This is a genomic window from uncultured Ruegeria sp. (genome assembly GCF_947500045.1).
Taxonomy (GTDB): Bacteria; Pseudomonadota; Alphaproteobacteria; order Rhodobacterales; family Rhodobacteraceae; genus Ruegeria.
The window spans coordinates 113,547-158,475 of sequence record NZ_CANMQQ010000012.1 but is presented as its reverse complement, the minus strand read 5'-3'; the positions used below and the strand labels follow the sequence as shown (position 1 = coordinate 158,475).

Here is a 44,929-nt window from a genome sequence, read left to right as displayed (position 1 = left end):
CAATCCGGCAAGTCCTCGACCGAGAGCGCGCTCGTTCCAAAACCGCAGACCAATAGGCACGCGATTGTCAGATAGAAGAGCTTTCGGACATCGAGCATGCAAAAGACCGTATCATAGACTGTTGCAAGGAGCAAAAAAGGGTCGAGTGGAGCCATACACTTTGGGCTCTAAGCAGACATCGGAAAGATACCCGAAATCTGCTTTTTCACCCCTGCCCTTCAACCAGCGCCTTGAGGTTCTCGAGCCCGCGCTCATAGTCGCCGCCGACCCAGTTGTCCATCATCAGCCCCATCCAGCGGGACATGGGGTTCATACCCAGTTCGGATACAAAGCCCCATGTGACCTGTGTTCCTGATCCCTCGGGCTGTAAAACGAATGAGGCGTCGGCGGTGCCCATCGGGCCAAAATCCAGCGCTGTGTCTACCTGTTGGTTCTCAACACTCTCGACAATTTCCTGCGAGCCGGTGCCGACCTGAGGATGTTCCGAGCTCCAGTTCAACGTGTTGCCAACACCGGACGCGGGTCCACTATAGCTCAGCTTGGTTTCAGGGTCGCGCGACAGCCAGGGTGACCATTTCTCGGTCTCCTGCATCGAGTTCACGTAAGGAAAAATCGCAGCAGCCGGGGCGTCGATGGTTATGCTGCGCGACACTTCGGCCTTGCTGGGCAACAGATAGGACACACCGACAAGTGCCAAAATGATCACAATCAAGGTGACGAGAATACGTTTAATCAATCTCATGGGTTTGATCCGAATCCAGTGACAACACCGGGATCATACCAAAAAACGGCGCAGAATCAGAGAGCTGATCCGCGCCGTTCGTTCGATGATTGCCTCCGCGTGTTCAAACCACGACGAATTTCTTTTCCTGCGGTTCATAACATTGCAACCCGCCTTCACCGATATCGGTCCAAAGCCCATGCAGGCTGAGTGAACCTTCTTCGACGGCCGATGACACAAACGGGAATGTCATCAGATTTTCCAACGAGGCAACCACGGCCTGACGTTCAAATTGCCGGGCTTGTTCGATACTGTCTTCGACATCGGCGACCAGTTCATATTTCGGCTTGAGGATGTCCATCCAGCGGCCAACAAAGCTCTCTTTCGCTTCAAGCTGCGGGGCTTGCCCTTTGCACATGTCGATACAGCCCTGCACGCCGCCGCATTGGGAATGGCCCAAAACGATCAGATGGGCGACTTTCAGCGCTGTCACAGCATATTCGATGGCCGCACTGGTGCCGTGGTGATCACCGTCCGGCGCGTAGGGCGGCACCAGATTGGCGATATTGCGGTGAATGAAAAACTCACCCTGATCGGCACCGAAGATCGAGGTTACATGCACCCGGCTGTCACAGCATGAAATGACCATCGCGCGCGGGCGCTGGCCCTCGGTCGCCAGACGCCTGTACCAGACCTGATTCTCGGAATAGGTCGTCGCCTTCCAGCCATGGTACCGTTTCACCAGATAGTTCGGCAAAGGTTTGGCAAAGTTCATTCTGATGCCCCTGTATTTTCGACTGGCTCGCTCTGTAACCCGAATTCGCACAAAATTCGAGACATTATCCCGCTGCTCCGCAAGGAATTGCAAAGGTATTTCGGGGCAGTGTGGCAATGTGCCGTGGGGGCATATCAATTGGGGTGAATGTGGTGGATAAGATTATCACGCTTGAACAGAAAGAATCCGTGCGCCTGGACCCGGACCGCCTGAGCAGCCTGTATCATCAGCTTGGCGACACCAATGCAATGGACGTGCTGTGCCGAACGGTCGAAGAGCTGGCGCTGCGTTTGTCAAATTGTGAAAGATTCTGGCGGCAACGCGACTGGGCGGAACTACGCAAATGCGCCAGATCACTGGTCGCCATATCCGAACAAATTGGTATGACGGCGCTGGCCTGTGTTGCGGGCGATGTGGCGCATGCAGTTGATAGCGGCGATGCGGTGGCAACCGGTGCGACGCTGAACCGCCTGATCCGGGTCGGTGAGCGTTCGCTTACCGCCGTTTGGGACCAACAGGATTTATCAGTCTGAGGGGGGGGTTGCGGGTGCGTCGCAGACAGATAATCTGGGCATAAGTTTAACCAACCGAGGCCCCTATGACCCTGTCCTTTGCCCCTGCCTCTGACCCATCGCTACCGCTGCATGTTCTGGAGCAATCCGAGCTGGAGGGCTGGTTGGAAAACCAGCCGGATCATGTGCGCGCCTGGGTTTCAACCGATGGTTTTTCTGCAGCACTGGGTCAAACCCTTTTGATACCCGGCCCGAATGGCACGCCCGAATTTGCCCTGGCGGGATATGGCAATGCCGCGAAACGAGCACGCAAGCGGTTTCCATTGGCTGCGGCAGCGGAATCCCTGCCCAAAGGGACCTATCGCATTGCCTCGGGCGTTCCAGCCGAGGTGATTGAGGCCGAATGCTTTGGCTGGCTGATGACTGGATACGCATTTGATCGATATGCCCCGCAAAGTGCGACGGGCGCCGCGCTGATTGCACCCAAGGGCGTGGACGCCAAGCGGGTCGAGATCATGGCCAATGCCGAGGCTTTGATTCGGGATCTCGTCAACACGCCAGCCTCGGATATGGGTCCAGCGCAGTTGCAGCAGGCAGCGGAAGCACTGGCGCAGGAATTCGGTGCAGACTTTTCGGTCGTCAGTGGTGATGCGCTGTTGGATCAGGATTTTCCGATGATCCATGCGGTCGGGCGCGCGGCAGACCAGGCGCCTCGGCTGCTTGACATGAACTGGGGCGATAGCGGCCCGAAACTGACCTTGGTCGGCAAAGGGGTTTGTTTCGATACCGGTGGTTTGAACCTGAAGCCCGGTGCGTCGATGGCGTTGATGAAAAAGGACATGGGCGGGGCGGCCAATGTGCTGGGTCTGGCCCGGATGATCATGGCGTTGGGTCTGACGGTACAGTTACGCGTGCTGATACCGGCGGTGGAGAACGCAGTTGCAGGCAATGCCTTCCGTCCCGGCGACATCCTGACGGCCCGCAACGGTTTGACGGTTGAGATCAATAATACCGATGCTGAAGGGCGGCTGGTGCTGGCTGATGTGCTGGCGCTGGCGCAGGAAGAAGCGCCCGATCTGCTGATTTCGATGGCCACGTTAACCGGCGCGGCAAGGGTCGCATTGGGCCCCGATCTGGCACCGTTCTATACCGATGACACCAAAGATGCAGAGGCGCTGGCGCGCGCAGGCCAGGCTGCTGCCGATCCAGTGTGGCGCATGCCGTTTCATGAACCCTATGAGGCCATGATCGAACCCGGCATCGCCGACCTCGACAACGCCCCATCCGGTGGATTCGCGGGCTCAATCACTGCAGCGCTGTTTCTGCGCCGGTTTGCAGCCGAAAGTCGCTATATGCATTTCGATATATATTCCTGGCAACGCAGCAAAGAACCCGGTCGCAGCAAAGGCGGGTTGGGCCAAGGCCCTCGTGCCATTCTTTCGGCGCTGCCAGAGATGCTTGACCTATGACTCAGGCGCGTATCGTTCATCCGGTCATCAATCTGTTGCGCACCCCCGATGGACCGCGCGATCGGCAATGTCTGTTCGGCGACATTGTGACCGTATCGGAAGAACAGGACGGGTGGAGCAAGATCACCGCCAACAAGGATGGTTATCAGGGGTGGGTCGAAGCCGGGCATTTAGGCCCGATTGAACCGCAGACCCACTGGATCATCGCGGCCTCGACCCATGTGTACGAACAGCCAGATATAAAAAGCCGTGATCTGACTTCGCTCAGCTTCGGCAGCAAGATCAGGGCCTTGTCGGAACAGGACGGGTTTCTGGAAACGGCGCTGGGGTTCATTCCGGCAGCCCATGCGGTGCCTGCCTATTCTCAGCTGACCGATCCCGTTGCTGCGGCCGAGCTGTTCCTCGGCACGCCTTACCTGTGGGGGGGCAACAGCCGGTTCGGGCTGGATTGTTCAGGCCTGGTACAGGCTGCATTGTTGGCTTGTGGCATCCCCTGTCCCGGTGACAGTGGCGATCAAGAGCGTGAAATTGGCGAGCTTCTGCCTGAAGGTGAGGCTGAAAAACGCGGCGACCTGCTGTTCTGGAAAGGCCACGTTGCCTGGGTTGCCGCCGATAACCTGTTGCTGCACGCCAATGCCTATCACATGGCCGTCGCGCTAGAGCCCATGGATCTGGCGATTGCCCGCATCGCCGCGCAAGGGGATGGACCCGTTACAGCGCATAAACGGCTCTAATCCAGGTCAACCGCCCGGATCAGCTTGCGCTCCAGCACCCTGAGGACAGCGCGAAGATCGTGCCCGCGTTTCAGAATGCGCCCATCCATCCCTACCACCGAATACATCCCTTGTCGCAAACGCTGACGGGGGTGTTTTTCGACCCGGTAGATGGGGTGTTCGGCAGTTCGCCGAAAGATTGAAAACACTGCTGTCTCGCGCAAATTGGAAATTCCGTAATCGCGCCATTCGCCGGCAGCGACCATTCGGCCATAGACAGACAGGATTTGAGACATCTCGCGCCGGTCAAATGCGACCGGCATCTGGGCAGAGCCGGACCCGAACCGGCTGGGAGGCTGCATGTTCATATGACAAACCTTGCCGGAAATCGCCGTTGAATCAAGCCCGGCGACAACAGGATGTTGTATTTTGGGATCGCCCGTGTGCTACCTGCGCCCAACTTGGCGACAAATCAGGATCACGGGCAACAGACCCACGGCGAGAATAACCAGCGACGGGACGGCCGCGCCTTCAAGCCGTTCGTCCGAGGCCAGCCGGTAGGCCTGCACCGCCAAAGTGTCGAAGTTGAAGGGCCGCATGATCAGCGTCGCGGGCAATTCTTTCATCACATCGACAAAAACGATCAGCAGCGCCGTCAGCAACGAAGGCGTCAAGATCGGCAGATGTACCCGGCGCAAGGTGCCCAGCGGCGTTTGCCCAAGTGACCGCGCAGCGGCATCCATGTTTGAATGCACGGTGCTCTGGCCACCTTCATATGCGCTAAGCGCAGCAGCGAGGAATCGCACCATATAAGCCGCAACCAGCAGCCAGATCGAACCGGTGACCAGCAAACCCGTTGAGATGTCGAAAGTTTTTCGCATCCACGCGTCCAGTGCGTTGTCGATTCCGGCAAAGGGAACGATAAGCCCAACCGCAATCACGCCACCCGGAACCGCATAGCCCAGCCGCGCCAGATAGGCCGCTGTGGCTGACCCGCGCCCGGGCCTGAGACGTTGATAGAACCCGACAGAGATGGCCGCGCAGACCGTGACTACGGCTGCGGTTCCGGCCAATGTAAGCGAGTTCTGGATGAACCCGACATATCGACGCGAAAACAGGTTCTGTTCAGAATCCATCCCCATCTGCACAAGGATCAGGACAGGTAGCAGAAACCCGAACAGGACCGGTATGGCACAAAGCAGGAAAGCCGCAAAAGCCTTTGCGCCCTTCAGATCTGCCGCAGGCTGCGCCGCGTGTTGCTTGCCGGTCTGATAGTATTTGGCCCGGCCGCGCTGTGTCCGCTCGGCCATAGCCATGACAAGGGCAAACCCCAGAAGACACAAGGCGAGCTGAGCGGCAGCAGCACGGTCGGCCATGGAAAACCAGCTTGTATAGATACCCGTCGCAAAGGTCTGAACCCCGAAATAGGCGACAGTGCCAAAATCGGCGATGGTCTCCATCACAGCCAACAATACACCGCCTGCAATCGCCGGGCGTGCCATAGGCAGCGACACGCGCCAAAAGGCATGCCATGGACCATTGCCCAACGCACGGGCGGCCAGAAAAGCCGTGGCGCTTTGCTGCAGAAACGCGGCGCGCGCCAATAAGTAAACATAAGGATAGAGGACCAGGATCAACATCACCGCCGCGCCCTCAGTCGAGCGGATCTCGGGGAACCAGTAATCGCGTGGTCCCCAACCCGTAACGTCGCGCAATGTGGATTGCACGATTCCAGGGTGATCAAGGATGAAGGTATAGGCATAGGCCAACACGTAGGCCGGGAAGGCCAGCGGTAGCACCAGGGCGATCTCCAGAAAGCGTACGCCCGGAAAGCGCGTCATCGTCACCAGCCATGCGGCACCAACCCCGATCGCGAATGTTCCCGCCGCAACCAGCGCCACGAGGATGATCGTGGTCAACGCATATCCGGGCAATACAGTCTCTAATAAGTGGGAAACGGTGTCGGTTCCGCCTGTCACTGCCGCCAGAACCACTGCCAGCATGGGTAACAGGCAGGCAGCAGCCACGACATAGGAAATCAGCCCCACCAATCGCGTGCCCAGCGCGCCGCGATTGCGTGTACCATGTTCTGCGTACTCGATTTCGGCCATGATGCGTGACTGACTATTCCGAAAGTTCAGTCTTTAATCGACGAAAACGCTCGGAAACACCAGTGCGGTAACCAACAATTTTGCCGTACATACTGCCGCAGAGCGCTATTCGTAGACGCGCTGATCCTCAATCACCAGCCCGTCCTTGGGCAACGTTCCCGGCGCTACAACCTCGATCGCGCCCTTGAGCTTCAGGACCTCGACCACCGATTTGGCGTATGCGCCATCATTCTTGCAGGGGCTTTCAATCTGAACGGTCATGGTGTCCAACTCGCCTTGACGCGCTGCAATGACACGCGCCTTGACGATCTCATCATGTTTTTCAACCAACGCGGCCACCTGCTCGGGCCGCACGAACATGCCCTTGATCTTGGTGGTTTGATCGGCACGGCCCATCCAACCCTTGATGCGCATATTGGTCCGCCCACAGGGGGATTCGCCCGGCATAATGGCCGAGAGATCACCAGTGGCAAACCGGATCAGCGGATAATCAGGGTTGAGGGTGGTCACGACGACCTCACCCACATCACCCGGAGCGACGGGCGTGCCGGTGCCGGGGGTAACGATTTCGACGATAACATGTTCATCAATGATCATCCCCTCCATCGCGGGGCTTTCATAGGCGATGTTGCCCAAATCCGCAGTTGCATAGCATTGGAGGCACGAAATACCTCGATCCGCATATTCCTGACGCAGTGACGGAAAGAGCGCACCGCCACCCACGGCCGCTTTTGAGAACTTCAGGGCCACGCCCATCTCATCCGCCTTGTCCAGAATGATCTTAAGGTAATCGGGCGTACCCGCGTAGGCGGTACAGCCTACATCACGCGCAGCAGTCACCTGTAGTTCGGTCTGGCCGGTTCCGGCGGGCAGAACAGAGGCGCCAACAGCCTGTGCCCCACTTTCAAAGATCATGCCTGCAGGGGTCAGATGATAACCGAAACAGTTTTGGACGATATCCCCCCGGCCCACGCCAGCAGCATTCAGGAAACGCCCCATCCGCCACCAGTCATGGTCGGTGCTGCCGGGTTCATAGATCGGGCCCGGCGACTGAAACACATGCTGGAAATGACGCGCGGGTTTGACCGTAAAGCCACCAAACGGCGGACGCGTGCCTTGTGCCTGTGTCAGATCGGATTTTCGCAATACCGGCAGTTTGGCCAAAGCTTGTGGATCGGTCACTATGTCGGCCTGAACGCCCAACAAAATGTCGGCATAACCCGGCGCAGATTGTGCCCGGGCAATTTGCTCGGGCAAAGCGCGTGCGTGATCTGCGGCGCGCTCATCGGAGGATCGGGTTTCAAGCTTGTCGAAATAGGTCATCTAAATATCCTCCACCCGCTTACAACCATCTCTTGCGGCGGCGGTATGAGCGTACGTCGCGAAAGCTTTTCCGGCCATCGTCCGACATGCCGAGGTAAAATTCCTTAACGTCTGGATTCTCGCGCAGCTCGGCGGCGGGGCCATCCATCACGACACGACCGGATTCCAGAATATAGCCGTAATGCGCGAACCTTAGAGCCACATTTGTGTTCTGCTCGGCCAATAGAAACGAGACGCCTTCTTTCTCATTCAGGTCCTTCACGATGCCGAAAATCTCTTCGACCAGCTGTGGGGCAAGACCCATCGAAGGTTCATCCAGCAAGATGGTTTCAGGCCGCGACATCAATGCGCGCCCCATCGCAACCATCTGTTGTTCGCCCCCAGACGTATAGCCCGCCTGAGAGCGGCGCCGCTCTTTGAGGCGCGGGAAATAAGTATAAACCAGGTCCAGATCCTTCTGGATAGCGGCTTTGCCGTCCTTGCGGGTATAGGCACCAGTCAGCAGGTTTTCTTCGACCGTGAGATGTTCAAAACAGTGGCGGCCCTCCATCACCTGGATCACGCCTTTTTCCACCAGAACCGCCGGATCGCTTTCATGCACGCTTTCACCGCGATACTTGATCGAGCCCTTCGTGACTTCGCCCCGTTCCGAATGCAGCAGGTTCGATACCGCCTTAAGCGTCGTCGTCTTGCCTGCGCCATTGCCGCCCAGCAGGGCCGTGATGCCGCCTTTGGGCACGGTCAGGCTGACGCCTTTCAGCACGAGGATCACGTGATTGTAGATCACCTCGATATTGTTGACCTCAAGCAGGGTGTCTGCCTGTACATCAGTGGTTTGTGCCGCATCCAGCATCAGCGCGTGTCCTCATGCCTGTCCCCTTGGGGACCGTTGGATCAGAGCGGCGGTAGGCCGCCGCCCCAGAGTTCAGTTGGCGCGCCCCGATGCTGTCGGGGCGCGTTGATCTGTCTTAGTTGCAGCGTGGCTCAACGTTGTTTTCTGCTGCATAGGCGCTGGAATCCTCTTCAACCAGAGCACCGATGACTTCGCCATCAGTGGGTTTGAAGTCGGAAATCAGGTTCCATGTTTTGGTCCCAGCATCCCACTGGGACACTCCGACCAGGCCCGGGCCACCGTGGTTGTCGCACGATACCTGGAAGGTCGGACCAAAGTTCGGCATGCCCAGAGCGGCCATACGCTCTTCAGAGATGTTGAGCTGCTCCATTGCATCGCGCAGCATGCCAGGTGTGATATCACCGGTTCCGTTGGCTGCCTGTGCATCCTTAATTGCTTCGGCGGCAAGCATCGCGGAATAGAGACCGCGGTTATACAGCACGGTACCGATCTGATCGCCTGCACCCGCAGCTTTGCCCGTATCGACAACATGTGTCTTGATATCTTCGAAGACAGGGAAGTCATCGCCAACAGCATGGAAAGTTACGGCCTTGTATCCGTTAGCCTTATCGCCAGCAGGCAGCACGTCATGCTGTGCACCCGACCACCAGACGCCGATGAAGTTCTCCATGGGGAAGCGGATGTTCGCAGCTTCCTGAATGGCGACCTGGTTCATCACGCCCCAGCCCCACATCAGGACATAATCCGGCTTTTCCCGGCGGATTTGCAGCCATTGAGATTTCTGCTCCTGACCTGGATGGTCGACCGGCAGCAGCGACAGCTCGAATCCGTGCTTTTTCGACAACTCTTCCAATGTGCGGATCGGTTCCTTGCCATAGGCCGAGTTGTGGTAGACCAGAGCGATCTTCTTGCCGTTCAGATCACCGCCGTTCTCGTCCAGCAGATAATTCACTGCGCCCGAGGCACCATCCCAGTAGTTAGCAGGATAGTTGAATACGTGGCTGAACACCTTGCCGTTGCGAGCCGAGGTGCGGCCATAACCCATAGTATGCAGCGGGATGTCATCCGCAGTTACCTTGGGGATCAGCTGATATGTGATACCAGTTGAAAGGGGCTGATAAATCAGCGCGCCTTCGCCTTTGGTTGATTCATAGCATTCCACACCTTTTTCGGTGTTATAGCCGGTCTCACATTCGATCAGGTTGACGGGCACATCGCCAATACCGCCGTCACGTTCGTTGAGCAGTGTGAAATAGTCGGCATAGCCGTCTGCGAACGGGATTCCGCCTGCGGCGTACGGGCCGGTACGATAGCTGAGCGACGGGATCACAAGATCCGCCAATGCGGGTCCTGCGGCCATCAGCGCGCCCAGCGCCAGGGTTGCCAGTTTAGTTTTCATCGGGTGTTTCCTCCCTTTATTGATCCGATGTTGGTCTTCGGGTTTCGCACCCGTCTTTTGATTGGGCCTGCCCCTTAGTGCGGGAATGGCCAAAGTCTTAGTTTCTCTTTCGCGACGCGCCAAAGTTGCGCCAAACCGTGCGGTTCGAGGATCAGGAACATGATGATCAGCGCACCTACGATCACCAAGTTGAGATGCGCGACGATATCCGTAGGCCAGCCCAGTACATCGACGCCCACCACTTTTAGGACAACCGGCAGCAGCACAAGGAAGGCCGCACCCGCGAAGGACCCGAAAATAGACCCTAATCCGCCAATTATGACCATGAACAGAACCAGGAACGACTTCTGGATTCCAAAGACTTCGCCAACCTCAACCGCGCCGAGATAGACGGCGAAGAACAGCGCACCCGCGATGCCCACAAAGAACGAGCTGACGGCAAAAGCGGTAAGCTTGGCCTTGAGAGGGTTCACCCCAATGATCTCGGCCGCGATATCCATGTCGCGGATCGCCATCCAAGTCCGGCCTGTGGTGCCGCGCGTCAAATTACGCGCGATGATTGCGCAAAAGGTCACGAAGATCAGACAGAACAGATAGGTCGCCCAGGCCGGGGCATTTGGCCCGGTGATAATGATGCCGAATACATCCCGTTCAGGCGCATTGATCTGCCCCGAGGCCGAATAGTTATAGAACCATGGCACCCGGTTAAACAGCCACACGAGGAAGAATTGCGCCGCCAGTGTCGCCACCGCCAGATAGAACCCCTTGATCCGCAGAGAGGGCAAGCCGAACAGAACGCCGACAATAGCAGTGATGCCTCCGGCCAACAGGACATGAATGAACATGCTGACATCCGGGAACGCCGTCATCAGCTTATAGCAGGCATAAGCACCTACAGCCATGAAGCCGCCCGTACCCAGCGAAACCTGCCCGCAATAGCCCACCAGAATATTCAGCCCGATCGCCGCGATCGCGTAAATCAGAAAGGGCAGCAGCAGGGCATTTGCCCAATAATCGTTGATAATGAAAGGGATGATCCCAAACGCCACCGCCAAAACAACGTAGTACCGATACCGGTCAAACTTGATCGGGAAAGTCTGGCTGTCTGCTGTGTAGGAGGTTTTGAAGTCCCCGGCCTCACGATAGAACATGTCTTACTTTCCCCATTCTTCCTGCGCCCGGTTGCGGGCTGAGGCATCCAGTTGATTGGACCCTTTGGCGTATCCCGTGGCCTCTGAGGCACGCACCAGTTTCATGTAAGCCAGAATGCCCATCACCAGCCCGGCGAAGGCTAAAAGCATCGAAATCATAAGTTGGCCTTGGGCCAGATCGCTTGATGTCAGGGCGATATAACCAAAGGCCCAGAACCCCGCCCACGCGATCACGTTGATGATGGCGATGAGTTTGGTCATGCCTAAACCCTCTCGATGATCTTCTCGCCGAACAGACCTTGCGGCCGGAACACAAGAAAGATCAGCGCCAGCACATAGGCAAACCAGTTCTCGGTCGCGCCACCAACCAGTGGTCCGATGGCAAACTCGAACAATTTCTCACCCACTCCGATGATCAGACCACCAACAATGGCACCGGGGATCGAGGTGAACCCGCCCAGCATCAAAACCGGCAACGCCTTGAGTGCGATCAGCGAGAGTGAGAACTGCACGCCCGATTTGGTGCCCCACATGATGCCCGCGACCAGTGCGACGAAGCCCGCGACCGACCAGACCATGATCCAGATGAAGTTCAGCGAGATGCCGACCGACAGCGCTGCCTGATGGTCATCGGCCACGGCACGCATCGCACGGCCCTGCTTGGTGTACTGGCTGAACGCCACCAAAGCCGCCACCAGCAGCGCCGCAATGATCGTGGCTACGATGTCGAGATTGTCGATGAAGAAACCGTAATCGAAGATGTTAAAGGTCGTCTCGTCAATCCAAAGGTTGATGCCCTGTGGCAGGCCAACATTCAGCGTCTTGATCTCGGACCCCCACATCAGGTCGGCCACGCCTTCAAGGAAATAGGCAAGACCAATGGTCGCCATGAACAGGATGATCGGTTCCTGCCCAACCAGATGGCGCATGACAAACCGCTGCACCGCCCAGGCCAGCAGGACCATCACCCCCATCGTCAGAATGATCGCCAGCAGCGCCGGTACATTCCAGCCGAAATTATGCACATGCGTCCCAAAAGTCGCATTGATCAGATGCGCAAACGGTACCTGTCCGTTCATGATTCCGACCAACGTCATCGCCGCAAACAGCGCCATAACTCCTTGGGCGTAATTGAAAATTCCAGACGCCTTGTAGATCAACACAAAGCCCAGCGCGACCAGCGCGTACAGCACCCCAGCCATCAGTCCGTTGAGGATAACCTCCATCGCAAATACGAGTTGTTCAGGCATAGGTGCCTCCCCAAATTTCAGCCCGCGCTTCAGTCATGGCTGACCCCCAAATAGGCGTCGATCACTTCTTGATTGTTGCGCACCTCGTCGGGTGTGCCGTCGCCGATCTTCTTGCCGTAGTCCATCACGACCACCCGGTCACTCAGATCCATCACCACGCCCATGTCATGTTCGATCAGGGCGATGGTGGTGCCGAACTCATCATTCACGTCGAGGACAAAACGGCTCATGTCCTCTTTTTCTTCCACGTTCATCCCGGCCATTGGTTCGTCCAGCAACAGCAGCTTGGGCTCTGCCGCCAGCGCACGCGCCAGTTCGACGCGTTTCTTCAACCCGTAAGGCAAGCGGGACACCGGCGTCTTTCGGATGTGCTGAATCTCAAGGAAATCGATGATCTTCTCGACCGCCTCACGGTTTTCGGTCTCTTCGGTCTCGGCCTTACCCTTCCAAAGCGCCTGCTGAAAGATGTTGGTCTTCATGTAACCCAGTCGACCAGTCATGACATTGTCCAGAACGCTCATTCCTTCGAACAGGGCGATGTTCTGAAACGTGCGTGCGATGCCTTGCTGCGCCACTTCAAAAGGCCGCATCAGCGGGCGTTTCGAGCCATGAAACCAGACCTCACCCTCCTGCGGGACATAAAAGCCCGAGATGACATTCAGCATCGAAGACTTACCTGCCCCGTTCGGACCGATGATCGCGCGGATCTCTCCCTCGCGGATGTCGAACGAAATATCCTTGATCGCCACCACACCACCAAAGCGCAGGGTGATGTTCTTCATCTCCATCACCACGCCGCCGATCTTGCGGCCGTCTTCAGTGACGTAACCTTCGGAATTATCCAGCATCAGTCACTCCCTGACTAGCGCACAAACGGGACGGCGGGCGGGGCGATGACCGCAGGTCGAGCGGCGCTCGAACGACCCTCATTCCGCCGCCACCTTATGCTGTACAACCGGCACAACCGGCGCGTCGACAATCTTCAGCGTCGCCGAAATCGACCCCTTGCGACCGTCCTCATAGGTGACTTCGGTCGTGGTCGAGACGCTCTCGGACCCGTCATAAAGCGCCGCGATGATGTCGTGGAACTTGTCCTCGACAAACCCTCGGCGCACCTTGCGCGTGCGGGTCATCTCGCCGTCATCCGCGTCCAGCTCTTTGTGCAGCACCACAAAGCGATGCACCTGACAGCCAGACAGCATTTCATCGGCGGCAACGGATTTATTCACCGCTTCCACATGGGATTTTATCGTCTCTAACACTTGCGGATTGGCGGTTAGCTCCTGATAGGACCCATAGGCCACGTTGTTGCGCTCCGCCCAATTTCCCACCGCCGTCAGGTCGATATTAATGAAGGCCACACAGCGATCCTTGCCATTGCCGAACAGCACGACCTCTAGGATATCGGGATAGAATTTCAGCTTGTTCTCGACATATTTGGGCGCGAACATCGAGCCGTCAGCCATTTTGCCCACATCCTTCGCGCGGTCGATGATCCGCAGATGGCCCGAGCTTTCCTCGATAAAGCCTGCATCCCCGGTAGCCACCCAACCCTCGGCATCCTTGGTCGAAGCGGTCGAATCCGGATTGTTGTAATATTCAACGAACACCCCGGGCGAGCGATAGTGGATCTCACCACTGTCATCGATTTTCAGTTCCACATCCGGCGCAGGTACACCAACCGTATCGGCACGTACCTCGCCATCCGGCTGGACAGTGATGAACACGGTTGCTTCGGTCTGACCATAAAGTTGCTTCAGGTTGATGCCCAAAGAACGATAGAAATCAAAGATTTCCGGCCCGATCGCCTCACCCGCCGTATAGCCCACACGAAACCGGCCATAGCCCAGCGTATCCTTAAGCGGCCCATAAACCAGCAGATTGCCCAGCGCATATTTCAACTTGTCGCCAAATCCGACCGGCTTGCCATCCAGCAGCAGGCCGCCGACCCTCTTGGCGTGGGCCATGAAGTGATGGAACATGCGCTGCTTCAGCTTGCCCGCGTCCTCCATCCGGATCATCACATTGGTCAGCTGAGTCTCGAACACGCGGGGCGGGGCAAAAAAGTAAGTCGGCCCGATCTCGCGCAGGTCGGTCATCATTGTGTCGGCGCTTTCGGGGCAGTTCACGCAGAAGCCGCACCAATAGGCCTGACCAATGGAAAAGATGAAGTCCCCGACCCAGGCCATCGGTAGATAAGACAGGATATCTTCGTTCTGGGTCAGGTGATCGAACTCGGCCGAATTCTTGGCGCTTTCGATCACATTGCGGTTCGACAGCACCACACCCTTGGGCTTGCCTGTTGTTCCGCTGGTGTACAGCATCACACAAGTGTCGTCATACGTAAGCTCGGCGATGCGCTTATCCAGTTCGGCATCAAACCGTGCATGACCCGCACTGCCCTCGGCCTTGATGTCGTCCAGAGCATTCATCTGGGAGTGGTCATACTTCCGCATGCCGCGCTTGTCTGTATACAGGATATGCTTGATCTGATGCACTTTTTCCTGAATCTCGATGACCTTATCAACCTGTTCCTGATCACCACAGACGACATATTTCGCGCCGCAATGCTCCATCACATAGGTCATCTCTTCGGCGACGGCGTCTTGATAGAGAGGCACCGGAACAGCGCCAACCATCTGCGCCGCGACCATCGACCAATAATGCGCCGGACGGTTACGTCCGATCACCGCGATGTGGTCGCCCCTCTCAACCCCGATTTCCAGAAAACCCAAGGCGAGTGCGCGGATCTCCTGCGCCGTTTCGGCCCAGGTCCAGCACTGCCAGATCCCGAATTCCTTTTCCCGGTACGCCGGAGCATCCCCGAGCTGCGTCGCGTTGCGGTGTAACAGCGCCGGAAGAGAGTGCATCCCTTCAGCGCCCGACTGCGTCTGAGCCAATCTTTCTCTCCTCCCCACCCGACCCCTCCCCGAGGTCGGAAATGGCGGGTCCGGGATGGTGCCCGAACGCCAATGCCCCGATTAGGGACAGGCGGAGGATCAGCGTCAAGTTTTGCCTGATGTTTTCTCAATTCTTACGAATTGTAACAAGAGCTGGAAGGCTATCTTCCGGGTTGTACACAATGTATCAAGTCGATCCAAAGAACAAATTTGACCGTTATTTTCCCCTTTTTGACCACAACAAACAAACCAACGACACCAAAACGACGGTGACTAGGACTGGGATCGCAACAAAGGTTATCGGTAAGCAGAAAAAAACTGGTCCATGTTCCTTCGTCATCGCATCGCATTCCGCAAGCTCGAAAGGTAGATAAAGGAACAACCCGATAAGCAGGACGCCCGAAGTAATCGTGATTCTCTTAAGCAATGAGAATTCGCCCCCTCCAAACCAGAACGGCCACTCAATCGCTCCGACTCGTCACTCAAGCTCTTGAAATCGGGGCAACATAAACCCGGGTGTATCCCCGGCTTCGAATTTGTCGTCAACCACAGCGCCTTACTTCCGCCGATTTTATGTGTAATCCAAACTACAACGAGTGGTTCAATTCGGCAGGCAAAAATGGATCTTTCAGAGATAGCTCAGGTCGCCCTGTCTAAAATCCTTGGCTTTGCTGACAATGCAAACCTGAGGCACTTTTGGTTGTACGTGTTATGCGGGATGGTCATCGCAATCTTCGCCCATCGGATCAATGGCGACGACCGAAAGTTTCATTCTGTTTTCTTCCAGAAAGAAGTTTGGCAATCCCGCTCAGCGTTTATTGACTACGCGATCCTGCTAATCAATCCGATCATCTTTGTGTTTGCACTCGATTGGATTATAACCACTATTTGGAGACTGACCCCGGTGATCGCTGATGGCGTCAGATCTTTGGGTGCCGATCTTCAAAGTGAGGGGGGGTCGGTTTGGGTCGCCGTGGCGCTGACGGTGACGCTTTATATCGTGAATGATTTCATGCGTTGGTGGATGCACTATCTGCAACACAAAGTTCCGTTTCTGTGGGAATTCCACAAAATCCATCACTCGGCAGAACATCTGAATTTTGCGACAGCCGAGCGGCACCACCCGTTCGATGCCGTTTTTTATGGGCTCGGTGCAGTCGGCGCAGCCGCGATTGTGAATGGCGTTTTTTTGGGCCTGTTTGGAGGCCACCTGACCGCCTATCAAATTGGTGGGGCAAACGTAATCTTCTTCGGCTCCAACCTAATCGGCGGCGTCTTGCGCCATAGTCCGGTTTGGGTCAGTTACGGGCCGCAATTCGAGAAATGGCTGATCTCACCGGCCATGCATCAGATTCATCATTCGTGCGACCCCAAACACTGGGACAAGAATATGGGGGGCGGATTGGCGATCTGGGATAGAATGGGCGGAACACTATATGTCCCGCAAGGCCGAGAAGAGCTGCAATTTGGTATCGGGGACGAAACCAAAGACTATCGGACGCTGTACGGCGTCTACGTCGAACCGGTGATCAAGGCGACCCGCATTTTTCAGCGCGGCTGAGCATTTTGCACAACAGGTCTGCCCTTAGAACCAGTTAAAAAAACAGCGCGATTCCTGCAGCTATAGCCAATCCCTCAAGATCGGGATCAGCGGTATGTCGGCCGCTGGCATGGGATAGCTACGCAGATCATTTGCGCGGACCCATTTCAGGACCTGACCCTCTTTCGCCTGCGGAATACCTTCCCATTTGCGGCAGGCAAAAAGCGGCATCAGCAGGTGGAAATCATCATAGCTGTGGCTGGCGAAGGTCAGCGGGGCGAGGCACGAGGCCCAGGTGTCAATGCCCAGCTCTTCGTGCAATTCACGGATCAGGGCGGCTTCGGGGGTTTCACCGGGTTCGATCTTACCGCCGGGGAATTCCCAAAGACCAGCCATGGATTTACCTTCGGGGCGTTGGGCCAACAGCACCCGGCCCTCGATGTCGATCAGGGCAACAGCAGACACTAATAAGGTCTTCACGAACGATAGTCCGCATTTATTTCGATATAGCCGTGGGTCAAATCGCAGGTCCAAACGGTGGATTTTCCGTCACCCAGACCCAGATCAACGGCGATCACCAAATCCTGACCTTTCATATAGGTTGCTGCATCTTCCTCGTGGTAGTCGGGGCTGACCCAACCTTTTTCAGCGACCAAAATATCTCCGAACGAGATGCTGAGCAGATCGCGGTCCGCAGCCGCGCCGGATTTACCAATGGCCATCACGATGCGGCCCCAGTTCGGGTCTTCACCCGCAATCGCTGTTTTAACCAGCGGAGAATTGGCGATGGCCAGCCCGTGGGTCTTGGCGTCAGCATCGGTGGCGGCTCCGGTCACACGAATTTCTACGAATTTCGTGGCCCCTTCACCGTCGCGCACCACTTGTTGCGCGAGGTCCAGCATCACCGTTTCCAGGGCTTCGGCAAACACCGCTTTACCTGTGGCATCGACACCCGAAGCTCCGGTCGCGCACAAGAGCAGGCTATCCGAGGTCGAGGTGTCACTGTCGACGGTAATGCAGTTGAACGTACGATCGGTCTGCACACCCAACATCGCCTGAAGCGCAGTTTGGTCGACCTGCGCATCGGTGAAGACATAGACCAGCATCGTCGCCATATCTGGTGCGATCATGCCGGACCCTTTCGCAATCCCAGAAATAGAGACTGTTTTGCCGTCAATCTCAACCTGAGCAGAGGCACCTTTAGGAAAGGTGTCCGTGGTCATAATCGCCCGCGCCGCGTCTTCAATGGCGTGGCGGCTGAGGCCGGATTTCAAGGTCTCAAGCTGCGCCACGATGCGGTCATGGGGCAGCGGTTCACCAATTACCCCCGTCGAGGAGGTAAAAACACGTTCGACCGAGACGCCAGTGGCTTTGGCGACGGCTTGTGTCACTTCGGCCACCGAGGTTTGACCATAATGGCCCGTAAAAGCGTTGGCGTTACCCGAGTTCACAAGGATCGCCGCCGGTCCGTCAGAAGGTCCGCCGATCTTGTCCTGACAGTCCAGAACGGGGGCCGCACGGGTAGCAGAGCGGGTAAAGACCCCGGCCACTGAGGTGCCCGGATCCAATACTGCCAACATCACATCGGTGCGCCCCTGATAGCGCACCCCGGCCTCGACAGTGGCGAAACGCACGCCATCGATTGCGGGCAAATCGGGGAACGCCGCCGGCGCCAGTGGTGAAACCTTGGTGATCGTCGCCACAAGCGTTACTCCTGCAGCAAGTCGATCTGACGCATAATCTCGGGGCCAGCACCCTCAAGCGTGGGGCGTTCGATCGTCGCCTGCTGGGTCAGTTCGTCGACTTTTGTCTGAATTGCTTCCTGGCGGATGGTCTGGGCCAGTTCCTCACGCACCACATCCAGCTCGGGGGCTTGCGTTTTGCGCTTGTCGTTCAGCGAGACCAGGTGCCAGCCAAACTGGGTTTGCACCGGCTCGGAAATCTGACCTTTTTCGAGGCCAAGCACTGCGTCCTCAAACTCGGGCACCATCTGGCCTTTGCCGAACCAGCCCAGCGCGCCGCCGTTGGGTCCTGAGGGGCCAGTGGAATTCTCTTTCGCCAGTTCGGCAAAATTCGCACCATCATCCAATTGGGCTTTGATGGCTTTGGCTTCATCTTCGCTTTCGACCAGGATGTGGCTGGCGTTGAATTCGTCTTCGCCTTCGAACTCGGCGAATTGCGCGTCATAGGCGGCCTGGATGGCTTCGTCCGTGACTTCGGCCGCGGTGATCGCATCAACCGTCTGCACGGCGCGAAGGGAACGGGTTTCGTTTTCCAGGCGCAATGCGTTCAGCGGGTTCAGTGCGTCCTGCTGCTGACCCAACAGATGCTGCTGGACCAGTTGTTCGAGGATGAAATCATACAGCACGTCATCTTCCAGCTGCTGATACTGCGCAGGCAGGGCTGACGCTGTGGCGATGACGTGACCCAATGTGATCTCATCACCGTTCACACGGGCGACAACGGTGCTTGCATTCGGAGCGTCCTGAGCGGCCAACGGTAGTGCCATCATAGCAGTCAGGGCCAGCGATGGCAGAAAAGTGAGGCCTTTGGGCATGGAATCATCCTATTTCTTTGCCGCGACAGGGCGCAGCGTTGACACTTCAGAACCTGCCGCTTACATCGCTTTGAAGCCTTGGACAGGGCCGCCTTTCACCCCCCGTATCTATGGGTTGCGCGCAAGGTGGGCAAGCCTGTCAAAACCAAGACAAGAACAGATCCGCTGGAGTGAACATGCTGGGACTCGGAACGCTCGCCAAAAAGGTGTTCGGAACACCGAACGACCGCAAGATCAAGGCGACTCGCCCCCTGATCGAACAGATCAACGCGCTGGAACCCGAGTTCGAGAAACTGTCCGACGAAGGACTGATCGAGAAAACCGCCGAGCTGCGCAAACGGGCGCTGGATGGCGAAAGCCTGGGCGATCTGCTGCCCGAAGCCTTTGCCAACGTCCGCGAAGGGGCCCGGCGCGCGCTGGGTCTGCGTGCGTTTGACGTGCAGCTGATGGGCGGCATCTTCCTGCATCAGGGCAACATTTCAGAGATGAAAACGGGTGAGGGTAAGACCCTGGTCGCGACCCTTCCTGCCTATCTGAACGCATTGACCGGCAAAGGCGTGCACGTGGTCACGGTGAACGAATACCTGGCCAAGCGCGACTCGGAATGGATGGGCAAGGTGTTTGCCTCGGTGGGTATGACCACCGGTGTGATCTGGTCGGGCCAGCCCGATGCGGAAAAGATGGCGGCGTATAATTGTGACGTCACCTATGCAACCAACAATGAATTGGGCTTTGACTACCTGCGCGACAACATGAAAGCAGATCTGGAGCAGGTCTATCAAAAGCACCACAATTTCGCGATCGTGGACGAGGTGGACTCGATCCTGATCGATGAGGCGCGGACACCGCTGATAATTTCGGGGCCTGCGCAGGACCGGTCGGAGCTGTACACCGCGATTGATGCGGTTATCCCAACACTGCAAGAAGAGCACTTTACGCTTGATGAAAAGACCCGCAATGTAACCTTCACCGAAGAGGGCAACGAGTTTCTGGAACAACAGCTGCTGGCGGCTGATCTGATCCCCGAAGGGCACTCGTTATACGATCCGGAAAGCACCACGGTGGTGCACCACGTCAACCAGGGCCTGCGCGCGCATAAGCTGTTCCAACGGGACAAAGACTATATCGTCCGGGACGGCAATGTGATCCTCATCGATGAGTTCACCGGCCGGATGATGCCGGGCCGCCGTCTGTCCGAAGGCCTGCATCAGGCGATCGAGGCCAAGGAAGGCGTTCAGATACAGCCCGAAAACGTGACGCTGGCCAGCGTGACTTTCCAGAACTATTTCCGTCTTTATGACAAGCTGTCTGGCATGACCGGCACAGCCCTGACCGAGGCCGAGGAATTCGCTGAAATCTACGGTCTGGGCGTGGTCGAAGTTCCGACCAACAGACCGATTGCCCGCGTCGACAAGGACGATCAGGTCTATCGCACCACGATGGAAAAGTATGAGGCGATCCTCAAGCAGGTGAAGAAGGCAGGCGAGAAAGGCCAACCGGTTCTGGTCGGCACCACCTCAATCGAGAAATCCGAAGTGATCAGCCAGCTGCTGACCAAGGAAGGTATCGAGCATAACGTGCTGAACGCCCGGCAGCACGAACAAGAAGCCCAGATCGTGGCTGATGCTGGCCGCTTGGGCGCGGTGACCATCGCCACCAACATGGCCGGTCGTGGTACCGACATTCAGCTGGGCGGCAATGTCGAGATGCAGGTTCTGAAAGCGCTGGCCGAAAACCCCGATGCCGATCCGGTCGAGCTGCGCACGGCAGAAGAAGCGCGCCATGCAGAAGAAAAAGAAAAGGTTCTGGAGGCAGGTGGCCTTTATGTCATGGCGTCTGAACGCCATGAAAGCCGCCGCATCGACAACCAGCTGCGTGGCCGCTCTGGCCGTCAGGGTGACCCAGGCCGCACCGTGTTCTACCTAAGCCTTGAAGACGACCTGATGCGCATCTTTGGTTCAGAACGTCTGGACAAGGTGCTGACCACATTGGGCATGAAAGAAGGTGAGGCGATCATCCATCCTTGGGTGAACAAATCGCTGGAACGTGCGCAATCCAAGGTCGAAGGTCGCAACTTTGACATGCGTAAGAACGTGTTGAAATTCGACGACGTGATGAATGATCAGCGTAAGGTGATCTTTAGTCAGCGGCGCGAGATCATGTCAGCAGATGATCTGTCAGATGTCGTGTCAGATATGCGCGAGCAAGTGGTCGACGACATGATCGATGAGTTCATGCCGCCAAAAACTTATGCCGATCAATGGGATACCGACGGCCTGAACGAGGCGGTCAAAGAGAAACTGACCATCGACGCCCCAGTTCAGGACTGGGCTGCCGAAGAGGGCGTTGACGACGAACAGATTCGTGAACGTCTGATCAAGGCCGCCGATGAAATGATGGCACAGAAAGCCGTTGCCTTCGGTCCCGAAAACATGCGCAACATCGAAAAGCAGGTATTGTTGCAAACCATCGACGGCAAATGGCGCGAGCATCTTTTGACGTTGGAACACCTGCGCTCGGTTGTGGCATTCCGCGGCTACGCCCAGCGCGATCCGCTGAACGAATATAAAAACGAAAGCTTCCAATTGTTCGAAAGCATGCTGGATTCGTTGCGTGAAACCGTAACGCAGCAATTGTCGCGTGTGCGCCCGCTGAGCGAAGAAGAGCAGAAGGAAATGCTGGCGCAGATGGCTGAGAAACAGGCGCAATCGCAGAACGCGGTGGATCAAGCCACAGATAAAGCCGAAGCACTGGCCGAGGCGCAGGCGTCTGGCGATGCGCGCCCGGGATTTGTCGAAGATGACCCCTCAACCTGGGGGAACCCGTCACGCAATGATCAATGCCCCTGTGGATCAGGCAAGAAGTTCAAGCACTGCCACGGACGGTTAACCTAACGTCACCCCACCTTTCCGACACAATGAGTCCGCCTCACGGCCACATATTGGCCGTGTTTCAGCGGCAGGTTACGACTCGCTCCTTCAACTGGGGAGGGTGTCTTGTTTGTAATAAAGAACTACGTGACCACGGGCGGTACCGTTGTGTGCGCTCTGGCTATCGGATATTTGATGCAGAACGGATCGGCGCACCAAGCCGGTGCCGAGCCAAGTGGTGAACGCATCGCGTCGATCTCGGATCAGGATTCTGACCTGGCCGGGCTCGAAAGTGTTGTGCTGACCTCTTCTTCTCCGACAGAGCCACGCCGCAAGGTGTTACCCAAATCCACGTTGCCGACCCCGGAACAAAGCCGGTTGCCGTCAACCTGTGGCCTGACTGCACGTGCCATGGCCGTGCCCGGCGCGAATGCGCGGTTGCGGGTGAAGGCACCGTGTCACGCGAACGAAACCATCGATGTTCATCATAACGGACTGGTCTTTAGCACCAAAACCGACGCGCTTGGCAATTTGAATCTGACTGTACCGGCATTGTCAGAATACGCGATTTTTCTGATCTCGCTGCCCGACGACAAAGGCACGGTTGCAACGACGCATGTGCCCGAAATCAACAATTTCAACCGGATCGCGTTGCAATGGCAGGGCGAAACAGATCTGCAACTGCATGCGCTGGAATTCGGCGCGGGTTACGGGGAAGAAGGCCATGTGTGGTCTGGGTCCGATGCTGGTGGTGCGGGCTCGGTGATCCATCTGGGTCAGGGTGGTTCTGACGCTGCGCGCAACATCGAGGTTTATTCCTTCCCTATTCAATCCGCGACCAAAGACGGAACCATCACGCTGTCGGTCGAAACCGAGGTCACTGACGCCAATTGCAACAAAGCGCTGAACGTACAATCGCTGGAATGGCGCACGGATCAGCGTCTGCGGTCTCGTGATCTGACGCTGGACATGCCCGACTGTGCCGGGGTTGGCGACTTTCTGGTGTTGAATAATCTGTTCTCAGACCTGACAATCGCTGCAAAATAGGCAGCAGGCAGTTCAACGGTCCACAATGAAAATTCCTCGTGCGGTGTTGGCCGCGCTTCTTACCCTGTCTTTGGTACAGGGCGCCCGCGCACAAGACATCACTTTGACCTCACATGATGGCGAGGTCGAAGTGGTCGGTACTTTGCTAGGGTATGACGGTGAATTCTACCGGGTCGAAACGCAATTTGGCGAACTGACGGTCGATGGTTCGGGCGTCACCTGCGACGGTCCCGCCTGCCCCAATCTGACCGATTTCGTAGCCGAGGTTCGCTTTTCAGGTTCATCCGTCATGGCCGAAACGCTGCTGCCCGCACTTGCCCAAGGCTTTGCAAGACACGAAGGGCTGACGGTATCCCATTTGGAAACCGCCGATGCGCTGCAGGTATATGTTCTGCACCATCCTGACCGCCAAGCACCTTTGGCCCGGTTGACGTTTCGCGCGACCGACACCTCTCAGGGCTTTTCCGATCTGGCAAATAACAACGCGGATATTGTGCTTGCACAGCGCGAGGTTCGGCCCAAAGAACTGGAACTGACCCGCAACGCCGGATTGGGAGATCTGACGCAGGCGCGCCGATCACGTGTTCTGGCGCTGGATGCAATGGTTCCGATTGTGTCGGCTGACAATCCGGTGCGCCAGATATCCCCCGCCGATCTCGCGATGATCTTTGCAGCCGAAATTACAAACTGGTCCGAACTCGGCGGTCCTGACGCACCGATCTCGCTGCACTTGCCCCGGGCAGGATCAGGCTTGGCACAAGCAGTCGAAGATCTGTTGCTGGCTCCGGTTGACGCGGTAATCTCTGCCGACGCCCGGCGCCATGAACGAAATAGCGATCTGGTGCGCGTGGTCTCGAATGATCCCTTCGGTATTGGGATCGCAAGCCTTTCCGAAACTGGCGCTGCGCGTACCCTGCCGCTGACCGGTGGTTGCGGTCACGCCCTGTCCGCCACCCGACAATCGGTTAAGACCGAAGATTACCCGCTGACTTCTCCGATGTTTATCTATCTGCCGCAGAGACGATTGCCCCGAGTTGCTAGACAGTTTCTGGCCTTCACCCAAAGTGGTGCGGCGCAGATGGTCATACGGCAAGCCGGGTTTGTCGATCAATCGCCAGAAACTATCGCGATTGGTCTTCAAGGCGATAGGCTGGCCAACGCCATCAGAACGGGCGGAACCGAAGTTGGTTTGGACGAATTGCAGCGCATGATTGAAACCCTCAGGCCGCTGTCCCGTTTATCATTGTCCGTCCGATTCGAACCCGGTTCGTCGCGGCCCGACGCCCAGTCCCGCTCAAACATTCTGCAACTGGCACAGGCACTTGAAAGCGGAACGCTGAATGCGCGTCAACTGACCTTTGTTGGGTTCAGCGATGGGGAAGGGGCCGCCGCCACCAATACGCGTATCGCCCTGCAGCGTGCCAAAACCGTACGCAATGCGGTGCTGGCGGCGATCGAAACAAGCATCCCTGACAGCGTCGAGATCACGGTTGAGGGCTTTGGCGAGGCCATGCCAATGGCGTGCGATGACACTGAATGGGGCCGAAAAGTGAACCGCCGCGTCGAGGTCTGGGTCCGATAACCCTCACAAATACCCCTGAGACCGAAAGCTTAGCTCGGTCGATTTACCAATGATCAGGTGATCATGCAGAGTAAGCCCAAGCGCTGAACATGCATCCTGAATCCGGTTGGTCATATCGATGTCAGATTGCGAAGGCGTCGGATCGCCAGACGGATGATTGTGTACCAGAATCATGGCCGATGCATTGAGCTCCAGCGCCCGTTTGGCAACCTCTCGTGGATACACAGGGACATGATCCACGGTGCCTTTGGCCTGTTCCTCATCCGCGATCAGAACGTTCTTGCGGTCCAGATAGAATACCCGGAATTGCTCGGTCTCGCGATGGGCCATCGTCGTATGACAATAATCCAACAGCGCATCCCAGCCCGAAATCACATGCCGCTGCATCACACGCGCGCGCGCCATCCGATGGGCACACGCCTCAAGAATTTTCAGATCAGTGATCACGGTATCCCCGACACCTTTGATTTGACGCAACCGTTCCTCGGGCGCCGTGAGGACACGATTAAAATCACCAAATGCATCCATCAAGGCGCGCGCCAGCGGTTTCACATCCTGTCGTGGGATCGACCGGAACAGCGCCAGTTCCAATAATTCGTAGTCGGGCATCGCAGATGATCCGCCCGCCATGAACCGTTCGCGCAGCCGCTTGCGATGATCTTTGATGTAGGAGGGTAACCGACCACTCGGTAGCGGCTGCGCCGGAGCTTCGTCCGTATCGAACAGCATGGGGGCTTCGGCAAATGCGTCCTGAGTCATGGGCTCACCTTGACGCAGAATCGGTTTCCAAGAGGTTAACGCGCCTCATCCCGGCGTGCTGGATCGGCAACGCACGGATCCCCCGCTTCATCTGGCCATAAATATCTCGGGGGAGTCGCCCAAAGGGCGGCGGGGGCAGAGCCCTCCTTGCTGAACCGGGTCAGCCTTTCATACCATCCCAAAAAGATTTGACGGATGAAAAGAAGCTTTTTGATTCCGGGTGATTATTATCTTCACCCAGATCGTCAAACTCGCGCAAAAGCTCTTTCTGTCGGCTGGTCAGATTGACCGGGGTTTCCACCGCCAGTTCAATGAACATGTCCCCTACACCGCCGCCACGTAAGGCAGGCATGCCTTTGGCTCTCAGGCGCATCTGGCGACCGGACTGGCTGCCGGCAGGGATTTGAATACGACCACGGCCACCGTCGATGGTTGGTACTTCGATCGAACCACCCAAGGCGGCCTTGGCCATGCTGACCGGCACGCGGCAATAGAGGTTCACGCTGTCGCGTTCGAACAGTTTGTGCTCGGACACCTCGACAAAGATATAGAGATCGCCCGGAGGGCCACCGCGCATCCCGGCTTCACCTTCACCAGCCAGGCGAATGCGCGTACCGGTTTCGACACCGGCGGGGATGTTGACCGAAAGGGCGCGATCCTTTTCAACGCGGCCCGCGCCCTGACAGGATTTACAGGGGTTCTTGATGATCTGACCCAATCCCGAACAGGTCGGGCACGTACGCTCTACCGTAAAAAAGCCCTGTTGCGCGCGAACTTTGCCCATGCCGGAACAGGTGGGGCAGGCCGTAGGTTCGACGCCACCTTCAGCCCCAGTGCCTTCGCACGAAGAACAGGCAACGGCGGTCGGCACGTTGATGGTTTTTTGCAGACCTGCATAGGCCTCTTCCAGAGAAACCCGCAGGTTATAACGCAGGTCAGAGCCGCGCGCGGCACGGCGTCCTCCGCCCCCACGCTGACCGCCCATGAAGTCGCCGAACAGATCGTCAAATACGTCCGAAAACGCGCTCGAGAAATCGCCCTGACCGCCAAAGCCACCGCCGGGACGCCCTCCGCCGCCCATGCCGTTTTCAAACGCGGCGTGGCCAAAGCGGTCGTAGGCGGCCTTTTTCTCGGCGTCGCGCAGCACATCATAGGCCTCGTTGGCCTCTTTGAACTGCGCCTCGGCGTCTGGGTTGTCCTTGTTGCGATCCGGATGCACTTCCTTGGCTTTCTTGCGAAAGCCTTTCTTGATCTCATCCGCCGAAGCGCCCTTGGACACGCCGAGCACTTCGTAATAGTCGCGTTTGGACATCAGTATTTCCTTCTGCCTCAACGTAATTGGGCCGGCCCGGCAACCGGACCGGCCCAAATTGGCCCGGTTTCCCGTTAGTTACGCTTTTCGTCGTCCAGATCTTCGAACTCGGCGTCGACAATGTCGTCCTCGCCCGGCGCTTGGTCGGCCGCTGCTGGTTCGTCATCACCTTCTTCGGCCTGCGCCTTGTAGATGGCTTCGCCCAGCTTCATGGCCGCTTCGGTCACGTTCTGGATGCCCGACTTGATCTTGTCGGCGTTCTCGGTTTCCAGCTCGTCCTTGAGCGCGGCGATGGCCAGCTCGATGGCTTCGACGGTCGTCGGATCGACTTTGTCCGAATGCTCTTCGACGGACTTCTCGGTCGAGTGGATCAGGCTTTCCGCCTGGTTCTTCGCCTCGATCAGCTCGCGGCGTTCCTTGTCCGCCTCGGCGTTGTCCTCGGCGTCCTTGACCATCTTGTCGATATCTTCATCCGACAGGCCACCCGATGCCTGGATGGTGATCTTCTGCTCTTTGCCGGTGCCTTTGTCCTTGGCCGAAACCGAGACAATGCCGTTGGCATCGATGTCAAAAGTCACCTCGATCTGAGGCATGCCACGCGGTGCGGGCGGGATTTCTTCGAGGTTGAACTGACCCAGAATCTTGTTGTCCGCAGCCATTTCGCGCTCACCCTGGAAACAGCGGATGGTCACGGCATTCTGGTTGTCTTCGGCTGTCGAGAAAACCTGAGACTTCTTGGTCGGGATCGTGGTGTTGCGGTCGATCAGGCGGGTGAACACGCCACCCAGAGTTTCGATTCCCAGGCTGAGCGGGGTCACGTCCAGCAGAACCACGTCTTTGACATCGCCCTGCAAAACACCGGCCTGAATGGCAGCGCCCATGGCAACAACTTCGTCAGGGTTCACACCCTTGTGCGGCTCTTTGCCGAAAAATTTGGTGACCTCTTCGATGACTTTCGGCATCCGGGTCATACCACCGACCAGAACAACCTCGTCAATGTCACCGGCCGACAGGCCCGCGTCTTTCAGAGCAGCCTGACAAGGCTTCATCGACTTTTTGATCAGGTCGCCAACCAGCGATTCCAGCTTGGCCCGGGTCAGTTTCATGACCATGTGCAGCGGCTGACCGTTTGCACCCATCGAGATGAACGGCTGGTTGATCTCGGTCTGCGAAGTCGAAGACAGTTCAATCTTGGCTTTTTCAGCGGCTTCTTTCAGACGCTGCAGCGCCATCTTGTCGGCAGACAGATCAACGCCGTGTTCCTTTTTGAACTCATCGGCCAGGTAGTTGACGATGCGCATGTCAAAGTCTTCACCACCCAGGAAGGTGTCACCATTGGTCGATTTGACCTCGAACAGACCGTCGTCGATTTCAAGAATGGTCACGTCGAAGGTACCGCCACCAAGGTCATAGACCGCGATGGTTTGGGTTTCTTCTTTGTCCAGACCATAGGCCAACGCAGCCGCTGTCGGTTCGTTGATGATCCGCAGCACTTCCAGACCGGCAATCTTGCCTGCGTCTTTGGTGGCCTGACGCTGCGCGTCGTTGAAGTATGCCGGAACAGTAATGACCGCTTGTGTGACTTCCTCACCCAGATAGCTTTCAGCCGTCTCTTTCATCTTGCCCAGAGTGAAGGCCGAGATCTGGCTTGGGGAGTACTTCTCACCGCGGGCCTCAACCCACGCGTCGCCATTGCCGCCATCAACGATGGCGTAAGGCACCATTTTCTTGTCTTTTTCGACTTCTGCATCATCCACACGACGACCGATCAGGCGTTTTACGCCAAAAATCGTGTTGTCGGGGTTGGTGACCGCCTGACGTTTTGCAGGCTGACCGACCAGTCGCTCATCTTCGGTGAAGGCGACGATCGAGGGCGTGGTCCGCGCCCCTTCGGCGTTTTCGATGACCTTCGGCTGCGAGCCGTCCATGATGGCCACACAAGAGTTTGTGGTCCCGAGGTCAATCCCGATTACTTTTCCCATATTTTCAATCCCTTTCTCTTCAAGGCGATGTTCCGAGGGTTGGACCCGTTGCGGCATCCCATCCCCGATTGATGTGCGCGACAGCACTACACCATCGCGCGTCGAGGCGTATATAAGGGCGAGAACAGGGGCCTGCAAGCGTTCAGAAACACAGGTTTTCAGGATTCTTTGGCCTTTTTTGGCAAGGTTTTGGCAAGGTTTGGGGATTCTTGGATGACGCGGCTGCTTTTACGCGGATTTGATATCCGCAAAGCCTATCTGAATGCGGCGGCACAAACCGCTCTGATTGACCTGCTGCGACCGATTCTGAAGGCCACCCCGCTTTATCGGCCCGTCACGCCTTCGGGCAAGGAAATGTCGGTGCGCATGACCTCGGCCGGGGCATTGGGTTGGGTTACAGATCGGGCGGGATACAGGTATCAGGACACCCATCCGAAAGGTATGGGCTGGCCCGCGATCCCGGAGGAGATTCTGTCAATCTGGCGGGACCTGACCGGCGCGGATCGTCAGCCCGATTGCTGCCTGATCAACTATTACGGCGAAGGCACAAAGATGGGCTTGCATCAGGACAAGGACGAAGCCGATTTCTCTTGGCCAGTTTTGTCGATCTCTTTGGGTGATGACGCGCTTTTCAGAATTGGCAACACCACACGAGGTGGCAAGACCGAATCGATCTGGCTAAGTTCAGGTGATGTGGTGATCATGGGGGGCCCGGCAAGGCTGACCTACCATGGTGTGGATCGCATCCGGTTCGGATCATCCAAGCTGCTGCCAAAGGGTGGGCGCATCAACCTGACCTTGCGGGTCGCAACTTAGGGCGCTTTGCACTTATCGCCGCGCATCCCAGCTTTTTGAGACCTGCTTGCGCGTGTAGAACTCGGCCAGCAAGCCGATCATTGTCAGAACGATGCCCACCCAAAGCGCGTATTCCCAGCTGGAATTACGCGGAAAATAATTGCGGAACACAAAACCCCTGCATTGGTCGATGATGTGAAACAGAGGGTTCCAGGCGAACATGGTCAACATGAACCCACCAAGGGCGTTGCCGACAAACATTTTGCCGGAGAACACCATGTTCATGCGGCGGTAGACATTTTTAAGGATGGTCACCGTATTGGGAAACCACGGCTTCAGCGCCAAAAAAACGAGTCCCACGGAGCATCCCGTGAACCAAGCCAGTACAAGCATGGCAAAGGCGCCACTTGGCTCCTGAATCTCGAGCGGTGAAACGGCAACGCTGTAGACAAACAAAATCACCAGGATCGAGACAAGTTGCGTATAAAGCGTACCAAGCGCCGAAGCCGCCAGCATCACCAACATGGTCATCGGCGAATGCAGGGTCATGGGATTGTTGCCATCTCCGACACCGGCAATGGCGCCGACCGATTTGATATGCGTCAGAAATAGAAACACACCCGACAGCAAGAAAAGAATGAACTCACCGCGTATCTTGGCGATCCGTGTACCCATGAGGGACAGGATGAAATAGAAGGCCGTCGCAACTACCACCACCTGGAGGATGTTTATGACGATTGCCATGACTGCATTTGAATGCTGCGACCGGATGTTGCGGACAACCGCGTGGAATATCAACTCGGCCGTTGTGAAGGCCGCGCCTATCAGTGACTGATTTCGTTTATAGTGAAACACCCGACCGCTCTTTTCTGCTGCGTTACCCGCGACTATGGCACGAAATTCTTGCCGTTCCGTATCCGCCGCATCATAAGTCCGTGTTGAACCTGTATCAACAAACCAAAAGATCGGAACATTTTTGTGACCTATGACGCCCTGATACCCGTCATCCGGCGGCTGGCCCTGCAGGCCGGGGACAAAATCATGCAGATCTATGAGGCGGATGATTTCGATGTCAAAGTCAAATCCGATTCCAGCCCGGTGACCGAGGCGGATGAGGCGGCCGATGCGCTGATCTCGGCCGGGTTGCGTAAAGCCTTCCCTGATATCTTACTGGTGACCGAGGAACAGGCGGCCTCGCATTCTAAGAAAGGCGACACATTCCTGATCGTCGATCCGCTGGACGGCACCAAAGAATTCATCAACCGGCGTGGGGATTTCACGGTGAATATTGCGCTGGTCGAGAATGGCGTGCCGACGCGTGGTGTGGTCTATGCTCCCACGCGGGGACGAATGTTCTATACTCGGGCCGACGGGCAAGCGGTTGAGGAAACCGGTGCTTTGGACAAAGATAAAGTTGGCCAGGGGACACCAATATCAGTCTCTAAACCAGACAATTCGGCGTTGTTGATTGTGGCGTCAAAGTCACATCGGGATCAGGCGACCGAGGATTACATCAACAAATATCAGGTGCGCGACAGCAAAAGCGCCGGATCATCGCTGAAGTTCTGCCTGGTCGCCACGGGCGAGGCCGACCTTTACCCCCGAGTGGGCCGCACTATGGAATGGGACACCGCCGCAGGCCACGCTGTTCTTGCTGGCGCAGGCGGGAATGTGGTTCGCTTTGACGACCATTCACCGCTGACCTATGGCAAAGACGGCTATGCCAATCCATTTTTCATCGCCTATGCTCCGGGCGTAGACCTAAAGGAAGCCTGATGTCCGTACTGATCGCGATTCCCGCTCGCTATGCCTCAAGCCGTTATCCTGGCAAACCACTGGTGCCACTGACCGGTGCCAACGGGACAAGCATGACCCTGATCGAACGGTCATGGCGCGCCGCGATTTCCGCCTCGGGTGTGGATCGTGTGGTTGTCGCCACCGATGACGACCGTATCCGCGAGGCGGCCGAAGGTTTCGGGGCCGAAGTCGTCATGACTTCGGACACCTGCCGCAACGGCACCGAGCGCTGTGCAGAGACACATGCGGTGCTGGGCGGTGGATACGAAATCGTGGTTAACCTTCAGGGTGATGCGCCGCTGACCCCTCACTGGTTTGTGGAAGACCTGATTTCGGGCCTGCGTGCCGCACCGGAGGCGGGCGTCGCCACCCCGGTTCTGCGCTGTGATGGCGACGCGCTGAATGGGTTGCTAAATGACCGCAAACATGGCCGCGTTGGGGGCACAACAGCGGTATTTGGCAACGATCACAGCGCGCTGTATTTCTCGAAAGAGGTGATCCCCTTCACTTCCGAGATCTATGCCAGCACCGATCCAACCCCGGTCTTTCACCATGTTGGCGTCTACGCCTACCGGCCTGATGCACTGGCGGCGTATCCGTCATGGCCAAGTGGCCCGCTGGAATCGCTAGAAGGGTTGGAGCAGCTACGTTTCATGGAAAACGGTCGCAAGGTTCTGTGCGTCGAGGTCGAAGCCAAAGGCCGCCAGTTCTGGGAGCTGAACAACCCACAGGACGTCGCCAAGATCGAAGAGATGATGGCTGAGATGGGGCTGGAATGACCTATATTCTGGTCACCGGCGGCGCGGGCTACATCGGCTCGCACGCGTGCAAGGCACTGGCACAAGCGGGGTATATCCCGGTGACCTATGACAATCTGGTCACGGGCTGGCAGGACGCGGTGAAATTTGGTCCCTTCGAACTAGGTGATCTGCTGGACCGCGCGCGCCTGGATGAGGTGTTTGCCAAGTACCAACCCGCCGCTGTGATGCATTTCGCCGCCCTCAGTCAGGTGGGCGAGGCGATGTCCGAGCCCGGAAGATACTGGTCGAACAATGTGACCGGGTCCTTGAATCTGATTCAAGCGGCGGTAGACTCTGGATGTCTGGATTTCGTCTTCTCCTCGACCTGTGCCACTTATGGTGAGCATGACAATGTAGTGCTGGATGAAACCACGCCACAGCACCCGCTGAACGCATACGGTGCTTCAAAGCGGGCTATTGAAGATATTCTGCGCGACTATCAGGCCGCCTACGGGCTGAACCATGTCATCTTCCGCTATTTCAACGTGGCCGGAGCCGATCCCGAGGCTGAGGTTGGCGAGTTCCACCGACCCGAAACCCATCTGGTGCCGCTGATGCTGGATGCCATAGACGGAAAGCGCGACAGGCTGACAGTCTTTGGCACCGACTATGACACGCCAGACGGAACATGCATCCGCGACTACGTTCATGTCTGTGATCTGGTCGATGCGCATGTTCTGGGGCTGAAATGGCTGGAAGAGGGCAACGAAAGCCGTGTGTTTAACCTGGGCACCGGGTCGGGCTTTTCGGTGATGGAAGTGATCGAGCATTCCAAAGCAGTCACCAATCGCGCCGTACCTTACAGTGTCGGCGCACGCCGGGCCGGGGATTGCACGCGGCTGGTCTCGGGCTCCGTCCGGGCCAAGGACGAGCTGGGCTGGACAGCAAAAAGATCAACATTAGAGACGATGATCACCGATGCTTGGCGCTGGCATCAGAACGGCAGCTACAAAAAGTGAGCATCGATGATCAGCCGCTGAATTGGGTGCAGCGTTATAAGCTGCGCCTGAAACGCAAGCGGCTTTTGTGGCGATCCTTTCGCAGCCGCCATCGACTGACCTCGCTTTGCAACCGGACCCAGCAGATTAAGCCCAAGGCAATCCTTGGGTTCACCACTCTGCGCAACGAAATCACCCGTTTGCCGTGGTTCTTCAAACATTATCGCGCATTGGGCGTTGATCACTTTTTGATGGTGGACAATGACAGCGACGATGGCTCGGTCCCGTATCTTTTGGATCAGCCGGATGTATCGCTATGGCAAACCGCTGCCAACTATCGCGCATCCCGGTTCGGGTTGGATTGGTTGACGTGGTTGCAATGGAAATACGCCCACGGGCATTGGTCCCTTATGGTCGATGCCGACGAGTTGCTGGTCTATACCCATCACGACACACATACACTGCGTGATCTGACCACGTGGTTGGACGCGCGCGGGCAGCCTGCGTTTGGTGCGCTGATGCTGGACCTCTATCCCAAAGGTCCGATAGGCGCACAAACCTATGATCCGCAGTCCGATCCAACCGGTGTTCTGAACTGGTTTGAACCCGGCCCCTATCGCACCCAGCGCCAGATGCCGATGGGAAACCTGTGGGCTCAGGGTGGGATGCGCGAACGTGTGTTCTTTGCGGAGCAGCCCGAACGATCACCAACGCTGAACAAAATCCCTTTGGTTCGGTGGTCGCGACACATGGCTTACGTGAACTCCACCCATTCCGCGCTGCCACGCACCTTGAACTTTGGATATGACGGGCCGGGCGGGAACACCCCCTCGGGCGTTTTGCTGCACACGAAATTCCTGCCCGAGGTAGTCGAAAAATCGCAGGCCGAGAAACAGCGGCGACAGCATTTCCACGACCCCGATCAATTCAGCACCTATTACGACGGGATCATCAGCCGACCCGATCTTTGGACGCCATCCTCGATACAGCTGAGCGATTGGCGGCAGCTGCGGAAGCTAGGGCTGATGAACAGTGGCGGCTTTCCTGCCACTGCGGGGAAGTAAACGGGATTTAAACCCGTTGCCTCACAAGGTGCAGAAATGTCATAAAACGATAATGTCCGGCACCACTCAGGCCTCAGGCGGCCCCGGGCAGACGCGCGTATCAAAAAAGGTTGGGCAGCCGCGTGAGCCTTTTGGATTCCTATCGCATGAGATTGCGGCGCAAGCGTCGCCTTTTGCGTTGCCTGCGCAAACGGCACCAGTTGAAGCCAGTTCAGAACAACACCTCGGGCATTCGTCCACAGGATGTCTTGCTGATGAGTGTCGTGCGAAATGAATGTATCCGCCTTCCCTATTTTCTGGACTATTATCGAAAGCTAGGCGTCAACCACTTTCTGTTTATTGACAACAACAGTGACGATGGCACCCGTGAATTTCTGGCTGATCAGCCAGATGTGTCACTTTGGTGGACCGATGCCGGTTATAAGCAGGCAACCTATGGGCTGGATTGGTCAAATTATCTGCTGCGGACATATGCCCACAAGCACTGGGTATTAACTGTCGATCCTGATGAATTCTTTGTCTACCCTTTCTGCGATACCCGCCCGATCCGGGCGCTGACCGACTGGCTGGACGACACAGGCGTGCGCAGCTTTGGCACCATGCTGATCGACATGTACCCCGAAGGCGCAATCGAAGAGATGCCCTATCAGGAAGGCCAGAATCCTTTTGAAATCGCTTCTTGGTTCGACTCGGGCAATTACATGATCACCCGGAATCCGACCTATGGAAACCTATGGATTCAAGGTGGTGCCCGCGCACGGGTTTTCTTTCAGGAAACGCCCAAGAAAGCCCCCGCGCTGAACAAGATTCCTCTGGTGAAGTGGCATCGTAGGTACGCCTATGTCAGCTCGACCCATGCATTGCTGCCCCGCGGTCTCAATCAGGTTTATGAGGAACGTGGGGGTGAAAAAACCAGCGGTGCGCTGCTGCACGCAAAGCTGATTGACACCCTGGGCGACAAGGCCCGCGAGGAATTGAACCGCAACCAGCATTACCGAAGCTCTGGCGAATACAAAGCCTATGTCCAGCAATTAGAGAGCAGGCCAGTTTTCTGGAACAAATGGTCCGAAAAATACATCAACTGGAGGCAGCTTGAGATCCTCGGCCTGATGTCGAAGGGGAACTGGGCATGAGCAGCCTGGGCATCGTCATGCTGGTGCACACTGCGCTGGATCGGGTTGAGCAGGTGGCGCGACACTGGACGGCCTCGGGCTGCCCCGTGGTGATCCATGTGGATCGCAAGGTGGGCAACCCGACCTACTCCAAGTTTATCGCCGCCTGCGCCGATGACCCCCTGATCCAGTTTTCGGATCGACATGTCTGCGAATGGGGCAGTTGGGGCATCGTTGCCGCATCTCAATCCGCCGCTGCCCTGATACTGGAAAAGTTTCCCGATGTCCGGCATGTCTACCTGTCCTCAGGTGCCTGCCTGCCTTTGCGTCCCGTGGGCGAGCTGATCGACTATTTGGCTGATCGTCCCCGCGTCGACTTCATCGAGAGCGCGACCACGCGGGATGTCAGCTGGACAATCGGTGGGCTGGATCTTGAACGGTTCACGCTTCGGTTTCCGTTTTCATGGCGCAAGCGCCGTAGATTGTTCGACGCCTATGTGCGATTTCAACGTGCCCTTGGAATGCGCCGCACTATTCCCGAAGGTCTGGTACCACATATGGGCAGCCAATGGTGGTGCCTGACCCGACAAACACTTTCGGCCATTTTGCAGGACCCGAAGCGCAAGGAATATGATCACTATTTCCGCAAGGTCTGGATACCGGACGAAAGCTATTTTCAAACACTCGCACGGCTTTATTCAACACATATCGAGAGCCGGTCGCTGACATTGTCGAAGTTCGACTACCAGGGCCGACCGCATATGTTTTACGACGACCATCTGCAACTGCTGCGCCGGTCGGATTGTTTTGTGGCGCGCAAAATCTGGCAGGGGGCGGATCGACTGTATCAAACCTTTCTTACGGATGAAAACAGCGCGTTGACCCCTGCTGAGCCCAACCCGGGAAAGATTGACCGGGTCTTTTCCAAAGCCGTTGAGCGGCGCGTGCGCGGACGGGACGGGCTGTATATGCAAAGCTGTTTCCCGCGCTCGACATGCGAACGGAGCCTTTCGGCCTTTCCATATTCCGTACTCCAGGGTTTTTCCGAGCTGTTTGAGGACTTTGAGCCCTGGCTTGCAAATGCCACTGGCGCGCGAGTACACGGGCATCTTTTTCATCCTGAAAGGGCACAATTCGCAGGGGATGAGACGTTGATGAACGGCGTGCTCAGTGATTGTGCCATGCTGCGCGATTATAACCCAACTGCCTTCCTGTCGAATGTCATCTGGAACACGCGCGGCGAACGCCAGTGTTTTCAGTTCGGGCCACAGGACAACCAGCAGATCAGCGAATTTCTGGCGCGCGACCAAAATGCCAATATCGCGATCATCACCGGGGCGTGGGCCGTTCCTTTGTTCCGCTCTAACATGAACTTTGCCGATATCCGGTGTGAAGCCGCCCGCTTGCAACAGCGAGAAACAAAACAGCTTGAGCTGCTTGATACCGCCCGCTCAAATTCAAGAATCCGGGTCTGGACGATGGCCGATTTCGTGGAAGCCCCGATGGAACAGCTGCAAACCGTGCTGGAAGACATGGGCGCACCCCAACCCACCCATTTGACCGAAGCGCCGACGCTGGTTGATCTGTCCGGGTTCGGAAAATTCCTGCAAAACCTCAAGAATCAAGGAATGCACCCATACTTGATGGGCGATTTCCCGGTGAACGACGAATTCGGCACGCAGGCCAAATCTTTCAAGAAACCCTATTTGGTGCAGTAACGCTTAATGACCCGCCGCTTCGATTACTTCATCGTTCTCGCCGATATGCGCACCGGGTCAAACCTGCTGGAATCACAGTTGAACACGCTGGACGGGGTCACATGTTATGGTGAGGCGTTTAATCCCTATTTCGTCGGGCTGCCGAAACTGGAAGAGGTTCTGGGTTTTTCGCTGGAAGATCGTGAACGAGACCCGCTGGCCCTGATCGACGCGATCCGAAACGCACCGGGCGAAATGAACGGCTTTCGCTTCTTTAGCGACCACGATGCACGAGCGCTGACACCTGCGCTTGATGATCCACGTTGCGCCAAGATCATTTTGATGCGCAATCCGCTGGACAGTTACATTTCCTGGAAAATCGCTTTGGAAACAAAGCAATGGAGGCTGGTAAATATCAAGCAGCGGCGCGATGCACAGGTGACGTTCGACGCCGACGAATTCGCCGATCAGCTTGATCAGCGAAAGGCGTTTCAGCAGACCGTTCTCAAACACCTGCAAACAACCGGACAGGCCCCATTCTATATCGACTATGACGATCTGAATGATCTTGAAGTACTGAATGGCCTGGCCGCATGGCTGGGCGTTGGTTCCCGTCTTGATGAGCTGAACCAGCACCTCAAGCGCCAGAATCCGGCACCAGCCCAGTCAAAAGTGACCAACCCGGACGAGATGGAGCGCGCCCTGTCGCAATATGACCGGTTCAAACTGCACAACATTCCGAACTTTGAACCACGCCGTGGACCGTCCGTATCGCGCTATGTGGGCGCATTGCATACGCCTCTGATGTACCTCCCGGTACGCGGCGGGCCCGAAGCAGAGATCATACAGTGGCTTGCCGATCTCGACGGGGTGAACCCCGGCGACCTGATTACTGGCCGCAACCAGAAACAGACGCGCCAATGGATGCAATCCCATCCGGGGCATCGCAAGTTTACGGTGCTGCGCCATCCGCTGGCCCGCGCGCATGCGGTATTCTGCAATCGTATCCTCCATACCGGGCCCGGCGCATATGTGACCATCCGCAACATGCTGAGCAGGCGATATAAAGTGCCGCTTCCAGCCAAAGGGGATCTGGGCACCTATACGCTTGATCAGCATTACGAAGCCTTTTCCGCGTATCTGCGCATGCTGCGCAGTATTCTGGCAGGTCAGACGCCGATCCGTGTCGATGGGGAATGGTGCGGGCAGGCACAAACGCTGGAAGGTATGTCCAGTTTCACAACTCCTGATCTGATCCTGCGCGAGGATGAGTTAGCTGCCGCCTTACCCGAGTTGGCCCGCAAAGTGGGCCACAAGGCCCCGCCGATGCCGGTCAAAGCAAAACCGGACGCACCTTTTTCGCTGGAGCAGATTTACGACGCGCAGTTGGAAGCGCTGACAACCGAAGCTTATCAGCGCGACTACGTATTGTATGGATTTGGTAACTGGAAGCCGCTCTGAACCACGTTTAGGGGCGCAGGGTTATGACGGTACCTTCATTCACCATGGCGTAGATCTCTTCGATCTCTTCATTTTTGACCGCAATGCAGCCTGCCGTCCAATCTGGGGTCTTCTTCGCCCGCTTGAATTCGGACCGCAGGTTGGGTTGTCCATGAATGAAAATATCGCCCCCCGGATCCACGCCTGCTGCCTTGGCTTTCGCCCTGTCTTCCGAATTTGGATAAGAGATACCCAACGACAGATGATACCGGCTGCGCGGATTACGGCGGTCGATCAGATAAGTGCCCTCGGGCGTGCGGCCATCACCTTTTTTGGTTTTCGTGCCGTCGGGCGCAAACCCCAGCTCGACATCGTATTCCCGCAAAATCTGTTCGTTATGAAGAAGATACAATTTACGCGAGCCTTTGTTGATGACCAATGAGGTCACCTCGGGCCCGCGGTAAGAAAGGAATTTGGGTTTGGCTGAGGCACATGCCGAAAGGCTCAGCGTAGCCACCGCCCCCAATCCAAATGCTCGACGATCCATTGTTTTCACTGCCTGCTGCTCTTTTTATTGGTTATTACTATGCCAGAATTGCGCAAAAATTAAATCACTTTTTGATGTTCGCTTGCCCGATCAGGCGTTGCTCGATCGCTTGCAGCCGTTCCAGCACCTCGTCGCGATAGGCGTCGGTTTTAACCTCATCCTCAGCATGGTGCGCGTCTTGCATCGAGTTCACGATCAAGCCAACCAGCAAGTTCACCACCGCAAATGTGGTCACCATGATGAAGGGCACAAAGAACAACCAGGCGTAGGGGTAAATCTCCATCACCGGGCGGACGATGCCCATGGACCAGCTTTCCAATGTCATGATCTGGAAGAGTGTGTAGGCCGAGAGGCCCAAATCACCAAACCAGTCGGGGAAGGTGGTCGAAAACAGTTTGGTCGAGATTACGGCTCCGATATAGAACAGGATTGCCATCAACAGGAACACGCTGGCCATGCCCGGCAGGGCCGAGATGAAACCTTCAACCACACGGCGCAGACGCGGCGCGACCGAGATGACGCGCAGAACCCGCAGGATACGCAGGGCTCGTAGCACAGACAAACCAGCGCCCCCGGGTACCAGCGCAATGCCGACGATGATGAAATCGAAGATATTCCAACCATTGGTGAAGAACCTGCGCCCGGTGGCGACCAGCTTCATCCCGATCTCAGCGACGAAAATTGCAAGGCAAATGCTGTCGAGCGTCACGATCAGCGGTCCCGCAGCCTCCATCAGCGTGGGCGAGGTCTCCATCCCAAGCAATACTGCATTGAAGATAATGACACCGGTTATGAACCGTCCAAAGGCCGGAGCTTCGATCATTGTCAGCAGGCGTTGGGTTTTCCCCATGCGGATGGTCCTTGTGTCAGAGCTTTGGGTTCAGGGTGAACCGGGCGGCAAGTTCGGTGTGTGACGACCATCGAAATTGGTCAACCACCTGCACCCATTCAAGGGTATATCCGGCGTTAACCAATATTTTTGCGTCGCGGGCAAAGGTCACCGGGTTGCACGAGACATAAGCGATCACCAGACGCCGGGCCTGCGCCAGTTCAGCGACCTGCGCCTCGGCGCCAGCGCGCGGCGGATCAAGCACGGCGGCATCGAATTTCTTCAGCTCATCAGGCATGAGGGGGCGGCGGAACAGGTCCCGCGCTTCAGTCGTGACCTGTTTCAGACCTTGCGCCTTACGCCAGCCCTGATCCATGGCTTTGGTCATTTCGGCCTCACCTTCGACCGCGTGCACTTCGGCCGATTGCGCCAGAGGAAGAGAGAAAGTTCCGCAGCCCGCAAACAGGTCGACAATCCGCTTGGCACCCTGCGTTGCCTCGGTAATCGCCCGTAATAGAGCCTGTTCTCCGTCCTTCGTGGCTTGTAGGAACGCTCCGGGCGGTGGGACGACGCCGACGGGTCCAAAGTGCTGGACCGGTGGCGTGCGCATGGCGATGACCTCATCATCCCAACTGAGCCGGGCGAGGCCGTGATGCTCAGTGGCTTGCGCCAATGCCATCTCCAATGGGCCATCCAGCGGCTTGCCCCCTTTGACCGCCACATCCAGTCCGCCTTCGGACAGGGTTAGCGTCACGGCCAGCACGCCTTTTCGGCTGCCTCCCAATAGGGCAAGTGCCTCGGCCACCGGGATGGCGCGGGTCAAAGAGGGGTGCAACAGATGGCAATCGGGGATTTCTGTGATCGTGTCCGAGGCACGTCCATGGAACCCAGCCAAAGTACCCTTTTTCGTACGACGCACGGCAATCGTGGCTCGGCGGCGTGAGTATTCAGGTGAGGTGTGAATGGGCCGCATCGGGGCATCGAGCCCCTGCGCGGCCAGCGCGTTGCGCACCACTTCAACCTTCCAATCAGCGACGAATTCATCGGCTGCGTGCTGCAATTGGCAACCACCACAGGCCTTGTAATGACGACAAGGGACTTTCACCCGCTGATCCGACGGGGTTTCGACACGGATATCAGCCAGTACCTGCCCGTTTAGCGTGCCGCTGACCACCTCACCCGGTAGGGTACGGGGGACATAGATCGGGCCATCGGCGATCCCGTCGCCCTGATGACCAAGACGAATTATGGTGTGCTGCTGCGTCATGGGGGCCTGATACCTAGGGTTTGGGCGCAACAAAACCCCTTATTCTGCCGCCTCCGCCTGAATGAACCCACCGGATTGGCGATGCCAGAACCGGGCGTAGAGCCCGCCACGTTCCAACAGAACCTCATGCGTGCCGCTTTCCACGATATGTCCGTGGTCCAGGACAATGATCCGGTCCATCTCGCTGAGCGTGGACAGGCGATGGGCGATGGCCAGAACGGTCTTGCCCTGCATCACCCGGTGCAATGCGGTTTGGATCGACGCCTCGACCTCGGAATCCAGCGCCGACGTCGCCTCATCCAGCACAAGGATGGGCGCGTCCTTCAGGATGGCGCGAGCCAAAGCGATCCTTTGACGCTGTCCACCGCTGAGTTTCACACCCCGTTCACCCAGATGCGCATCATAGCCCTTGCGCCCCTGCGCATCCTCAAGGCCAAGGATGAATTCGTGTGCTTCGGCCTTGGTCGCAGCCTCGATCAGGTCTGACTCGGACGCGGCAGGGCGGCCATAAAGGATGTTCTCTCGTGCCGAGCGGTTGAACATCGCGGTTTCCTGCGTGACCATCCCGATCTGCCGGCGCAGGCTGTCTTGCGTCACCTGCGATACGTCCTGGCCATCGATACAGATTGCGCCTTTTTCCCCGTCATAGAGCCTTAGAAGCAGTGACACCAAGGTCGACTTCCCCGCGCCGGATGCCCCAACGACACCCAGCTTCTCACCCGGCGAAGCGGTGAAATGCAGGTCGGAGACGCCCCCGATATCACGCCCATAGGCAAAGCTGACATGTTCAAACGCGATCTCACCCTCTGAAACCACCAGCGTGGAGGCATTTGGTGCGTCCTCAACCCGGTCGCGCTTGGCCAAGGTCTGCATCCCGTTCTCGATCTCACCGATATTTGCGTACAGACCCATCAGCGTGAAGCTGACCCAGCCGGTCATTTGCGATATGCGGATCGCGACGGCCCCCGCCGCCACAATATCTCCGGCAGTCGCGCTGCCCGCTTGCCACAGCCACAACGTCGCCCCAATCAGCAGGACCGGCAAAATCCCTGCCAGCGTCATCAAAACGAAGCGGAAGCTGGCCGAGAGCTTGCCAAATTCCAACGACCGTTCGCGCAGGTCGACCATTGAATTGCGCGCGGAGTGATCTTCAGCCTCGGAATGGGCAAACAACTTTACAGTCTTGATGTTTGTGATCGTGTCGACCACTTGCCCCGACACCATCGCACGCGCCCCGGCACGTGAGGCAGAACGGGCGCGGATGCGCGGCAGGTACCAACGCACAAGCAGAAAATAGACGGCAAGCCAAACGACAAACGGGGCCGTCACAAGTGGATGAATAGAGCCTAACAAAAGCAAAGATCCCGCAAGCGAGGCCATGGCGAAGACAATCGCACTGATCGTTTCGGACACCACCTGCGTCATGGCGTTCGACGTCTGCATTTGCTTCTGAGCGATCCGGCCCGCAAAATCGTCATCGAAATAGGTCACCGATTGACCCAGCGTCCAACGGTTCAACTTGGCTAGAACCAACGGTGTGATGTTGGGCATGACGATGTAGTTGTTAGCGACCGATGACAGTCCAAACAACGCGGGTCGCAGCAACATAAAGAACGCAACAGAGCCCAGAATGATCGTGAGATTACCACCAGATAGAAACGCCTCCGGTCCGCTGGTCGTGGCCAGATCAATGACACGGCCCAAAACCCAGGCGGTACCCGCCTCCATTGCACCCGCAATTGCTGAGAACGCTGCTGCAACAAACAGCATCGGCCAGGCGCCCGACAGGCTCCAGCGTATGAACGCCCCCAATGTTTGCGGCGGGGGCGTTTCGATGTTTTTGAACGGTTGGATGAGGTCGGCAATCCTCATTCAGCGGCCTCCGGGTTCAGGAAGCCCCCAGATTGCCGCGCCCAGAACTGGGCGTAAAGCCCCCCTTGAGCCAACAGATCGGAATGGCCGCCCTGTTCGACGATCCGACCGCCATCCATGACCAGTATACGATCCATCTGGGCGATAGTGCTGAGCCTGTGTGCGATGGCGATCACGGATTTACCTTGCATCATACCGTAGAGTGTTTCCTGAATCGAAGCTTCGACCTCGGAATCTAGGGCGGATGTGGCCTCATCCAACAGCAAAATCGGGGCGTCCTTCAAAATCACCCGCGCAAGGGTGATCCGTTGCCGCTGACCTCCGGACAATTTCACACCACGTTCACCCACATGCGCATCATAGCCGGTGCGCCCTTTCGGGTCTTGCAGGTCCAGAATGAACTCATGCGCTTCGGCTTGTCTTGCAGCATCTATCATCTGCGCCTCGGTTGCATCGGGGCGACCATAGAGAATGTTGTCACGTACCGAACGGTGCAACAACGCACTGTCCTGCTGGACCATCCCGATATGGCAGCGCAGACTGTCTTGCGTCACCTTGGCGATATCCTGCCCATCGATCAAAATTGCACCTTGTTCAATATCGTAGAACCGCAAAAGCAGCTTTACTAGGGTCGATTTACCCGCGCCCGAACGCCCGATCAGGCCGATTTTTTCACCCGGTTTGATCGTCAGGTTAACGTGATCCAGCCCGCCAGTTTCACGGCCATAGTGGTGCGACAAATCGCGGATATCGATCTGACCCCGTTCCAGCTGCAGGGGTTTGGCATCTGGCGCATCTAACAGTCCAACAGGCTGCGCGATCGTTTGCATCCCTTCGGCGACGATCCCAAGCTCTCGGAAAAAGCTCGTCAGGGCCCACATGATCCACCCTGTCATTGAATTCAGCCGAAGGGTCAATGCAGTCGCCGCTGCCACTACACCAACCGAGGCGCTGCCCTGCGCCCACAGCAGCATGGCCCAGCCGACGACCCCTACGATCAACAGGCCGTTCAGAGTGACCAGAACAGCATCCATGATGGTGAAAATCCGCATCTCGGTCTGGAATGTACGGCGGGTTTCTTCGATCGCTTCGCGGGCATAGTCCAGTTCTTGCGTATTATGCGCGAACATCTTGACCGAGTGAATATTGGTATAGCTGTCGACCACCCGCCCCGTCACAGTCGAACGCGCGTCCGAAGCCGCCTGCGACGCAGGTCCGACGCGTTTGACTGTCCAGGCGATCAAAGCCGCGTAAAAAACGAGCCAGATCAGCAACGGCAAAAGCAGACGCGCATCGGCTGCGATCAGCAGAATGGCCGCGCCGATCATATAGGCTAGCGCGAACGAGATCGCGTCGAAGACCTGAAACACCACCTCACCCGCGGCAGGCGGGGTCTGCATGATGCGGTTCGCGATGCGTCCGGCAAAGTCGTTTTCGAACCAGCCAACGGATTGACGCAAAACGTGTTTATGCGCTCGCCACCGGATTAGCGTGCCAAAGTTCGGCAGAATCGCATTGTTCAGCAACAGCACGTCGACGACATGCAAAAGCGGCCTCAGAACCAGCACGAACAAGGCAATCAACATCAGTTCGGTTCCGTAGGTCTGCCACAGCTCGGCCGGTGCGCTGCTCAGCAGATCGACGATACGGCCCATATAGTAGATCAAGCCGATCTCAACCGCCGCCACAACGATCGAAATCAGCGCTGTCCACGCAAATACGCGAAAAAACGGGCGTGAATATTCCAGCATGAAGGGCCACAGCCGCGTCGGCGGCGTGTCAACTTCTTCATAGGTGGCAAAAGGGTCTACAAGGTTTTCGAAATAGCGAAACATGGAGGATGCTCCAACTGAGCAGATAACAGGTCATGCGAAGAAAGATGGCGCCAGAACACCACCCTTACGGGTCAAAGCGTTCCGGGTTTTAGCCGAACCAGATCCCGTAA

At 57.0% G+C, this 44,929-nt stretch carries 39 protein-coding genes; 15 read left to right on the top strand and 24 right to left on the bottom strand.

Annotation, left to right across the window (positions count from 1 at the left end; translation table 11 throughout):
- Positions 1-205: 205 nt before the first annotated feature.
- Positions 206-742, bottom strand: coding sequence for an SRPBCC family protein (locus Q1B46_RS18120; RefSeq protein ID WP_299950192.1), 537 nt, complete (start codon positions 740-742; stop codon positions 206-208).
- A gap of 103 nt (positions 743-845) precedes the next feature.
- A complete protein-coding gene (locus Q1B46_RS18115) occupies positions 846-1,496 on the bottom strand; it encodes a carbonic anhydrase (protein WP_299661427.1) in 651 nt (216 codons plus the stop codon).
- 143 nt (positions 1,497-1,639) lie between these two features.
- Here Q1B46_RS18115 and Q1B46_RS18110 point away from each other — a divergent pair, with 143 nt between their 5' ends.
- The 3 genes from Q1B46_RS18110 (at position 1,640) to Q1B46_RS18100 (ending at position 4,211) form a co-directional block, all read left to right on the top strand.
- On the top strand, positions 1,640-2,029 hold the full coding sequence (locus tag Q1B46_RS18110; RefSeq protein WP_299950204.1) for a hypothetical protein: 390 nt from the start codon (positions 1,640-1,642) through the stop codon (positions 2,027-2,029).
- Between the two features lie 65 nt (positions 2,030-2,094).
- Entirely contained in the window at positions 2,095-3,477 is a 1,383-nt protein-coding gene (locus Q1B46_RS18105; RefSeq protein WP_299950190.1) for a M17 family metallopeptidase, read from the top strand.
- Complete coding sequence (locus Q1B46_RS18100; protein WP_299950188.1) at positions 3,474-4,211, top strand: NlpC/P60 family protein; 738 nt, start codon at positions 3,474-3,476, stop codon at positions 4,209-4,211. Before Q1B46_RS18105 ends, Q1B46_RS18100 begins: the two co-directional genes overlap by 4 nt.
- On the opposite strand, the gene Q1B46_RS18095 is transcribed toward Q1B46_RS18100, so the two are convergent.
- The 10 genes from Q1B46_RS18095 to Q1B46_RS18050 form a co-directional block, all read right to left on the bottom strand.
- Positions 4,208-4,558 (bottom strand): DUF2794 domain-containing protein, encoded by a 351-nt coding sequence (locus Q1B46_RS18095; protein WP_299661418.1) that lies wholly within the window; start codon positions 4,556-4,558, stop codon positions 4,208-4,210. The two genes, Q1B46_RS18100 and Q1B46_RS18095, sit on opposite strands and share 4 nt — an antisense overlap.
- A 78-nt stretch (positions 4,559-4,636) precedes the next feature.
- Positions 4,637-6,301: an iron ABC transporter permease gene (locus Q1B46_RS18090; RefSeq protein WP_299950186.1), complete on the bottom strand. Its 1,665-nt coding sequence runs from the start codon at positions 6,299-6,301 to the stop codon at positions 4,637-4,639.
- A gap of 105 nt (positions 6,302-6,406) precedes the next feature.
- On the bottom strand, positions 6,407-7,624 hold the full coding sequence (locus Q1B46_RS18085; protein WP_299950184.1) for a phenylacetate--CoA ligase family protein: 1,218 nt from the start codon (positions 7,622-7,624) through the stop codon (positions 6,407-6,409).
- A 19-nt stretch (positions 7,625-7,643) separates the two neighbouring features.
- Entirely contained in the window at positions 7,644-8,477 is an 834-nt protein-coding gene (locus Q1B46_RS18080) for an ABC transporter ATP-binding protein (RefSeq protein ID WP_299661409.1), read from the bottom strand.
- Positions 8,478-8,592: 115 nt separating this feature from the next.
- Positions 8,593-9,876 carry an ABC transporter substrate-binding protein gene (locus Q1B46_RS18075; protein ID WP_299661406.1) on the bottom strand — a complete coding sequence of 428 codons (1,284 nt, stop codon included), beginning with the start codon at positions 9,874-9,876 and terminating at the stop codon, positions 8,593-8,595.
- 74 nt (positions 9,877-9,950) lie between these two features.
- On the bottom strand, positions 9,951-11,027 hold the full coding sequence (locus Q1B46_RS18070) for a branched-chain amino acid ABC transporter permease (protein ID WP_299661403.1): 1,077 nt from the start codon (positions 11,025-11,027) through the stop codon (positions 9,951-9,953).
- A gap of 3 nt (positions 11,028-11,030) precedes the next feature.
- Positions 11,031-11,288 (bottom strand): hypothetical protein, encoded by a 258-nt coding sequence (locus Q1B46_RS18065; protein WP_299950181.1) that lies wholly within the window; start codon positions 11,286-11,288, stop codon positions 11,031-11,033.
- A 2-nt stretch (positions 11,289-11,290) separates the two neighbouring features.
- The gene (locus tag Q1B46_RS18060; protein WP_299950179.1) at positions 11,291-12,277 is read right to left on the bottom strand and encodes a branched-chain amino acid ABC transporter permease; all 987 of its coding nucleotides are present in this window, start codon (positions 12,275-12,277) and stop codon (positions 11,291-11,293) included.
- Positions 12,278-12,306: 29 nt separating this feature from the next.
- Complete coding sequence (locus Q1B46_RS18055) at positions 12,307-13,125, bottom strand: ABC transporter ATP-binding protein (protein WP_299661394.1); 819 nt, start codon at positions 13,123-13,125, stop codon at positions 12,307-12,309.
- Positions 13,126-13,203: 78 nt separating this feature from the next.
- Positions 13,204-15,147 carry an AMP-binding protein gene (locus tag Q1B46_RS18050; protein WP_299950203.1) on the bottom strand — a complete coding sequence of 648 codons (1,944 nt, stop codon included), beginning with the start codon at positions 15,145-15,147 and terminating at the stop codon, positions 13,204-13,206.
- 649 nt (positions 15,148-15,796) lie between these two features.
- On the opposite strand from Q1B46_RS18050, the gene Q1B46_RS18045 reads away from it, so the two are divergent.
- On the top strand, positions 15,797-16,738 hold the full coding sequence (locus Q1B46_RS18045; protein WP_299950176.1) for a sterol desaturase family protein: 942 nt from the start codon (positions 15,797-15,799) through the stop codon (positions 16,736-16,738).
- A gap of 60 nt (positions 16,739-16,798) precedes the next feature.
- Here the strand turns inward: Q1B46_RS18045 and mutT are convergent, their stop codons facing one another.
- The 3 genes from mutT to Q1B46_RS18030 are packed head-to-tail and all read right to left on the bottom strand — an operon-like array spanning position 16,799 to position 19,274.
- Positions 16,799-17,197: an 8-oxo-dGTP diphosphatase MutT gene (gene mutT / locus Q1B46_RS18040; protein ID WP_299661389.1), complete on the bottom strand. Its 399-nt coding sequence runs from the start codon at positions 17,195-17,197 to the stop codon at positions 16,799-16,801.
- Entirely contained in the window at positions 17,194-18,420 is a 1,227-nt protein-coding gene (argJ, locus tag Q1B46_RS18035) for a bifunctional glutamate N-acetyltransferase/amino-acid acetyltransferase ArgJ (RefSeq protein WP_299950174.1), read from the bottom strand. Before argJ ends, mutT begins: the two co-directional genes overlap by 4 nt.
- 5 nt (positions 18,421-18,425) lie before the next feature.
- Positions 18,426-19,274, bottom strand: coding sequence for a peptidylprolyl isomerase (locus Q1B46_RS18030; RefSeq protein ID WP_299950172.1), 849 nt, complete (start codon positions 19,272-19,274; stop codon positions 18,426-18,428).
- A 176-nt stretch (positions 19,275-19,450) separates the two neighbouring features.
- Here Q1B46_RS18030 and secA point away from each other — a divergent pair, with 176 nt between their 5' ends.
- From secA to Q1B46_RS18015, 3 genes are all read left to right on the top strand, one after another.
- Positions 19,451-22,168 carry a preprotein translocase subunit SecA gene (gene secA, locus Q1B46_RS18025; RefSeq protein WP_299950170.1) on the top strand — a complete coding sequence of 906 codons (2,718 nt, stop codon included), beginning with the start codon at positions 19,451-19,453 and terminating at the stop codon, positions 22,166-22,168.
- A gap of 102 nt (positions 22,169-22,270) precedes the next feature.
- Complete coding sequence (locus Q1B46_RS18020; RefSeq protein WP_299950168.1) at positions 22,271-23,191, top strand: hypothetical protein; 921 nt, start codon at positions 22,271-22,273, stop codon at positions 23,189-23,191.
- Between the two features lie 25 nt (positions 23,192-23,216).
- Positions 23,217-24,773: a phosphate ABC transporter substrate-binding/OmpA family protein gene (locus tag Q1B46_RS18015; RefSeq protein WP_299950166.1), complete on the top strand. Its 1,557-nt coding sequence runs from the start codon at positions 23,217-23,219 to the stop codon at positions 24,771-24,773.
- Positions 24,774-24,776: 3 nt separating this feature from the next.
- Here the strand turns inward: Q1B46_RS18015 and radC are convergent, their stop codons facing one another.
- The 3 genes from radC to dnaK all read right to left on the bottom strand — a co-directional run bounded on the left by radC (position 24,777) and on the right by dnaK (position 28,826).
- Positions 24,777-25,532, bottom strand: coding sequence for a DNA repair protein RadC (gene radC / locus Q1B46_RS18010; RefSeq protein WP_299950164.1), 756 nt, complete (start codon positions 25,530-25,532; stop codon positions 24,777-24,779).
- Positions 25,533-25,692: 160 nt separating this feature from the next.
- The gene (gene dnaJ, locus Q1B46_RS18005) at positions 25,693-26,844 is read right to left on the bottom strand and encodes a molecular chaperone DnaJ (protein ID WP_299661372.1); all 1,152 of its coding nucleotides are present in this window, start codon (positions 26,842-26,844) and stop codon (positions 25,693-25,695) included.
- A gap of 74 nt (positions 26,845-26,918) precedes the next feature.
- Positions 26,919-28,826 (bottom strand): molecular chaperone DnaK, encoded by a 1,908-nt coding sequence (gene dnaK / locus Q1B46_RS18000; RefSeq protein ID WP_299950162.1) that lies wholly within the window; start codon positions 28,824-28,826, stop codon positions 26,919-26,921.
- 213 nt (positions 28,827-29,039) lie between these two features.
- Between dnaK and Q1B46_RS17995 the strand changes: the two genes are divergently transcribed.
- Positions 29,040-29,642 (top strand): alpha-ketoglutarate-dependent dioxygenase AlkB, encoded by a 603-nt coding sequence (locus tag Q1B46_RS17995; protein ID WP_299950160.1) that lies wholly within the window; start codon positions 29,040-29,042, stop codon positions 29,640-29,642.
- Positions 29,643-29,654: 12 nt separating this feature from the next.
- Here Q1B46_RS17995 and Q1B46_RS17990 read toward each other — a convergent pair whose 3' ends face one another.
- On the bottom strand, positions 29,655-30,476 hold the full coding sequence (locus Q1B46_RS17990) for an ABC transporter permease (protein WP_299950158.1): 822 nt from the start codon (positions 30,474-30,476) through the stop codon (positions 29,655-29,657).
- 123 nt (positions 30,477-30,599) lie between these two features.
- On the opposite strand from Q1B46_RS17990, the gene cysQ reads away from it, so the two are divergent.
- From cysQ to Q1B46_RS17955, 7 genes are all read left to right on the top strand, one after another.
- Positions 30,600-31,397, top strand: coding sequence for a 3'(2'),5'-bisphosphate nucleotidase CysQ (cysQ, locus tag Q1B46_RS17985; protein ID WP_299950156.1), 798 nt, complete (start codon positions 30,600-30,602; stop codon positions 31,395-31,397).
- Positions 31,397-32,197, top strand: coding sequence for a manno-octulosonate cytidylyltransferase (locus Q1B46_RS17980; protein ID WP_299950154.1), 801 nt, complete (start codon positions 31,397-31,399; stop codon positions 32,195-32,197). The genes cysQ and Q1B46_RS17980 overlap by 1 nt, the downstream gene beginning before the upstream one ends.
- The gene (galE, locus tag Q1B46_RS17975) at positions 32,194-33,177 is read left to right on the top strand and encodes a UDP-glucose 4-epimerase GalE (RefSeq protein WP_299950152.1); all 984 of its coding nucleotides are present in this window, start codon (positions 32,194-32,196) and stop codon (positions 33,175-33,177) included. Before Q1B46_RS17980 ends, galE begins: the two co-directional genes overlap by 4 nt.
- The gene (locus tag Q1B46_RS17970) at positions 33,174-34,220 is read left to right on the top strand and encodes a glycosyltransferase family 2 protein (protein ID WP_299950151.1); all 1,047 of its coding nucleotides are present in this window, start codon (positions 33,174-33,176) and stop codon (positions 34,218-34,220) included. The genes galE and Q1B46_RS17970 overlap by 4 nt, the downstream gene beginning before the upstream one ends.
- 146 nt (positions 34,221-34,366) lie before the next feature.
- Positions 34,367-35,353: a glycosyltransferase family 2 protein gene (locus Q1B46_RS17965; protein ID WP_299950201.1), complete on the top strand. Its 987-nt coding sequence runs from the start codon at positions 34,367-34,369 to the stop codon at positions 35,351-35,353.
- Positions 35,350-37,050, top strand: coding sequence for a beta-1,6-N-acetylglucosaminyltransferase (locus Q1B46_RS17960; RefSeq protein WP_299950149.1), 1,701 nt, complete (start codon positions 35,350-35,352; stop codon positions 37,048-37,050). The genes Q1B46_RS17965 and Q1B46_RS17960 overlap by 4 nt, the downstream gene beginning before the upstream one ends.
- A 6-nt stretch (positions 37,051-37,056) precedes the next feature.
- Entirely contained in the window at positions 37,057-38,490 is a 1,434-nt protein-coding gene (locus Q1B46_RS17955) for a nodulation protein NodH (RefSeq protein ID WP_299950147.1), read from the top strand.
- Between the two features lie 7 nt (positions 38,491-38,497).
- On the opposite strand, the gene Q1B46_RS17950 is transcribed toward Q1B46_RS17955, so the two are convergent.
- The 5 genes from Q1B46_RS17950 to Q1B46_RS17930 form a co-directional block, all read right to left on the bottom strand.
- The gene (locus tag Q1B46_RS17950; RefSeq protein WP_299661345.1) at positions 38,498-39,016 is read right to left on the bottom strand and encodes a L,D-transpeptidase family protein; all 519 of its coding nucleotides are present in this window, start codon (positions 39,014-39,016) and stop codon (positions 38,498-38,500) included.
- Positions 39,017-39,080: 64 nt separating this feature from the next.
- On the bottom strand, positions 39,081-39,866 hold the full coding sequence (locus tag Q1B46_RS17945) for an ion transporter (RefSeq protein WP_299950145.1): 786 nt from the start codon (positions 39,864-39,866) through the stop codon (positions 39,081-39,083).
- A 16-nt stretch (positions 39,867-39,882) separates the two neighbouring features.
- Positions 39,883-41,112 carry a class I SAM-dependent RNA methyltransferase gene (locus tag Q1B46_RS17940; RefSeq protein WP_299950143.1) on the bottom strand — a complete coding sequence of 410 codons (1,230 nt, stop codon included), beginning with the start codon at positions 41,110-41,112 and terminating at the stop codon, positions 39,883-39,885.
- A 39-nt stretch (positions 41,113-41,151) separates the two neighbouring features.
- The gene (locus tag Q1B46_RS17935; protein WP_299950141.1) at positions 41,152-42,984 is read right to left on the bottom strand and encodes an ABC transporter ATP-binding protein; all 1,833 of its coding nucleotides are present in this window, start codon (positions 42,982-42,984) and stop codon (positions 41,152-41,154) included.
- On the bottom strand, positions 42,981-44,819 hold the full coding sequence (locus tag Q1B46_RS17930) for an ABC transporter ATP-binding protein (RefSeq protein WP_299950139.1): 1,839 nt from the start codon (positions 44,817-44,819) through the stop codon (positions 42,981-42,983). Before Q1B46_RS17930 ends, Q1B46_RS17935 begins: the two co-directional genes overlap by 4 nt.
- Positions 44,820-44,929: the final 110 nt, after the last annotated feature.

What these genes read in the sequence shown, in the direction of transcription:
- Q1B46_RS18120 (WP_299950192.1), bottom strand. Translation starts at nt 742, where the DNA reads ATGAGATTGATTAAACGTATTCTCGTCACCTTGATTGTGATCATTTTG.
- Q1B46_RS18115 (WP_299661427.1), bottom strand. Translation starts at nt 1,496, where the DNA reads ATGAACTTTGCCAAACCTTTGCCGAACTATCTGGTGAAACGGTACCAT.
- Q1B46_RS18105 (WP_299950190.1), top strand. Translation starts at nt 2,095, where the DNA reads ATGACCCTGTCCTTTGCCCCTGCCTCTGACCCATCGCTACCGCTGCAT.
- Q1B46_RS18100 (WP_299950188.1), top strand. Translation starts at nt 3,474, where the DNA reads ATGACTCAGGCGCGTATCGTTCATCCGGTCATCAATCTGTTGCGCACC.
- Q1B46_RS18095 (WP_299661418.1), bottom strand. Translation starts at nt 4,558, where the DNA reads ATGAACATGCAGCCTCCCAGCCGGTTCGGGTCCGGCTCTGCCCAGATG.
- Q1B46_RS18090 (WP_299950186.1), bottom strand. Translation starts at nt 6,301, where the DNA reads ATGGCCGAAATCGAGTACGCAGAACATGGTACACGCAATCGCGGCGCG.
- Q1B46_RS18085 (WP_299950184.1), bottom strand. Translation starts at nt 7,624, where the DNA reads ATGACCTATTTCGACAAGCTTGAAACCCGATCCTCCGATGAGCGCGCC.
- Q1B46_RS18080 (WP_299661409.1), bottom strand. Translation starts at nt 8,477, where the DNA reads ATGCTGGATGCGGCACAAACCACTGATGTACAGGCAGACACCCTGCTT.
- Q1B46_RS18075 (WP_299661406.1), bottom strand. Translation starts at nt 9,876, where the DNA reads ATGAAAACTAAACTGGCAACCCTGGCGCTGGGCGCGCTGATGGCCGCA.
- Q1B46_RS18070 (WP_299661403.1), bottom strand. Translation starts at nt 11,027, where the DNA reads ATGTTCTATCGTGAGGCCGGGGACTTCAAAACCTCCTACACAGCAGAC.
- Q1B46_RS18065 (WP_299950181.1), bottom strand. Translation starts at nt 11,288, where the DNA reads ATGACCAAACTCATCGCCATCATCAACGTGATCGCGTGGGCGGGGTTC.
- Q1B46_RS18060 (WP_299950179.1), bottom strand. Translation starts at nt 12,277, where the DNA reads ATGCCTGAACAACTCGTATTTGCGATGGAGGTTATCCTCAACGGACTG.
- Q1B46_RS18055 (WP_299661394.1), bottom strand. Translation starts at nt 13,125, where the DNA reads ATGCTGGATAATTCCGAAGGTTACGTCACTGAAGACGGCCGCAAGATC.
- Q1B46_RS18050 (WP_299950203.1), bottom strand. Translation starts at nt 15,147, where the DNA reads ATGCACTCTCTTCCGGCGCTGTTACACCGCAACGCGACGCAGCTCGGG.
- Q1B46_RS18045 (WP_299950176.1), top strand. Translation starts at nt 15,797, where the DNA reads ATGGATCTTTCAGAGATAGCTCAGGTCGCCCTGTCTAAAATCCTTGGC.
- Q1B46_RS18030 (WP_299950172.1), bottom strand. Translation starts at nt 19,274, where the DNA reads ATGCCCAAAGGCCTCACTTTTCTGCCATCGCTGGCCCTGACTGCTATG.
- secA (WP_299950170.1), top strand. Translation starts at nt 19,451, where the DNA reads ATGCTGGGACTCGGAACGCTCGCCAAAAAGGTGTTCGGAACACCGAAC.
- Q1B46_RS18015 (WP_299950166.1), top strand. Translation starts at nt 23,217, where the DNA reads ATGAAAATTCCTCGTGCGGTGTTGGCCGCGCTTCTTACCCTGTCTTTG.
- radC (WP_299950164.1), bottom strand. Translation starts at nt 25,532, where the DNA reads ATGACTCAGGACGCATTTGCCGAAGCCCCCATGCTGTTCGATACGGAC.
- dnaJ (WP_299661372.1), bottom strand. Translation starts at nt 26,844, where the DNA reads ATGTCCAAACGCGACTATTACGAAGTGCTCGGCGTGTCCAAGGGCGCT.
- dnaK (WP_299950162.1), bottom strand. Translation starts at nt 28,826, where the DNA reads ATGGGAAAAGTAATCGGGATTGACCTCGGGACCACAAACTCTTGTGTG.
- Q1B46_RS17995 (WP_299950160.1), top strand. Translation starts at nt 29,040, where the DNA reads ATGACGCGGCTGCTTTTACGCGGATTTGATATCCGCAAAGCCTATCTG.
- Q1B46_RS17980 (WP_299950154.1), top strand. Translation starts at nt 31,397, where the DNA reads ATGTCCGTACTGATCGCGATTCCCGCTCGCTATGCCTCAAGCCGTTAT.
- galE (WP_299950152.1), top strand. Translation starts at nt 32,194, where the DNA reads ATGACCTATATTCTGGTCACCGGCGGCGCGGGCTACATCGGCTCGCAC.
- Q1B46_RS17965 (WP_299950201.1), top strand. Translation starts at nt 34,367, where the DNA reads ATGAGATTGCGGCGCAAGCGTCGCCTTTTGCGTTGCCTGCGCAAACGG.
- Q1B46_RS17960 (WP_299950149.1), top strand. Translation starts at nt 35,350, where the DNA reads ATGAGCAGCCTGGGCATCGTCATGCTGGTGCACACTGCGCTGGATCGG.
- Q1B46_RS17955 (WP_299950147.1), top strand. Translation starts at nt 37,057, where the DNA reads ATGACCCGCCGCTTCGATTACTTCATCGTTCTCGCCGATATGCGCACC.
- Q1B46_RS17950 (WP_299661345.1), bottom strand. Translation starts at nt 39,016, where the DNA reads ATGGATCGTCGAGCATTTGGATTGGGGGCGGTGGCTACGCTGAGCCTT.
- Q1B46_RS17945 (WP_299950145.1), bottom strand. Translation starts at nt 39,866, where the DNA reads ATGGGGAAAACCCAACGCCTGCTGACAATGATCGAAGCTCCGGCCTTT.
- Q1B46_RS17940 (WP_299950143.1), bottom strand. Translation starts at nt 41,112, where the DNA reads ATGACGCAGCAGCACACCATAATTCGTCTTGGTCATCAGGGCGACGGG.
- Q1B46_RS17935 (WP_299950141.1), bottom strand. Translation starts at nt 42,984, where the DNA reads ATGAGGATTGCCGACCTCATCCAACCGTTCAAAAACATCGAAACGCCC.
- Q1B46_RS17930 (WP_299950139.1), bottom strand. Translation starts at nt 44,819, where the DNA reads ATGTTTCGCTATTTCGAAAACCTTGTAGACCCTTTTGCCACCTATGAA.